At 45.3% G+C, this 57671-nt stretch carries 47 protein-coding genes and 1 pseudogene (1 of these 48 running past the window's edge); 22 read left to right on the forward strand and 26 right to left on the reverse strand.

Features of this window, described 5'->3' with window-relative positions; all coding sequences use genetic code 11:
* The coding region (locus A3EU_RS34880; protein ID WP_044086491.1) for a hypothetical protein at nt 1-208 on the forward strand (208 nt) is incomplete at its 5' end.
* Between the two features lie 30 nt (nt 209-238).
* Here A3EU_RS34880 and A3EU_RS0123210 read toward each other — a convergent pair.
* A complete protein-coding gene (locus A3EU_RS0123210; RefSeq protein ID WP_156825877.1) occupies nt 239-565 on the reverse strand; it encodes a hypothetical protein in 327 nt (108 codons plus the stop codon).
* Between the two features lie 110 nt (nt 566-675).
* On the opposite strand from A3EU_RS0123210, the gene A3EU_RS0123215 reads away from it, so the two are divergent.
* From A3EU_RS0123215 to A3EU_RS0123225, 3 genes are all read left to right on the forward strand, one after another.
* Nucleotides 676-1227, forward strand: a complete 552-nt coding sequence (locus A3EU_RS0123215; protein WP_020538589.1) for a MarR family winged helix-turn-helix transcriptional regulator — start codon at nt 676-678, stop codon at nt 1225-1227.
* Nucleotides 1228-1477: 250 nt separating this feature from the next.
* Complete coding sequence (locus A3EU_RS31560; RefSeq protein ID WP_020538590.1) at nt 1478-3160, forward strand: aryl-sulfate sulfotransferase; 1683 nt, start codon at nt 1478-1480, stop codon at nt 3158-3160.
* A 127-nt stretch (nt 3161-3287) separates the two neighbouring features.
* Entirely contained in the window at nt 3288-3839 is a 552-nt protein-coding gene (locus A3EU_RS0123225; RefSeq protein WP_020538591.1) for a GNAT family N-acetyltransferase, read from the forward strand.
* A gap of 85 nt (nt 3840-3924) precedes the next feature.
* On the opposite strand, the gene A3EU_RS0123230 is transcribed toward A3EU_RS0123225, so the two are convergent.
* Nucleotides 3925-6354, reverse strand: a complete 2430-nt coding sequence (locus tag A3EU_RS0123230; protein ID WP_020538592.1) for a helix-turn-helix domain-containing protein — start codon at nt 6352-6354, stop codon at nt 3925-3927.
* A gap of 269 nt (nt 6355-6623) precedes the next feature.
* On the opposite strand from A3EU_RS0123230, the gene A3EU_RS0123235 reads away from it, so the two are divergent.
* The 3 genes and pseudogenes from A3EU_RS0123235 to A3EU_RS35400 all read left to right on the forward strand — a co-directional run.
* Nucleotides 6624-7577 (forward strand): SDR family oxidoreductase, encoded by a 954-nt coding sequence (locus A3EU_RS0123235; protein WP_020538593.1) that lies wholly within the window; start codon nt 6624-6626, stop codon nt 7575-7577.
* 29 nt (nt 7578-7606) lie between these two features.
* Nucleotides 7607-8110 (forward strand): hypothetical protein, encoded by a 504-nt coding sequence (locus A3EU_RS0123240; protein ID WP_020538594.1) that lies wholly within the window; start codon nt 7607-7609, stop codon nt 8108-8110.
* A gap of 134 nt (nt 8111-8244) precedes the next feature.
* Nucleotides 8245-8472: pseudogene (locus A3EU_RS35400) on the forward strand (helix-turn-helix domain-containing protein); the annotation flags it as partial.
* Here the strand turns inward: A3EU_RS35400 and A3EU_RS34630 are convergent.
* Nucleotides 8445-8837 (reverse strand): hypothetical protein, encoded by a 393-nt coding sequence (locus A3EU_RS34630; RefSeq protein ID WP_020538595.1) that lies wholly within the window; start codon nt 8835-8837, stop codon nt 8445-8447. The pseudogene A3EU_RS35400 and the gene A3EU_RS34630 overlap by 28 nt on opposite strands.
* A 221-nt stretch (nt 8838-9058) precedes the next feature.
* Here A3EU_RS34630 and katG point away from each other — a divergent pair, with 221 nt between their 5' ends.
* Nucleotides 9059-11287 (forward strand): catalase/peroxidase HPI, encoded by a 2229-nt coding sequence (gene katG, locus A3EU_RS0123250; protein ID WP_020538596.1) that lies wholly within the window; start codon nt 9059-9061, stop codon nt 11285-11287.
* A 94-nt stretch (nt 11288-11381) separates the two neighbouring features.
* Here the strand turns inward: katG and A3EU_RS33710 are convergent, their stop codons facing one another.
* Both A3EU_RS33710 and A3EU_RS35605 read right to left on the reverse strand, forming a co-directional pair.
* A complete protein-coding gene (locus tag A3EU_RS33710) occupies nt 11382-11606 on the reverse strand; it encodes a T9SS type A sorting domain-containing protein (RefSeq protein WP_071596870.1) in 225 nt (74 codons plus the stop codon).
* Nucleotides 11531-11905, reverse strand: coding sequence for a universal stress protein (locus A3EU_RS35605; RefSeq protein ID WP_083937547.1), 375 nt, complete (start codon nt 11903-11905; stop codon nt 11531-11533). The genes A3EU_RS33710 and A3EU_RS35605 overlap by 76 nt, the downstream gene beginning before the upstream one ends.
* Before the next feature lie 364 nt (nt 11906-12269).
* Here A3EU_RS35605 and A3EU_RS0123260 point away from each other — a divergent pair, with 364 nt between their 5' ends.
* The 4 genes from A3EU_RS0123260 to A3EU_RS0123275 all read left to right on the forward strand — a co-directional run bounded on the left by A3EU_RS0123260 (nt 12270) and on the right by A3EU_RS0123275 (nt 16586).
* Nucleotides 12270-13505: an Nramp family divalent metal transporter gene (locus A3EU_RS0123260; RefSeq protein WP_020538598.1), complete on the forward strand. Its 1236-nt coding sequence runs from the start codon at nt 12270-12272 to the stop codon at nt 13503-13505.
* A 72-nt stretch (nt 13506-13577) separates the two neighbouring features.
* Nucleotides 13578-14624 (forward strand): polysaccharide lyase family 7 protein, encoded by a 1047-nt coding sequence (locus A3EU_RS0123265; protein ID WP_020538599.1) that lies wholly within the window; start codon nt 13578-13580, stop codon nt 14622-14624.
* 24 nt (nt 14625-14648) lie between these two features.
* Nucleotides 14649-15653: a PfkB family carbohydrate kinase gene (locus tag A3EU_RS0123270; protein ID WP_020538600.1), complete on the forward strand. Its 1005-nt coding sequence runs from the start codon at nt 14649-14651 to the stop codon at nt 15651-15653.
* 60 nt (nt 15654-15713) lie between these two features.
* The gene (locus tag A3EU_RS0123275; RefSeq protein ID WP_020538601.1) at nt 15714-16586 is read left to right on the forward strand and encodes a hypothetical protein; all 873 of its coding nucleotides are present in this window, start codon (nt 15714-15716) and stop codon (nt 16584-16586) included.
* A gap of 22 nt (nt 16587-16608) precedes the next feature.
* Here the strand turns inward: A3EU_RS0123275 and A3EU_RS0123280 are convergent, their stop codons facing one another.
* The 7 genes from A3EU_RS0123280 to A3EU_RS0123310 form a co-directional block, all read right to left on the reverse strand.
* A complete protein-coding gene (locus A3EU_RS0123280; protein WP_156825878.1) occupies nt 16609-17226 on the reverse strand; it encodes a hypothetical protein in 618 nt (205 codons plus the stop codon).
* The gene (locus A3EU_RS0123285) at nt 17219-18211 is read right to left on the reverse strand and encodes a YHYH protein (RefSeq protein WP_020538603.1); all 993 of its coding nucleotides are present in this window, start codon (nt 18209-18211) and stop codon (nt 17219-17221) included. The genes A3EU_RS0123280 and A3EU_RS0123285 overlap by 8 nt, the downstream gene beginning before the upstream one ends.
* Before the next feature lie 27 nt (nt 18212-18238).
* The gene (locus A3EU_RS0123290) at nt 18239-18865 is read right to left on the reverse strand and encodes a DUF6702 family protein (RefSeq protein WP_020538604.1); all 627 of its coding nucleotides are present in this window, start codon (nt 18863-18865) and stop codon (nt 18239-18241) included.
* Between the two features lie 119 nt (nt 18866-18984).
* Nucleotides 18985-19293, reverse strand: coding sequence for an EF-hand domain-containing protein (locus tag A3EU_RS0123295; protein ID WP_020538605.1), 309 nt, complete (start codon nt 19291-19293; stop codon nt 18985-18987).
* Between the two features lie 161 nt (nt 19294-19454).
* Entirely contained in the window at nt 19455-20543 is a 1089-nt protein-coding gene (locus tag A3EU_RS0123300) for a YHYH protein (protein ID WP_020538606.1), read from the reverse strand.
* Nucleotides 20544-21029: 486 nt separating this feature from the next.
* Entirely contained in the window at nt 21030-22127 is a 1098-nt protein-coding gene (locus tag A3EU_RS0123305) for a hypothetical protein (protein WP_020538607.1), read from the reverse strand.
* 228 nt (nt 22128-22355) lie between these two features.
* The gene (locus tag A3EU_RS0123310; RefSeq protein WP_020538608.1) at nt 22356-23669 is read right to left on the reverse strand and encodes an aminotransferase class I/II-fold pyridoxal phosphate-dependent enzyme; all 1314 of its coding nucleotides are present in this window, start codon (nt 23667-23669) and stop codon (nt 22356-22358) included.
* Between the two features lie 808 nt (nt 23670-24477).
* Between A3EU_RS0123310 and A3EU_RS0123315 the strand changes: the two genes are divergently transcribed.
* The 5 genes from A3EU_RS0123315 to arsS all read left to right on the forward strand — a co-directional run bounded on the left by A3EU_RS0123315 (nt 24478) and on the right by arsS (nt 33266).
* Complete coding sequence (locus A3EU_RS0123315) at nt 24478-26853, forward strand: hypothetical protein (RefSeq protein ID WP_020538609.1); 2376 nt, start codon at nt 24478-24480, stop codon at nt 26851-26853.
* A 120-nt stretch (nt 26854-26973) separates the two neighbouring features.
* Entirely contained in the window at nt 26974-29544 is a 2571-nt protein-coding gene (locus A3EU_RS33225; protein ID WP_020538610.1) for a T9SS type A sorting domain-containing protein, read from the forward strand.
* Nucleotides 29545-29831: 287 nt separating this feature from the next.
* The gene (locus A3EU_RS0123325; protein ID WP_020538611.1) at nt 29832-31505 is read left to right on the forward strand and encodes an alkaline phosphatase family protein; all 1674 of its coding nucleotides are present in this window, start codon (nt 29832-29834) and stop codon (nt 31503-31505) included.
* Between the two features lie 267 nt (nt 31506-31772).
* Nucleotides 31773-32111, forward strand: coding sequence for an arsenosugar biosynthesis-associated peroxidase-like protein (locus A3EU_RS0123335; protein WP_020538613.1), 339 nt, complete (start codon nt 31773-31775; stop codon nt 32109-32111).
* Nucleotides 32112-32195: 84 nt separating this feature from the next.
* Entirely contained in the window at nt 32196-33266 is a 1071-nt protein-coding gene (arsS, locus tag A3EU_RS0123340; RefSeq protein ID WP_020538614.1) for an arsenosugar biosynthesis radical SAM (seleno)protein ArsS, read from the forward strand.
* Between the two features lie 55 nt (nt 33267-33321).
* On the opposite strand, the gene A3EU_RS0123345 is transcribed toward arsS, so the two are convergent.
* From A3EU_RS0123345 to A3EU_RS0123395, 10 genes are all read right to left on the reverse strand, one after another.
* The gene (locus A3EU_RS0123345; RefSeq protein WP_020538615.1) at nt 33322-33960 is read right to left on the reverse strand and encodes a dioxygenase family protein; all 639 of its coding nucleotides are present in this window, start codon (nt 33958-33960) and stop codon (nt 33322-33324) included.
* An 85-nt stretch (nt 33961-34045) separates the two neighbouring features.
* The gene (gene tnpA, locus A3EU_RS0123350) at nt 34046-34480 is read right to left on the reverse strand and encodes an IS200/IS605 family transposase (RefSeq protein WP_020538616.1); all 435 of its coding nucleotides are present in this window, start codon (nt 34478-34480) and stop codon (nt 34046-34048) included.
* Between the two features lie 143 nt (nt 34481-34623).
* Nucleotides 34624-36111: an ArnT family glycosyltransferase gene (locus tag A3EU_RS0123355; RefSeq protein ID WP_020538617.1), complete on the reverse strand. Its 1488-nt coding sequence runs from the start codon at nt 36109-36111 to the stop codon at nt 34624-34626.
* A 105-nt stretch (nt 36112-36216) separates the two neighbouring features.
* Entirely contained in the window at nt 36217-37656 is a 1440-nt protein-coding gene (locus A3EU_RS0123360) for a T9SS type A sorting domain-containing protein (RefSeq protein WP_020538618.1), read from the reverse strand.
* Between the two features lie 122 nt (nt 37657-37778).
* Nucleotides 37779-38756, reverse strand: coding sequence for a DUF5991 domain-containing protein (locus tag A3EU_RS0123365; protein ID WP_020538619.1), 978 nt, complete (start codon nt 38754-38756; stop codon nt 37779-37781).
* A 10-nt stretch (nt 38757-38766) separates the two neighbouring features.
* Nucleotides 38767-41217: a heavy metal translocating P-type ATPase gene (locus A3EU_RS0123370; protein ID WP_020538620.1), complete on the reverse strand. Its 2451-nt coding sequence runs from the start codon at nt 41215-41217 to the stop codon at nt 38767-38769.
* Nucleotides 41218-41294: 77 nt separating this feature from the next.
* A complete protein-coding gene (locus A3EU_RS0123375) occupies nt 41295-42662 on the reverse strand; it encodes an amidohydrolase family protein (protein ID WP_020538621.1) in 1368 nt (455 codons plus the stop codon).
* Between the two features lie 172 nt (nt 42663-42834).
* Nucleotides 42835-45102: an aconitate hydratase gene (locus tag A3EU_RS0123380; protein WP_020538622.1), complete on the reverse strand. Its 2268-nt coding sequence runs from the start codon at nt 45100-45102 to the stop codon at nt 42835-42837.
* Between the two features lie 178 nt (nt 45103-45280).
* Entirely contained in the window at nt 45281-46786 is a 1506-nt protein-coding gene (locus A3EU_RS0123385) for a zinc-dependent metalloprotease (protein ID WP_020538623.1), read from the reverse strand.
* A gap of 378 nt (nt 46787-47164) precedes the next feature.
* On the reverse strand, nt 47165-48472 hold the full coding sequence (locus tag A3EU_RS0123395) for an amidohydrolase family protein (protein ID WP_020538625.1): 1308 nt from the start codon (nt 48470-48472) through the stop codon (nt 47165-47167).
* 164 nt (nt 48473-48636) lie between these two features.
* On the opposite strand from A3EU_RS0123395, the gene A3EU_RS0123400 reads away from it, so the two are divergent.
* Complete coding sequence (locus tag A3EU_RS0123400) at nt 48637-51288, forward strand: 4-alpha-glucanotransferase (RefSeq protein ID WP_020538626.1); 2652 nt, start codon at nt 48637-48639, stop codon at nt 51286-51288.
* 142 nt (nt 51289-51430) lie between these two features.
* Here A3EU_RS0123400 and A3EU_RS0123405 read toward each other — a convergent pair whose 3' ends face one another.
* Nucleotides 51431-52855, reverse strand: a complete 1425-nt coding sequence (locus A3EU_RS0123405) for an amidohydrolase (RefSeq protein WP_020538627.1) — start codon at nt 52853-52855, stop codon at nt 51431-51433.
* Nucleotides 52856-53076: 221 nt separating this feature from the next.
* Between A3EU_RS0123405 and A3EU_RS0123415 the strand changes: the two genes are divergently transcribed.
* Nucleotides 53077-53607, forward strand: a complete 531-nt coding sequence (locus A3EU_RS0123415; protein ID WP_020538629.1) for a rhodanese-like domain-containing protein — start codon at nt 53077-53079, stop codon at nt 53605-53607.
* 63 nt (nt 53608-53670) lie between these two features.
* A complete protein-coding gene (locus A3EU_RS0123420; protein WP_156825879.1) occupies nt 53671-54513 on the forward strand; it encodes a hypothetical protein in 843 nt (280 codons plus the stop codon).
* On the opposite strand, the gene xseB is transcribed toward A3EU_RS0123420, so the two are convergent.
* From xseB to A3EU_RS0123435, 3 genes are all read right to left on the reverse strand, one after another.
* Entirely contained in the window at nt 54476-54670 is a 195-nt protein-coding gene (gene xseB / locus A3EU_RS0123425; RefSeq protein ID WP_020538631.1) for an exodeoxyribonuclease VII small subunit, read from the reverse strand. The genes A3EU_RS0123420 and xseB overlap by 38 nt on opposite strands.
* Nucleotides 54667-55956 (reverse strand): exodeoxyribonuclease VII large subunit, encoded by a 1290-nt coding sequence (gene xseA / locus A3EU_RS31575; protein WP_020538632.1) that lies wholly within the window; start codon nt 55954-55956, stop codon nt 54667-54669. Before xseA ends, xseB begins: the two co-directional genes overlap by 4 nt.
* A gap of 65 nt (nt 55957-56021) precedes the next feature.
* Nucleotides 56022-56573 (reverse strand): hypothetical protein, encoded by a 552-nt coding sequence (locus tag A3EU_RS0123435; protein ID WP_020538633.1) that lies wholly within the window; start codon nt 56571-56573, stop codon nt 56022-56024.
* A 432-nt stretch (nt 56574-57005) separates the two neighbouring features.
* On the opposite strand from A3EU_RS0123435, the gene A3EU_RS0123440 reads away from it, so the two are divergent.
* Complete coding sequence (locus A3EU_RS0123440; protein ID WP_020538634.1) at nt 57006-57338, forward strand: hypothetical protein; 333 nt, start codon at nt 57006-57008, stop codon at nt 57336-57338.
* A 300-nt stretch (nt 57339-57638) separates the two neighbouring features.
* A protein-coding gene (locus tag A3EU_RS31580; protein WP_020538635.1) for an OB-fold-containig protein crosses the window boundary here: on the forward strand, nt 57639-57671 show its beginning. The gene runs 606 nt beyond the window's last position; the window shows 33 of its 639 coding nt (coding positions 1-33); its start codon is at nt 57639-57641; its stop codon lies beyond the right edge, outside the window.

The raw sequence follows: 57671 nt of genomic DNA on the forward strand, positions 1-57671 counted from the left end.
CGCCGGAGAGCTTTTAAATAGTGGAAGAGTTGTTGAGTCATTTATAAAGATCAGAATAATCTTTATATTCGAGGTAGCGCTTAGCTTAATGACCATGAACACGGGACATGCGGAAATTCAAAAATTTTTTCGGCAGAGCCGAAAATTTCCGAACTTCGCATGTCCCGAAAAACGTTGTGCCTCATTAAGAAAAAAAGCAGAGTTCTAACAAGACGAAAGAACTCTGTTGAAATAGAATTTACTTTTTGGGCAGAAGCCTTCCACTAACAGGTTCAAGGTCGTACATTACGAATGATTCGATAATACTTTCCATGTCCTCATTTTCACCGTGGTCGTCCTTGCCTTGTTCAGTTTGGAGAAAGTTGTAAAGCGTTTCTTTTTTATCATAAGTTGCCCATACAACTACGGAGTTTCTCTCTTTATCAACACTGACTTGATATGCGATAAGACCATCAGATTTTTTGTCCATTTTCATCGTTGGACTTTTGGCAATTCCAACCAAATCCTCAAGTTTACCAGGTTTGGCAGTTGAAACAGATACAAAAGTGTACGTTGGATTATTCATATTCATTGCAATTTAAGCTTATTGTTATGTTTTCGATGCAAATATACAATATTACTTCAAATACACAGTAAATTTTGTAATTTTATTCATTTTAGAAGCAAATTGATATAATGGATTACACACTAATCAAGGAATTAATAGCGTATATCGAGGAGTATCAAAAGAAACACTCTTCTGATAAAATTGAAGACTTTACAATTTGGCTCAACAACGAATTGTTTACAAGCAGAAATAAAGTAACACACTCGATACACGATGAATTGTTAATAGCCTTTAAATTGATGTACTTGAACAAGGCATTGAAAAAACAGACTAAAATCGTTCTGTCAGAATCGAATGTTTCCTCTATCGATGAATATAGCTTTCTACTACACTTAGACTTTCAAGAAAGCTTCAGAAAAATGGAAATTGTGGAGTTACATAATCTTGAAGCCCCAACAGGAATAGAAATAATTAAGCGACTGATAAAGAATAAGTTTGTCGAAGAATTTCCAGACAAAGACGACAGGAGAGCCAAAAGAATCAAAATAACTAAAAGCGGCATTAGAGAACTGAGTAAAATTAAGCCAAAAATTGATTTAATTTTCTCTAAATTCACTGAGCCGTTAAATCTCAATGAAAAAGTTCAGGTTAGTGGAATTTTAGATAAGTTAATTGAGTGAAAAATTGAAAACGAGGCACAACAAAGGCTATGATGTCCATGCCTCCTAAACGTCGGCAACGCCACATACACCAACCGTTAGCGGCAAGTGAGAAAAACCAATGAACAAAACAGTTGAGAATTGTTTTTTTGGATTTCGGGTTATGCAAGTTGAGCTTCCAAACTAAGTAGCGAATTGCAGCTTAATCTACAGCATGCAGCCTTACATGAAATACACTACTAAGTATTATAGTAAAAACTCCTAAAGGATTATGAATTATAGATTAATACCAATTTTCCTTGCTACTATCTTTTTTACCTTCCAGGGGACTACACAAACGGTTGGTACACTTCAAAATGATGAATCTAGTCTTCAGGGCTATACCCTTTTCTCACCCTTTTCAGGTACCAAAGCCTGGATGGTAGACAACTGTGGGCAGCTTATCAATTCATGGGACCGAGGAACACGTCCCGGGCTTTCTGCCTATTTTCTTGAAAATGGATTGATGTTGAGAACTTATAAAGCAGCTTTGGAAGGGCCATTTACATCAGCGAGCAATGCCGGAGGCCTCGAACTTGTGGATTGGGACAATAATACCGTCTGGCATTATGAATGGAATACCCCCACAGCGCTTACTCATCATGATGCTGTTTTTATGCCGAATGGGAATATACTAATGTTGACCTGGGAATTAGTTTATACCGATGAATTGATCGAATTGGGCCGTGACCCAAACGAAATCGCAATTGAAGGTTACATGTGGTCAGAGAAAATTGTAGAAATCGAACGGGTCAGTTCCAATGATATAAACGTCATTTGGCAATGGGAAATTAAAGACCATTACATTCAGAATTTTGATGCTTCAAAACAAAATTATGGTGTGATATCGGACCACCCGGAATTATTTAATATCAATCTACCTGACCTGAATAGCAACAATTCCAACGCAACTCGTGATTGGAATCATTTCAATTCGATCGATTATAATGAAAGCCTGGATCAGATTCTGGTTTCGGTACGAAATTCAGATGAAATATGGATCATTGATCACTCAACCACGACTGCCGAAGCAGCTTCTCATGAAGGTGGCTTATATGGACGTGGTGGAGATATTCTATACCGATGGGGTAACGCTTCAGCCTATGAGCGTGGGGAAGTGAATGACCAAAAACTATTTGGTCAACATGGCGCGCATTGGATCAGGGATGATTTGACTGACGCTGGAAAAATAATGCTTTTCAATAATGGGAACGGCCGGCCAGGAACGGATTATTCTACCACAGAAATCCTGATTCCTCCACAGGATGCCAATAGCGGGTATATTATCTCAGACCCCAATCCTTTCGGACCGGAAGAGCCAGAGTGGATTTATGGAGATCAGGTTGGGGAAGATTTTTACTCAGCCTATATGTCTAACGCTCAACGCCTCGTTAATGGAAACACTTTAATCAATGCCGGTTCACCAGGAAGAATTTTTGAGATTGATCCTGATCGAAATACTGTTTGGCAATATGAGGTTCCACTCTTCGGTGATTCTCCAGCGACTCAGGGAGGCAACGTTAATAACAATGCTAATTTTAGGGCTTATAAATATCCGTCTGATTATCTTGGATTTGAAGGTGTTGATTTAACCCCAGGTGCAACCATTGAAAATGGTGAGAATCCTATTGGTTGCGAGATTTTCGTAGGCTTAGAAGAATTAGAGCAAAATGAGCTCTCCATAGATGTTCAGTATTTTCCTGGAGAGAAGAGTTTAAAGATTTTAAATCCTCAAAATGAAAAAGCAGAATTATTTATAGTTGGTGTTAATGGCCGATTCTATCGAAAAGAAAAAATCAATGCTTTAGAGCAAACTTTTCAGCTTCCCCATGATTTGAAAGGGGTTTATTTCGTACAGATTCTTACAGCGCAAGGAGAAGGTTTTAGTAGAAAATTAGTTTTGTTCGGAGGGTGATAAAGTCAGGAGCCGTACCGTATTCTACCAATGTCCGGTCTGCTTGTTCTTTTTGGTGAACGCTGAATACACGAAAAACGTTGTTTATCAGCTAAAACAAGAAACTGAAAAATTATATTTAACGAAAATGAATAACACGAAGAGCATAAGAATACAAAGCAATAGACTTTTGCTAAGACCATTTGTTGAAAGTGATATCGAATGTGTATTCAAAGGACTTTCCCATCCTGACATAATTAAACATTACGGAGTTAGTTTTGACAGTTTGGAAGCAACAAATGAGCAAATGAATTGGTTTGCTAACCTTGAGAAAGAAGGAACGGGAATGTGGTTTGCCGTATGTTCATTAGATAATAAAACTTTTTACGGTGCAGGTGGACTTAATGATTTGAGTAGAGAACATAAAAAAGCGGAAATCGGATTTTGGTTACTGACCGACTTTTGGGGAAAAGGAATTATGACCAAAGCAATGCCATTAATATGTAACTATGGATTTGATAAATTAGGACTACATAGAATCGAAGGTTTTGTCGAATCGGACAATGTGAACTGTAAAAATGCAATGGCAAAACTTGATTTTAAATACGAAGGGACAATGAAAGAATGTGAAATTAAAAATGGGAACTTTATAAGTTTGGACATTTACTCAAAAATAAAAAAAGCCGAACACACAATATGAGAGATCAAATAACAAACGCCCAGCAAAGTACAGGACGACAATCCCACAAAAGTGATTTTCTTTGGAGAAAAAAAACGGCCCACTCTCACTCCAAAAGCTTCCGCACTGCTCGCAAAGCACCGTAGCTGTATTTTTCCTCAAAATGCCGAAATACCTCTCCCAGGCTGAGGTCGGGATGTGCTAAAAGGTAGGGCGAAAGGAGGTCTATTTCCGCCTGACTGACCAAAACGGTAATCGGCAAATCGCCCGTTCCTACCCAATGAGCCAGGTGGCCACTGATGGTTCCTTCTGTCAGTTCGCGTTCAGCGGCAATTTCAGCGATCGTTTTTCCGGCTAGGTGCAGGTCGAGCGTCAACTTTTTGGTGTCGGGCTTGGGAGGCGCTTTAGCAGCAGTAGAGGCAAAATCCAAAAGATCGGTTACCAGCTGATGCTCCTGTACATAAGCGGCCACCATTTCCAGCACGGCCTCGCCATGATCGGCCAGGCGTTTCTTGCCAAAGCCACCCACCCGCAACAACGACTTGCCGTTGGTGGGCAATACCTGGACAATTTCCAGTAGCGTTTTATTGGCAGCAATGGTATAGGCCGCCACCTCTTTTTCTGCGGCTTTCTCTTGCCGCCATTTCACCAACTGTAAATATAATTCGCGGTGGGGCAGATCTTTGGGAATACCCGACAATTTGGGTTGCTTGTCCGGCTTCTTGCCAAAATCGATCTCGGCATTGGCCTTGGCTTTGATGTATGCGGTAGGATCAAAACCGGTATGGATACTTTCAAACAAGCGCAACTTGGTGAAGACCAGCAGCCGTAAGTCATACAGTCGCACATCGACCTGTTTGCGGACATTTTGGTTATCGGTAAGTACATTGAATGATTGCAGTGTGGGCAGCAGTTGGTCGCTCAGGTAGGGAATGAAATATAGCGCAGCTCCTTCCAGGCGTTCCGCCAACTTTTCGTGTTCCGTGGGTAGGCCGCCTTCACGGAAATAAATCTCCAACCAGGGGAGGAACTTATTGCCAATCGTAAATACCTTTTCCTCCATTTCCTGCAACAGTATTTTAAACTGTTCCGGGCCGTCGCCCTGAATAGCTCTTTCGTGTTCCAGCAACGCGCGCAACAACCAGCGAGCCGCCTTTTCGACCACCGAAAAGTTGAACAATTCGCGTAAGCAATCGGCTTGATACAACTGCTTATCGGCGAATAATTGCGCTTCGGTAGGCTGGTTTGCTGCCGTCGTTTCCGAATAATTGCGCACGACCGTATCGGTTCGTACACTGCCCGAATCGATAGGCGTCCGCAGCACAATACCTTCAAAGGTTTTGCAACGACTGAGGGCTACGTATACCTGACCATGCGCAAAAGCAGCTTGTGCGTCGATGATGACTTTGTCGAAGGTCAGGCCCTGGCTTTTATGAATGGTAATAGCCCAGGCCAATTTGAGAGGATGTTGCTCGTAAGTGCCTACCACTTTATCCTCTATCTCTTTGGTTTTAGGGTTGAGTTCGTACTTACGGTTTTCCCAGATGGTAGGATAAACGTCGATAGGTTCCTCGTCGGGGCATTCTACCGTGATGTGGTCGCCAAAAATATCGGTAATCACCCCAATTTTACCGTTGTAATACATCCTGTCGGGATAGCTGTCGTTTTTATTAAACATGACCTGTGCGCCCTCTTTCAAGACAATCTGCTCTTCGTTGGGGTACATCGATGTAGGGAAATCTCCATCGATAACGGCCTTGAAAGTGTGTTCGCGTGCCGCCAGCTGTTGCAACTTTTTCGTATTAATTTGGTGTGCCGTTTTGTTATGAGAGGTAAGCGTAATGTAGCCTTCGTCTTCGGCTGGGCTAAAGTCGGGCTGATACCGCTGGTTGAGGGTTTCCAAGCTAGTGGGATCAATATTGTTGTTGCGTACTTTATTGAGTAGTTCAATAAACTGGCTATCCGATTGCCGAAAAATGTGGGTCAGCTGAATGACCGTTGGTGCCGCTTGCCGCAATGCGATACTGCCAAAAAAGTAAGGCGTAGGATAGTGGCTTTGCATTTGATACCATTCGTCGGGCCTTACGACCGGTGGTAATTGATGGAGATCACCAATCATGAGCAGCTGCAAGCCACCAAAAGGGGTGCTGGCTTGTCGAAAACGTTTGAGTACCGCATCTACGGCATCCAGGATATCGGCTCTGACCATGCTGATTTCATCGATAACCAATAGGTCAAGCCCTTTGATGAGGTCTATTTTTTTACGCGAAAACCTGCGTTTACCAATCTCCAACCTCATCTCATCGGGCGTCATCATCCCAAAAGGCAACTGGAACAGACTGTGAATGGTCACCCCTTTTGCATTGATAGCCGCCACGCCGGTAGGTGCTACCACCGCCATCCGCTTGGGAATCTCCTGACGGACCCGATGCAGGAAAGTAGTTTTACCTGTACCGGCTTTACCCGTTAAAAAAACATGGCGTTTGGTCTGGCTAATGTACTCGAAGGCCAGCTCCAGCTCAGGATTGGTTTCCATAGAAAGCGAAATATTCGTATCGAACTAATGTCATTAAAGTAGGAGAGCAAAGTAAGTGTTTTATTTGAGTGGGAAGTAAGCATATTAGCAATATCTTTTGAGGGGCCAAAAAGGACTATAGTTTAAGAAGGAGCGGAGCTAAACCACTTTAAGATCGGTAAATAGCTACAGAAAACCAAAAAGTATACACTATTCGGAATTGCGTATAAGACGTCAACGCAACAATATACCGACCTTTGTCTTATTCTTTTAAAAACAAAAAAGGACAGATGAGTACTAAAAACCAATTTGGAGAAAAGGGTTGGACGCCTGATCGAATCGGGTCTCTTAAAGGTAAAACATACCTTATAACAGGTACTACAAGTGGTACAGGATTTGAAGCAGCAAGAATATTGCTATCAAAGGGCGCAAAAGTAGTGATGCTAAACCGTAACACGAAAAAATCAGAAGCCACCATAACCACTTTGAAACAAGAGCTTGGTAATGATATAGAGGTAACGAATATACGTATGGACTTGGCAGAACTAGCTTCGGTGAGGAACGCTGCAGAGGAAGTTCTTAAGAATGTTCCTCAAATCGATGCATTGATATGTAACGCTGCCATTGCCCAAGTGCCAAAACAAACGTTTACCGTTGATGGCTTTGAAAGCCAGCTTGGTGTAAACCACTATGGTAACTTTTTACTACAAGCGCTACTTTACCCTCGAATTGAAGCATCGAAAGGACGTATTGTGACGGTAGGAAGTATGGGGTATAATTTAGGTATTAAAACCATTCAGTTTGACGATATGAACTGGGACAAGAACTATGGTGCTAATGATGTTTACAGCCAAAGTAAATTGGCGCAAATTATGACGGTCTATGAATTACAAGACCGGCTAAAAAAAGCGGGCAAGACAGATGTCAAAGCTTATGCTTGTCACCCAGGAGCTTCCTCTACTTCGCTCATCAAAACAAGCGGTAGTTTAATGACGCGGTTCGTATGGCAACTCATGAAGTTGTCTCCATTGGTGCAATCGGCTGAAAAAGGTGCTTATCCAATGTTGATGTGTGCCACAGAACCAAATCTTGACCAAGCTGGTTTTTATGGTCCTACAGGACGAAATTATTGGACTGGCCCGGTCGGCGAATGTAAATTAGAGCCGCACGCAAAAGATAAGCATGCAGCAGAGAAGTTGTGGCAAGTATCGGAAAAGGCAACAGGTTTAGAGTGGAATCTATAAATTTGAGCACCTAAATAAAACAGGAAGACATGGATGTTTTAAAAGCAGCAACAGATTGGGCTAAAGCCGAACTTTTTTCAACCCCATTTTTTATTCTGTTCGGAGTGATATTTATGGTCACAAGTCTTGGATTTTGGCAATTGGGTAAAACCGAGATAGCCAAAGCCTACATCATCCCCACTTTGGTGGCTGGTACATTATTGTTGATTATTGGACTTGGATTATTTTTTACCAATAAATCAAGGATTACGCAATTTGAAACGGCTTATAATACGGATGCCTCGGCTTTTATAGCATCAGAATTGGAGCGTACGGAAGCTACCTTAAGGGAGTATAAAAACGTTGTTTTTACCGCCATTCCCTTAATAATTGCGGCTTGTGCCCTCGTCATCTTCTTTGTCAAGGCACCTATCTGGCGCGCAAGCATGATTACAACCATCGCCATGTTGGTAGTTATTTTGTTGATTGACGGCACTGCCCACGCCAGAATTGATGTGTACCAGAAACAATTGTTAGAAACAGCACAAAAATAAATTGAGCCGACGTTTTTCAAAAAGCTAGCTAAGCGGTTCATTTGAAGCGTGTCAGCTATTTGAAAAACCCAAAAGAAGGCTCCATTTATTTTTTGCGCAATATTTATTCGTAGAAAACGAAATAAAAAAATAAGATGCAGCATTTTGAAACACTATCATCTTACCTAGATTACCTGGAGCTTCCACGCCCGGAGCACCCCATGTTGAGTGTATTTACGGCAATCGGCGCTGGTTTTTTACCCTGTCCGAAAGAGAGTTCACCACCCATAATCAACGATTGCTACACCATTAGCTTTAAGAAAATTGTCAAGGGCGATTTAACCTACGGGCGAACTCAGTATGACTTTACTAACGGTGCGCTATCTAAAACTGAAGAACTATTTCCAACAAAGAAACCGGATTTTGGAAAGTGATGCTCAAGGTCATTTAATTCAAAATTTTGGTAAGATATCCAAGTGCCTTTGATGCCAGCTATGGCCAATAAATCAATGAAGTAAGCCTCCGAATTGTAGGCTCTATCCTTTATCCAGTTGTTGATGATATCGTTAATTCGCAGGAATATTTGTCTATGTTTTCCTCCTTCATGTTTGTCGAATGCTATGTGTAGCGCATCCTTCTGGTCCTTTATTATTCCTGTCAAAGGAGCAATGAAATCCAGGTAGAGTAAGGTTAGGTATAACGGGGAATGCCCTTCTTTTTTATGGTCAATTAAGGTTTGTATATCCATTGTCGTTTGTTAAAGCGGTTGATCGTTTATCGCGCTACCTTAGAACAGTTCTAAAGTAAGACTTTTCTTCGTTTTGTTGTTAACTTCTTTGAGCAGTTGAGTGTATTTTATGAGGAGAAAAAGGTGTAATTGTGAGTATAAGTTTTTCTTATACTTGAATAAACACTATAGGAGATAATTATCGTAATTTTGATTTATCAAACAACTTAAAAAATATCCCAATGGAATCTAATAAGCCTTCAGACCATCCAACAGGTGGAAGTTATAGTATAAATGGTGAAAATAAATGCCCATTTATGGGCGGAGAGACCAAAGCCAGCGCAGGCGGTGGCACTTCTAACCGTGATTGGTGGCCGAACCAATTGAAACTGAATATTCTTCGTCAACATTCTCAGCTGTCTAACCCGATGGGCGAAGATTTTGATTATGCCGAAGCGTTTAAGAGTTTAGACTTGGCTGCAGTAAAGCAAGATCTTTATGATCTGATGACGGACTCTCAGGATTGGTGGCCAGCCGATTATGGTCATTACGGGCCATTATTTATTCGCATGGCATGGCACAGTGCAGGTACTTACCGTATTTCTGATGGCCGTGGTGGTGGTGGTTCTGGTAGCCAGCGCTTTGCACCACTCAACAGTTGGCCTGATAACGGCAACCTGGATAAGGCACGTATCCTATTATGGCCCGTTAAGCAGAAATACGGCAATAAAATCTCCTGGGCAGATTTGATGATCCTGGCAGGCAACTGTGCTTTGGAGTCAATGGGCTTTGAAACCTTCGGTTTTGGAGGTGGACGTGCAGATATTTGGGAGCCAGAAGAAGATGTCTACTGGGGTGCAGAAACCGAATGGTTAGGCGATAAGCGCTATACCGGCGACCGGGAACTGGAAAACCCACTGGGTGCCGTACAAATGGGACTCATCTATGTAAACCCGGAAGGGCCTAACGGAAACCCTGATCCACTTGCTTCGGCGGTAGATATTCGGGAGACCTTCGGCCGGATGGCTATGAATGACGAAGAGACGGTAGCACTAGTGGCTGGCGGACACACCTTTGGTAAAGCACACGGTGCTGCTGACCCAGATGAATATGTAGGAAGAGAACCTGCCGGAGCGAGTATCGAAGAGCAAAGCTTAGGCTGGAAAAATAGCTTTGGTACCGGGCACGGAAATGATACGATCACGAGTGGTGTTGAAGGCGCATGGACGCCTAACCCTACCAAGTGGGATGATGATTACTTCAAAGTGTTGTTTGATTACGAATGGGAATTAACCAAGAGCCCGGCCGGAGCACACCAGTGGACGCCTACAAAAGCTTCTGCTGCTCGTATGGCACCTTCTGCCCACGATGCGTCTAAGACCGAAGCCTTGATGATGACTACGGCAGATATGGCGTTGAAGTTAGATCCTATCTACGAGCCTATCTCGAGACGCTTTATGGCCAATCCAGATGAGTTCGCTGCTGCGTTTGCTCGTGCTTGGTTCAAGCTGACGCACCGCGATATGGGGCCAGTTGCTCGTTACCTCGGTGCAGAAGTACCTACACAAGAATTTATCTGGCAAGACCCGATTCCTGCGGTTACGCATGAATTGATCAACGATAATGATGTTGCAGCGCTGAAAGAAACGATTTTGGCTACTGGCTTGTCGGTATCAGAGTTGGTAAGTACAGCCTGGGCTTCTGCCGCTACTTTCCGTGGCTCTGACAAGCGTGGCGGTGCCAATGGTGCACGCATTCGTTTGGCTCCACAAAAAGATTGGGAGGCTAACAACCCCGCTCAATTGGCAAAAGTGCTGAAAGCTTTGGAAGGCGTTAAAGCTGCTTTCAAGAAGGAGGTCTCTATGGCCGACTTGATTGTTTTAGCAGGTTGTGCTGGTGTAGAAAAAGCGGCTAAGAATGCTGGCCATGATATCACTGTACCGTTTACCCCTGGTCGTGGCGATGCTACGCAGGAACAGACAGACGTGGAAGGTTTTGCACCATTAGAGCCGAGAGCAGACGGATTCCGTAATTATTTCAAGCCTGTATATCAAACTACAGCAGAAGAAATGCTGGTAGACCGTGCACAGTTGATGACTTTAACGGCTCCTGAAATGACGGTGCTTTTAGGTGGTATGCGTGTATTGAACACGAACTTTGATAATTCTCAGCACGGGGTGTTCACCAAGCGTCCTGAGGCACTTACCAATGACTTTTTTGCGAATCTACTCGATTTGGGCACTACCTGGAAAGCAACTTCGGATGATCAGTATGTATTCGAAGGCCATGACCGCAAGACGGGTGACCTCAAGTGGACTGGTACTCGCGCTGACCTGATCTTCGGATCCAACTCAGAGCTTCGTGCTATCGCAGAAGTTTATGGATGCGGTGATGGAGAGAAAAAGTTTGTAACGGACTTTGTGGCAGCATGGAATAAGGTGATGAATCTTGATCGCTTTGACTTGAAGTAAATGTCAAAAGACATTTGTAATATATTTAAGAGGTGGCCTGGAAACAGGTCACCTCTTTTATTTTGTATTGTAAGCGCAAACTACTGCGTAACAGCTAATAAACCACTACTCGCTGCGACCAAGATTGATCTTCTGAAGATAACACGAGGGTGAAAACACCGGAGGGCAAACCATTTATTTTTAGTTCATTGACTCCTGTTTGTAAGGTGTTGTATACTCGAACGACCTGCCCTGTCGGATTGATCAATTTGGCACTGAGGTTGCTTTCGTTTTCTGTTTTAAATCCAGGTACATGATGTTGGACGCTGGGTTTGGCCAAACCTTTAACAGAGGAGAGGGCTGCTGATCAGCAACAGAAACAGAACCAGGATAGGCTAAGAGTTTGATCGGATGCTCATTAAGGCCTCCAATGGTTGTTTTGTAGAAATTTAGCAACATTCTTTTGATGCCTTTATCATAATCTAATGTTCCAAAATCATAGACTCTATTATAATCTTGGGAGGCATAATAGTGCAGCAAGTTTAGTGTAGCGTCATATTGTTTTGCAATCAAATGAGCATGGTGTAGCGCATTTCTTGAGGTTTCTGAAAACGAGATAGGTAGGAGTATATTTTTTATTTAGGCTATTGTAAAAACGCGTTTTTATTATTTCGCTAACTGATTAAAGTTAGGCATTTTTAGGTATTCATAAACATCTTTTTGAAGCTCTGCTGGCGGAATTTCTTGCCACCTGAGTCTTTTTTGAGGCGTAGTAAGTCAAGGCAATGGAATTGGGTCGGTGTATTATCGTAGCGTACTTTTAGGATACTTCGACAAGAAAATTATAAATTGGATGACCTTGATAGATTGAACCAGGCGGTTGCCAAATGCTCCGGCTGAAATGGCGATCATTTCATACCTGTCCAATTTGACTTTTCGGAAGAGTATATTACGAGGCGTCAAGACTCATTTTTATTGAGAATCACAATTTGAAACCTATAATTTGAAAAAGTTAATTAAAGCCTTACTTAGCTTCGGGCCGGGCATATTCGCCATAGGATATACTGTTGGTACGGGTAGTGTTACCGCAATGATTGTTGCCGGAAACAATTATGGGATGGACTTGCTTTGGGTACTGTTTTTTAGTTGCCTTTTTTCAGGGGTACTTATTTATGTATCAGGTAGTTATTATCTGTCAACAGGGGAGACGGCTCTTTATGCCGTTCGAAAGCATTTTCCAATGGGGAAGGGCATTGCGATCGCTATTATAGCGGCTGTCGGGATAGGGCAATGGAATTCTTTGATCGGGATTTTAGGGATTACATCGAATGTCATTTTTGAAATTTTAGTACTTAATTTCCCTGGCCTCGAGGGGCAAAAGTATGCAGTGGTTTTAGGGCTAGCAATACTAATCATCGGTATTTTTTATTTGCTGCTAATTAAAGGGAGTTATACCATCTTTGAAAAAGTCCTGGCGCTTTTTGTCACCATGATGGGCCTGTCATTTGTGTTTACACTGTTTTTTGTTTTCCCGCTTCCGGCAGATATTATTCGTGGATTGGTACCTAAAATACCTGAAGTTGAAGGTGCAGGTATTTTAATTGCCGCATTCGTTGGAACCACCATGGCGTCTGCTACCTTCGTATCACGACCCTTGTTTATTCAAGGTAAAGGCTGGACCAAGGACGATTTTCAAACACAGAAAAATGATTCGATCATTGCTGCGATATTGATATTTACAATCAGTGGGTCGATTATGGCCGTAGCAAGTGGTAGCCTGTATGGCACAGGAACGGAAATAACCCACGTTTTGGATATGTCTAAAGCATTAGAGCCATCCGTTGGGAAATTTGCGGTGAGCATATTTTTTGCAGGAACATTGAGTGCGGGGCTTTCTTCTATTTTCCCGTGTATGATGATTGTTCCCTTGATGCTTGGGGATTTTAACTCGGGGGAACTGGATGTCACCTCAACGCGGTTTAAGGTGATTACCGGGATCGCAAGCATCTTGGCACTGAGTGTGCCGATTTTTGGTTTTAATCCAATTCAAGGACAGATATTTACCCAGGTCTTTAATGTTTTTGCACTGCCGATGGTGGTGGTTAGTTTCCTGGTTTTGTGGAACCGCAAAAATGCTGGTCTACCTACAGGGCGTTGGCTTACCAACATCATACTGGTTGGTGCTTTTGTGTTTTCCATTATCATTATGGTCAATGGATTAAAGGACATTTTTGGATAGAACCGCTATTATTAAACCGTAGCTCGGGCTGAAGCCCAAGTTACGGTGCCTAACCTGAAAAATATTATTACTATGAATATCTTGATGCGTGTATTTCTTCTGTCGGTACTGAGTATCTCCATAATAAGTTGCGGGGCAGAAGCCACCAAGGATGCCGAGAGTACTTCCGAAAGCGAGACTCGGTATCCCAGTGATGTATTACCTTCGGTAGACCAATGGGGGATTCTGCTAGGCAATGGAGAGAGCCGCCGAGATTTAAAGGATTTTGAGCATAAGGACTATTTTTATACGGCCAATGATGGCACCGAATGGGTCGTTTATAAAGCGCCTAATGGTGGCATTACTTCCCCAAATTCCCACAACACAAGGACGGAATTGGGCCAAAAGGAGAGATGGACACCTGAAATTGGCGGGAAACTGACGGGCACTTTAAAGGTTATGCACGTTTCGACCTCTGGTGACGCCAGGGTGGCTGCATCTTACTCTGTCGTTGTTGGGCAAATTCACAGCGGAGATGGGCACGAAAACGAGCCATTAAAAATCTATTACAAAAAGTTCCCAGGACATACAAAGGGTTCTGTATTCTGGAATTACGAAATCAATACCGAAGGTGATAATTCGGGGAGATGGGATTTTTCAACGGCGGTATGGGGGCATGATATGTCGGTGATCGGTACTGCTCCGGATACTTACCCCGCAGCGCCTGAAGACGGTATTGAGCTAGGGGAGGAGTTTAGTTATGAAGTTAACGTCTATGAAGGCATGATGTACCTTACGTTTAAAAGTGAGGGGCACGAAACGAAAACATTCACGAAGAACCTTCTGGCTTCGGAGTATGTAAGTAAATCTGATATTCCTCAGCAGATTTTGACTTTGTATAGTGTGATAGGCCGTGATGGAACAGAAAAGGCAAATGCTTACGAGGGAGAAGCACAGTTCTTCAAACAAGGAGCGTATAATCAAACCAATGGCAGAGCTCCTGAGACGAATATGGTTTGGAGCACTGGCGCAGCAACTTTTGATGGAGATGTAAACCAACAATATGCTAACGGTAGCTACACCGAAGTGTGGTTCAGGGCATCGTCCGTTGGTCCGGGAACAGCTCCTACTCAGGAATAAACAAGCTCTAATAAAACTTATATGATGGCTAAAAAAGTAGTAACATTTGGAGAAGTAATGATGCGTTTGTCTCCGCCGGGCTATGCAAAATTTGCGCAAGCAACTTCTTTCGATCTTGTTTATGGAGGTGGTGAGGCGAATGTAGCAATTTCGTGTGCCTATCTTGGTATGAAAGCAGCCCACGTGACCCGTTTTCCGGACAATGCGCTTGGAAAAGCGGCGACTCAATTTTTGCGTCATCATTGGTTGAGTACGGAGCATGTTTTGTACGGTGGGGCCATGTTGGGCAAGTATTTTCTCGAAAAAGGAGCTGTTCACAGGCCTAGTGAGGTAATCTATGAAAGGGTAGGGTCTGCTTTCTCTTTAATAGAACCGTCGATGGTCGATTGGGAAGACGTCCTCAAAGACGCAGACTGGTTCCATTGGACAGGGATTACTCCCGCCATTTCGGAAGGGGCCGCCATGTGCTGCCTTGATGCCATCAAAACAGCAAATCGAATGGGTATACCCGTTTCTGGGGATATTAATTCGCGCCAAAATATGTGGAAGTATGGGAAAACCATGCAAGAGGTTATGCCAGCGTTGGTAGAAAGTTGTGATATTGTAATTACCAGCCGTCGTGGTATTCGTGAAATGTTTGGGCTTGGTGATCTAGATTCTAAATTTCGGGTTTCAGCCAAAGCGCTAATGGACACTTTCCCAAAAATTAAGAAGGTAGTGGGCAAAACGAGAACTTCTGTAAGCGCTTCCCATCAGCAAATACAGGGTAAAATGTGGAATGGAGAGGAGTATCTTAAAACGGAGCGGTTAAACATCACCCACGTTATCGATCGTGTAGGCACCGGGGATGCTTTTGCTGCTGGCCTAGTCTATGGGTTGCTGCATTATGAAGATGATATGCAAGCTTTGGATTTTGCTTCAGCTGCTTGTGCGCTAAAACATACCGTTCCTGGGGATGTAAATTTGGTGTCCCTGGAAAATGTAATAGACTTAATGGAAGGTGATACTTCCGGAGCAATAAAAAGGTAGGTTGGGCTTTGGCACTGCGCTCAGGTATTATGTTTCTTCTGTTTAAAAACAGTAATCCCTATGCAACATACAAATACATCAATTCAATTATTGGGGCTTGTTTTCCTTGTCTGCTCAATTGCTACGCAGGCGAAATCCCAAGACAGTGAAGCGACTGCGCTTACTACAGCTACGAAGTGGATCAAGATCGATGATTTTGAGTCGTCTGATACTTGGGAACATTGGACGCTGGCAGATACAAAAAACGATACTGATCCAAGGGTTGAGCATCCGCAAGTCACGGAAGTGCGTAGCGAAGAGGATAGACAAAACAGCTATCTGATAAAAAAGCCTGCTGCTGAAGGGGTCGTAGGGAATCGCAAGGCGCTCAGTTACCTGGAATTACCTGTTGCGGTAGAAGTGGGGGAGACCTACACCTTTTATACCCGGATCAATGTCGAGTATTTTCCAAATAACCATGTATTCGGCTTGAGCAATCTAGCACCAGAAGAGATTAATCTCCAGGATTACAATGCACTGGAACCAAGCCTGCGTGTGACCGACAAGCACGAATCCGATGGTACCCAAAACGATGGTACTTTGATGGTGCGTAAGAATGGAGGGTACGCTAGAATTTTCAACGAGGAGGCCAGCAGAACGGCCAATCCGATGCAAACCAATACCTGGTACGAGGTCTGGTATGTTGTGAATAACGAAAGGGCATCCAAAGGAGGGCAGTCCTATGATGTCTACATTCGCGGAGGCGATGAATTTCCTCACCAGCAGTGCGTGTACATTGGAGCCGATTTCCGAATGCAGCGGGAGCTTCCGCTCATTTACTTTCTCACCAACTGTAACACAGGCCCTGCCGATGCCCCTTATGGCAACGGAGGCTTGCGCTACGATGATCTGTATATGGCGGCTGGAGTTGTACTGACGGCACCTCCGAACTAGTGCCTTCGTATCAAAAGTAGACCTAGGTAGGAGAATAAGAACTTGTACGGCTAAGTCTCGTATTCATGAGGACTATTACAATTAAACTTATTACGCCAAGCGAAATAAGCCATAAGTAATTATTCTCAGCTGCTGCTGTTTGAAAGTTTATCGAAGATTTATAGTTGTTGTTCAAGCTTAAAATAACATGTTCTGCTCTTCCGGCTATGTTGTAGGAAAAAATGGTTTGATGATTTTTATTTTCATTAAAAGCAGGAATGTCGACATCAATATGCTCGATCTGTTCTATAAAAGCGGGAAGCACAAACTTTAGGTCTGTTTGATGGCTGCCGAGCTTTATTCCGCCTTTTTGCAAGGTGATTTCATGATTGTTTACTGATAAGTTGAAATTACGTTTCACGTAATCAACAATCAATTCTTCAAATTGCTTTTGGTCCATGCCCTCAAGTTCTTGTTGGTCATGTGTTTGTAGCAATGCTTGGTTGACACCATCCTGGCTGAGGTTGACGGTCAATAAACTTGCTTGCTCCCCAACTTCAAGGTGATACCTGGCTGATAGTGGGTTGTGCCCCAAAGCGTAAGATGGGCTGATTACAAGAATCAGCCCACTAATCATTATTTTTATCAATAGATTATTCATAACGGAAAGAGTTATTTGCAGCGACGCCTTTTAGACATTTAGGAACATTTGCGGCAAGGGTGGTGCTTGCTACATAGTGATATACCCCATCAGGGTATTCATCCGTCTCAGCTGTTCTTCCACCACAATCATCTAAATCGGTGGGTTCAGCTGCGTAAGCATAGATTGGAAATCCATCTTTAGCAAAACCGACCAATTGTACGCCAGTAGTCTGCGTAACATTGGTACAAGCTATTTCTGTAATCCCGTTTGCTTCCAGTACTTGATTAACGACTTCGGGGATGAAGTGCCAATGGTAATAACCTGCAGGGTCGTGGTGGCCACCACAGGGATCCAGGGAAGGGAAATTTATTTCTGATCCACCGCCACCGGGGCCGCCCATGGCAGGGCCGTTTATCGCAGATGGAGGATCTCCGTTTATAGGAATACCATCCAAGGAAAGGCCTATTAATTCTACTTCTGAAATAACATTATTAGTGTTGGCCAATTTGGGCTCAGCAGGGATGATAAAAGTTAGCAGAAGATTATCATTCGCTGCAGCGGCCAAACAGTAGGATTGATCGAGGCTAGGTGCCCCACTTGTAAAATCGTCAATGTTTACGGTGCCATCAGCATTGACCATATTGTAACCGTCAGCTTCGATATCATTCAGTAACTCTGCTGCAAAAAACCTTAATCCAGGATTGGTAGCGCCATCATAAAAGCCCATTCCTGCAACATCATTAATCGTTTCCGGGCAAAATGGGCCATTTTCAACAGGGTTACTTGTAAACGTAATCTGGAAACACTCGGCCGAAGTACCATCTTCTAAGGTAGCGGTAATCATTTCGAATGAAACCAAAGAGCTACTATTGAATAGTGGTTCGGTAATCAAAAAGGCTTCATCTGTTGGAATATCTACGATGACTTCATCATCGGTATTGCACGTTAGTAACAAAAGCGAAAGAAATAGGGAGAACCCTAATATATAGGTGGATTGTTTCATTTTTTTTGGGTTGTGGTTTTGAGACTCTTAAGCCCTTTGAAGACGGAATGTTTTCCGTTTTTTAAAAGCGAAATAAATAAGCGACAACACTAGCAAAGCACCTGCAAGAATTAAAAAAGGGAATTGCGCCTTTTCTTGAGTTGGTGTAATAAGTTCAAACTTCGCATCGCGAACCTCTAGTTTGGCGGTATGCTCATTGCTATTGTTTAGGATGAATTGGTCTTTTGCGAAACCTTCTTTGAGTACAATTAAGGCACCTTGGTTTCGTGAAATATCACTAAAGCTACTGTTCTTTACCGCCAGGGATTGAAAGTCCTCAGGGGTACTTTTTACTTCAAAGCTTACGCTTGTTTCGTGACCTAGTTTCACCTGGCCATTTTGCAAAACAGCAGCATTAGTTCCATTAAAAAGGATGGAAGTGTTCTCTTGCACATGCTTGATGACCAAGGCCTGGAACTCTTCAGGCGAAGCATAAGAAGATTCCCCGAAATGTTTTTCTACCTCATACTCGAAAGCAGTCAAAGAGGCACGGATTTGGAGAATCCATTGATTTTCACCTTGCTCTACTAATATCGTAGAGGAAAGATCTGGCTGGTGTGCTTTGGCTCCTATGGAAACAAACAATACACACAGCGTTATTAAGAATTTATTCATGGTTTTCGTTTTTAGTTAGTTTTCTTTTCTGGCCTTTTGTGTGTGAAGTCAAGCTAAACCAAAAACCGCGTGCTATTCATCGCTTGCGATTTTTAGTTTAGCTTGTGCTCGAAGGTTTTTTAACCTCTAGGAGGGCCTTGTCCTCGTTGTGGGCGGGGGGCGTTTTCTACCTCTGCCTGAGTGATGAACCCATCGCCATTACTATCAATTTTCGAGAAATCATTTTGAAGAGGGCCAGTCGCTTCACTTTTTGACAGTTTACCATCATTATTGGCATCCATTTCTGTCAAAAGCTGAGCGAAACTTGGAGGTCCTCCTTGCTGAGACCTTCTTTGAGTGGTACCTTCAGTAGTACTTGTTGCTGTTTTTTGGGAGCCACATCCGACTGCTAAAAGCATGGTAAGGGCGGCAATGATTAAGTTTTTCATCTAAGTTTTTTATTTGATTTTTTGAATAGAATTACCAGGCTTAATCCAATGGTTAGGATTAAGTGGAAAGAGGCAACGTTTCAATAATCTGTTATTAATTCGTTTTTTCTTTAGACCGTTATTTTCTCAAAATCCTTCGGGGAAGGTTGATTGAATTTCAACTAATTTGGGTACGCACCCTGAAGACAGTTAATAAAGTTGTTATTACCAGCGGCATCCACGTGATAGTGATAACCTCTGGTTTCATCGTAATGACCTCTACAGTCATCCAAATCGGTAGGCTCATCTCCATTGTCATCCAAGCGGGAGTAGATACCCTGACCGTCCAGTGCATAGCCAATCAGTGGGGCATGTCCATCACTTTGCGCAATAGAAAAGCTCACTCCTGTAGCTGCGTGGTAGTGATAGCCCTGGTGTACATTGATGTGGCCACCAGCGTCGTCAAATGGAGCAAGGGTGTATGCGCCAAGGATATTACTTACAGGGGCAGGAGCAGAATATTCAATGCCGTTTAGTGCTATTCCACGAGTGGAGGGGACGTTGTCACCAGGTCCACCAGGGCCTGTTGCAAAAAATGCGGGGGTGCTTTGCTGTACGGGTGTTATGGGAATTAAATAGGTTTGTGAAAGGTCGGTGATATAGGAAGGAAGACACTCTACACAGAAGTTTTCGTATTCGGCTCCTACGTTTGGATTTGCAGCATTGATACAGTCTTCTTCTGTTTCCGTGATATAAATATCGCCATTGGCATCATACATTTTCCAGGTAGCATCGCTGTAAAAGGTTGCCATGTTTTCGACAAACGCGCCGTCTACATCATAGACTTCACCATTTTCTAACCATATTCCTCCAGCACTTGCATCATCGGAGATGTTTTCTGGGCACCATGGCCCCATTTGGTGGTCTGTAGGGGCGCTATTCGTGACGATTTGATAGCAATTGGTTTCAGTTCCGTCAGAGAGGGTACAGGTAACTGTCGTTACGGTAATATTCGCATTTGCTGTTGTAAAATAAGAAGGATCAACAGCTAAAACGGTACTCGCATCATTGGTGTCTGTGTTGTCGGCGACATAGCCATCGGGTTGTTCACAGTCACTTAGACTGACATCGGGATTGCCTAATCCGTCACCGTCGGCATCTTGATACCATGTAGATGTTGTACAAGGCATATCATCTTCTTCACAAGAAGAAAAGAGAACAATGGAAAGCCCCATTAGGATAGCAAAAAAAGGGAAAAGAGAATGTTTCATTTGTCGTTTTTTAGTGTGTATTGGGGACAGCACGAAAAAAAAAACACGATTTTGGCTTTCACAATAGTTGGCCAAGCGGTTCATTTTAAGCGGGGTAACTATTTGAAAGCCTTGTAAAAAATCGTGTTTTATTTTCTGCGCAATACTTAGGAAGCATCAAGCCTTCATTTTTTTCATTTGAGTTATTCGTTTTTCATCAAATGAAATTTCCCAATACGTTTTTGATTGGTTTCTCTTTAGACTACACTCTTTTTAGAATCCTGCGGGGGGAGAGGAGATTTTTATGGTTGGTGGCATTGGATATACAAGAGACAGGGGGGAAGGGGAAGCTGCATTGGCTTCTGCAAACAAACTATACACTTATTCTTACCTGGCCTTTAGCCATAGGAATTGGGCTAAAGGCCAGGTCTTAATTGTTAGGAGAAACTATTGACATACCTTATTAAGTACTCCTGGTATAGGGAGGCTAGGGGAGGCGTTAGGATATTATTTTGTGGTGAATAGTTCGGCTATTTTTTCTAAGCTAAATTGCTTAGAAAGTGAAACGGAAAATTGTGGAAGATCCGCTATTCTACCAACGACATTGGAAGCGTCAGGAGCTCCGAATCCTCTAATTTCAACAGCTAATTTTAACCCAAGTACCTTTTGCTCAATAAATTCAGCCTGCACCATATAAAATAACCTTCTCCTTGATATTGCTACTTCATCAAGGTCATCAATTAAGTTATTAGGGTTTTTATTTATAGATATTGAATTAATTCCTACTATTGGTTTAAACTGAAGTATTCCAGAAGGTCTCTTTAATAAAAGATCAAGACCAACTCCTACGTTTATTAAGTTTTCCTGGATGATACTGCCTTGGAAACTAGGAATTTCTTCGACAGTGTCATATGGTCGAGGCCATTCTTCAGGAGCAGTAGAGGAAGTGTCTCTAGATGCTATAGTACTAAATGTATAATTTAATTCAATATCACTTCTATACCACTCACAATGTCCAATGAGACTAACTCTGGATAAGTAGTCCTTTGATTCTTTGTAATGAAATGTCCATTTAGGCTGGAAGTATAAGCCTAAGTTGTCTCTTGAGATTATTGCAGAATTTTCAGTATTGACAGTGATGAAATGTATTCCAACCAATTCTCCATCTTCTAAATCTGGTTCAGTGAGCCTGTATTGAGTAAGAATAGTATCTTCTATATTCGAAATCGTTCTCAATTGAAATGCTCCGACTTCTATTCCTAGTTGATTTATGAATTTTTCAGGCTTTTTTTTAACTTTTTCAGCTGCGAATAGAAATGGAATGTCCGCATTTACATCTGCATATAAATCGTTACTTTTAACTCCGCTTAAAAAGTCGAAATTAAAGCCAAGCGACAATGTAAGTTCAGGAATACTTTTTAGTGTATCACCTAATAGCACAATGCTCTTATCTCCCCATGTGATAGTTGTATTCTCCGCATCTTTTGAGATTTGTACCGTGTCTGGCTTTTCTACTTTAGAGGCTTGTCCTGTGTCAGGGGTTTGCGTATTTATATTAGAAATGGTGAATAGAACAAATAGTAAGGTGTTGATTTTTTTGTACATGGATTAAGGTTTCAGGTTGTTAGTGGATACCAAAAATACAAAACCATTTTTAAATGATAAGAGATGCTGTGTTATTTTGCGTGTTTTTTATATTCGGTGTAATGTGACTCCTATTTCTAGGTTGTAAGTAATTTTATATTTTAAATATTAGTGTTGTGGAAAAGTTAAGTAGGAAATGATAAATGCTTACGAACAGGAGGAGTTTTGACCTTGGATACATCCTAACCTTCACCCAAGAAGATAATCCTTCATCCTATCCATCGCCACCTCCAAATGGGCAAGGGGTACTGCGGTGTGTACAATTCTAAAAAGCCCCTTTTTTTGATGCTTAAAGCCTAAACCTGGTGTCAGCAGTACACCTGTGTTTTTATAAATGTCAACCCAAAGTTCTTCTTGGCCTTTGTCGCTATTTTCTTTTAGAAATTTAGAAAAATCGGCCCACACAAATAAGCTTCCTCTGGCAGGAACATAAGGGACACCTGTTTTTCTTAAGGCTCCTATCACCAGTTTGTAACTTTGACTAAGACGCACTTTGTTTTCCCGAATATAGCTTTCAATAAAGTCGGTATCCTTTAACATTGCTCCTACGATCCATTGTGTAATATTCGACACCAGGTGAGGGATATTTAGATTGCCAAGGCCTGCTATTAATGATTTGTTCAGAGAGTGTATCAGGCCAAACCGTAGTCCAGACATGGCAAAGTCTTTAGAAAAAGCATACCACAAGTGCAGATAATCACTCTCTGATTCGTGCATGATGGTGGCGAAAGAAGCGTAGCTAGTGGTTTCACAGTAGTCATTTCGTAAGTCCTGGTCATCTGTGTTAATCAGGGAAAGCCCATAGATTTCATTGACAATCATATGGACCTTACGGGCTATGCACCAATCTGCCAGCTGGCGTAATTGCTGTTTGGTGTACAGACAACCAGTTGGATTGTCGGGAGAAGTGATCAATAGTATTTTGAAGCACTTGCCTTGAGCTTTCAGGTCTGCCCAGGCTTTATCCAGATGTGGTGGTGTCACGGGGGCTTCAGAACCCATTTCTGTTATGTCGTAATGCGTCTGAAGGTCGTAGCGTTCCATGCCACTTTTCAGGCCCAGGTCGTTGGTGTACATCGGGTAGGCGGGGGCGGGAATCACTACCACATCATCGGGATTGGCCAGGACAAATGAACTGACCTCTATAATAGCCGAGGCCCCCGCAGAGAAGCCGATGGTATCTGCATCAATGGGGCATTTGCAAAGGTAGTGTTCCATAAATTGAGCAACTTCGGCTCGAACCTCCGGATGCCCTAAAAGGTCGGTATAGTTCAATACCCAATCGGGCATTTCATTTTGCTGTAGAATAGAGGTTAGTCGTGCCTTTATAGTTGATGTAGACAGGGTGTTTTCGGCAACGTTCAAAGGGAATGCACCATCAGGGTTGCTATCTGGGCAATATAGATTTTGGCTGGCTTCCATGAATAATTCAAAATCTATCCTTGCTGGGTTTTCGGCGGAGGCGAGGCCTCTTCTGGACAAGCTGCTGATTTGATGATCCATATTGTTCTGTATTATTTGATCAAAAGTAAACAAAATACAAAGCACACTTTTCTGATTTCTTTTCGGATATTTTCAGGAGCAAGTTAATATGCGAACCGAACAGGTGAGCGCGGTAAGCGGAGCGCGCAGGGACTAAGGATGGTAGGACTGAAAGGACGGACAGCCTGACGCCACCGAAGGTAGGCGGAGGCCCATAAATTTGTTCGATAGTTCGATAGTTCGATAGTTTGTTGAAGGTTGATTGTTAGATGGTTGATTGGAAACCCTCAGTTCGTCGTCGGTTGCACCTTCGCCTATATCACGTATTCATTATAAAAGGGAGGAGTGGTAACCCCAAAACAAACCCGCGCATCGCGCCTCCCTTCCCCTGTCAAAAAGATCCCGAAACGAAGCCATTTTAGACAATGGGAAGGGCCGGGGATGGGGCCAGAGGNCGGTTAAATGGTTGTTGGTTGATTGTTAGATGGTTGATTGGAAACCCTCAGTTCGTCGTCGGTTGCACCTTCGCCTATATCACGTATTCATTATAAAANGGAGGAGTGGTAACCCCAAAACAAACCCGCGCATCGCGCCTCCCTTCCCCTGTTAGAAAGATCCCGAAACGAAGCCATTTTAGACAATGGGAAGGGCCGGGGATGGGGCCAGAGGCCGGTTAAATGGTTGTTGTTTGCTTGGAAGAATCTGACTTTGATACCTTAAATTTCTGAAAGAATGGCTGTTGGAAGGTCAAGCTATGACCATCAACAATCAACCACAGTCCAACCTAAAATACCTTATCTTAGAGAAATTTTGCACAAAAAACACCTCCATGTCTGAGCAAACCCAAGCGGCATTGGCCACTCTCAAATTGTACTTTAAAGAAAAGAACCTCGCTAACGAAAAGACAACCAAGCTGACCAAATGGCTGAAAGAGGGAAAGAAGAACAAGTACAAAAAACGGCGCGATAGCTGGTTTCCTGATTATGACAAGTTTGTAAATGACTTGGTGAAAGACCGCTGGAAAAGCATTGATCAGCAAAAGAGCGAAAGAGATGCGTTGGTGCGCCAACTGAATAAAACCTGTGCGACCGCACTGGTAGATTTTTCCAAGAAAGCAATCGCTACGGAACAGTCTTTGACGATAGTAGACGATACGCTTGCTAAGGTAGAAACGCAAGAAGCTACCGCTGTAGCTGATCAGAAACTGTTTGCCAAATTACTGGCTGCGCTAGACAAAAAAGCTATCAAAGAAGGCACTGCCAAGCTTGCTAAGTTGCTGAGTAGCGCCCGGTCGGCTCACGAAAAAGCAGAAACCGCGGCCACCTTACTGAAGGAGAACAGAAATACAATAGCGCAGACCCAAAAGCAATTGTCGGAAGCAAAAGCGCAGCTGGCCGCAATGACAAAACAAGCCACATCTGTCCAGGTTTTGGCCAAAGAGACGATGACCAATCTGGCAGGTATTGCCGACGAAATACGCAACCTGCGTCAGCCATCGACCGACAAAGAAGCCGTACTGCACAGCGATATAGTGAAAAGATTAGAGGCCGGGGCTGCGGTGGCCACGATGGCGAAAGGGCAGGAACAAGTAGACCAATTGTTCCAAAAAGCCAAGGAACTGGTGACCCGCTTTGCTGCCGGGACGGTACTGAAGCAAAACGAAGCTGCCCTTGGAAAAATACGCAGCGCACTCCAACGTGCCAATCAGCATTGGCTGAACGTTTCGGACACAGCGGAACTCGACTTTTTTGATCCCTCACCCTACTATGCCTACTACACCAATATTTGGGTATATCCCCAAGCAAATACCCGTGTGAAAGGCGTGGCCCAGGAGCCCTACCTGAAAGGTGGTCTGGACAAGTCCCACTTTTTTGTAAAAAAGAAGGGGGAGCTGGTGAAACTTAGCAGTGGAGGTTGGTGCTTGTTGGAAGATTTTTGGACCCAGGAGCAAAAAGAACGCGCTGATTACCTCAATACTTACACCTCCTTTCTGGAGAAACAGTATGAGGTTATGGACGACCTGAAAGGGCAGAATAAGTTAGACCGTATTCGAGGTGTCCTGTCGCAGGCACAGCGCGTTATTCGCCGGTTTAATAAGGGCAATCCATTACCTGTAAGCTCGCTGGCACTGGAGCCTGTCTATGAGGAAGACCTGCAACAAGTAACCAGTCCGCATGAACTGATTACCCCCTTGCGGGAATGGATCAAGCTGACGGAAAGCAATATCGCCAGGGTAAAAGCTGAAGATGATGTAAATACTAACGCGGGCTCCTGGTATTCTAATACCGACTGGAACACCCTCCTGCGAGTGCCGCAGTACCGTACGCAGAGCGATAACCTGGTCTCGCCGGAAAGCACCTGTGCGCCTACGACCTTTACTATGATGGCCGAAAGAGCTGGCTGGTCGCGTGCAGATATGATTGAGGCGATCGATCAACGCTTTCGCGACGAAGGAGCAGACAATTTGGAAAGGCATTGGAAGAATAAAGGCGAAAAATTCCTCGATTGGATCAATGCCAATGCCACTAAGAATTATCAGAAAATACAAGCAGGAAGACTGGGTAAAAAACATTTTGAGAAGGTAGCCGAAAATATGCGTGAGCATGCCCAATTTGAAGACCTCACCATTTTTTACCACTACCTGATCAACAGTTCCCACTTTACCAGTATCAACTCTTCGGGTAGCCACAATATCCGCCTACAGCAAGGCTTGGAAAACGATGGCGATTTTGGAAAGCAAGGCAGCTACGCCTATAAGAAATACGCAGCGTTGGGCTCGGACCTGGCCACCCGCAAGTTGGTGAAAGACCACCTTGACCAAGGCGATGTAGTCATGTTCTCCATCTTTCACAAGGGGGCGGGGCAGTCTGGAACACACAATTATTTTATCCAATCAATCACTGAAAATGGCTTTGTGGTGGATGACCCTTATGGTTTGGGAAATACCGACTACGTGCGAAAATCAGGCGTAAAGAGCGACCTGTACAAAGCCAAAGGAGGCAACAAACATCGCAATGATTATGATTTCAAAAATCGGCCGGTCCTCAGCCTCCTGCGCAAAGATTTCACCATGAAAGCAGGGCAGGACCTCAAGGACGACGAATCGCGTGGTGACGCTAATCTGCTGACCTGGAAAATGATGATGAACTCAAGTAGCCGGATCATCAATTACGTAGTGGTGTGGAAGAAGAAGGGAAAGGCGTAAAGGAAATTTTCCCACTCATTTGCAAATATCAGACCAGGCAAGATTCTTGCCTGATAGTTCAGACTTTTGGTGTATAACAGCCATTGGTCCTACAGACTATCACCTCTTAATATTTGCTAAATGACACGTTTTTCTTTACTCCTACTCTTAATTTTAGCTTGTGTTCAACTATCGTGGGCACAGCTCAGTGTTGCTGGTACACCCATCAGCACCCAACAAGCATTGCCTACCGCTGCTACCGTAGTGCTGCCTGCCTTGGATACCGATGCCTTGCTAGCCGAAGACCTGGCCGATGAGGCATATAATCTCCCACTCCGGTTTGCCTATGGGCACAATGTAGACCTGACCCTCGCTAACGCAGGTACGTGGACGGAACTGCGTGGCGGTGATCGTGTTTGGCGGCTTACCATCTTTTGTCCCGATGCCTTGAACATCAATCTACTTTACAGCGACTTCTATCTCCCACAAGGGGCGGAGCTGTATTTGTATAACAAAAATAAGAGCCAGGTATTGGGGGCTTTTACCGAAAACAATAACAAAGATAATCGCCGTTTTGCGACGGCACTGGTGCATGGTACCCAGCTGACGCTGGAATACCTAGAACCCGCTGCGGCACGCGGACAAGGCAGTATCAAAATTGCCCAGGTGAGTCATGGTTACCGCAACCTCGACGGCTCTACCGAAGATAAAGCTTCCGGTGATTGCCAGGTCAACGTCAACTGTGAGGAAGGAGATAATTGGCAGGATGAAAAGAAAGGCGTAGCCAAAATTATTATGGACGGCCTCTACCTTTGCACCGGAACACTGGTGACCAATACTGCCAACGATTGCAAGCCACTCTTTCTGACGGCCAACCACTGTCTGAGCGGCGGCATCAAGCAAGATGCTATCATCAACCCCGATGTTTCCGGGTACGTTTTTTACTGGAACTATGAATACGCAAGCTGTGCCAACAGCGGCCCACTCCCTGAGCAAACGACCAGCGGAGGTACAGTGCTGGCCAATGCTGGCGTGATGGAAACTGGCTTGCATACCATTCTGAGTTCAGACTTTGCGCTGATTGAACTGGATGAAAACCCGCGTGGTGCCTACGATGTGTATTTCAACGGCTGGGACGCTACCGGTGCGCAAGGCAATACCGGGGTTGGTATTCACCATCCGGCGGGTGATGCCAAGAAAATCTCTACCCATTCGGTTGTGCCCGAAGAAGATGGCTACTACTGGGCCTTGTATTGGGATGCTACCCCAAATGGTTACTCGGTGACAGAGGGCGGCTCTTCTGGTTCTGCGCTGTTTCGCGAAGATGGCACCATCATCGGTCAGCTCTTCGGCGGTGGCAGTGTGAATTGTGATGATCCTGCCAATGACCTGGGCCTCTACGGGCGCCTCAATTATTCCTGGACCAATAGTGATGACCTCTTGGCGAGTGACCCCCGCCGCCGCCTCGATGTGTGGCTAGACCCCATCGGGCAAGGCAGTATTCGCAAGATGAACGGCACTTACGACCCTTGTGAAACCCCTAAAGTATACTTTAAAACGGTCGCTGCTATCTTAGCGGAAGAGGACGCTACCCAAACAGAAAACTGCCGCAGTTATACCGATTATACCTACGAACTGGGGATTACACCTTACCCTACACAACCAGTTAATGTATCGTTGTTTGCCCAGGGTAATGCTGACAATGGGCCTACGGGCGACTACCAATTGCTGGCGAGTAGCCTTCAATTCAACAATGTTACCAATACCCAATCTTTTCAGTTTCGAGTTTATGATGATGCTTACCCCGAAGCGATGGAAGCTATCGAGCTATCCTTCGCTGCTCAAGGAACCAATGGTGTGCAGGTAGGACTATTGAACGCCAATTCGGTGCAACAAATACAATTGACCAGCGCCGACGAAGCGCCTGACAATCACGTACAAACGGTTCGCAATACCAGCTCACCCGCCGAGGAATACTTGGGGCCTTTTGGAACTGTCTACTTCACCGACCCTGGCACTGGTGGCATGATGGCGGTTTTGACCAATGAGACCGCCCATGACTACGGTTGCGTGAGCGTGATGGTTGACCAACCAGGTAGCACAGCCAACAACAGCTGGGTTACTGGTACGACCTTTAGCAAAACCCTGCGCATCGTTGCCGAGTACCCTGGGTCGGCGGCACTTTCAGCGGGCCTTTATTTCGATGATGGTGAACTTGCCGGCTGGCAGTGGTTTAACAATAGCGGTTGGGATGCCGACGATGCTTTAGCGTATCAGTTTATTGGCCCCGCCAAGCTGAGCAACGAAGCAACTGCTCAGGAAATGGCCACCACTTTTACCGCTTACGGTAGTGGGGATACCCGCCTGAATCTGCAATTGTCGGGCCTCACTACTACCGTGACCGGGTTTGCGATAGGCCGTTTAAGCTCAGCGGACAATCAACAACAATTGGCTATCACGCCTACCAGTACGCTCGCTCCCAACCTGACCAGTAACCAGACGGTACTCTCTTGGCGCGCTACCCAGGATGGTCCTGCCCAAATCCGCGTAGTTGATGCTCAAGGACGGTTGGTGACCAGCTATTTCAACTACAGCTACGAAGGTTACAACAACTTTATCATCGACGCCAACGATTGGCAACCAGGTATGTATTTCGTGCAGTTGATTAAAACAGGAACTCCAGTAGAAATTCAGCGACTGATAAAACAGTAAAAAGGAGCAACTTGGCTGCCTAGCGGTAGGGGAGACGCTCTTCTAGGCAGCACAGTATTGTATTTTTTGTGCCTGCCCATTACCGAAAGGTAGTTGGCAGGTAACTTTTTTGGGCCATGCCTCTGATCGCGCCTTTTTATCCTTTATTCCTGATTGATAGTGAGAAAACCAAGCTGCTTTGTAGGAAAAGGGGTATAAGTACGGGTAACTTTCCGTGAAAAATGATGCATCTTTAAGTTTGCGGCAATTATTGATCAACCGTCGCTTCACACCAAAACCGCATTTTCATGAAACAACCTACTCCCGAACTCAAAGGCCTGGACACCTTTAAGCATGTCGTGGTGCTCATGCTCGAAAACAGGTCTTTTGACAATCTGCTAGGCTTTCTTTACGAGGATCCTGAGTTTAAAATTCCGCCAGGCAAAACCTTCGCCGGGTTAAATGAATCTGATCAGGAAAACCCTGTTCCGTCCTACGCGGTGGGGTATGCCGACAATCCGATATTAAAAATCAAGGCTGCCGAAGATTTTTCGCAACCTTTTCCTGACCCAGGAGAGGTGTATCAGCATGTCAATACCCAGCTTTACAACTGCATAAAACCAGCAAGCAACAAGGGAATTGATCAGACGGAAATGACTTCGCCCTATAACATCCCCACCCCGTTGCCGCCATTGAAAGATCGCATGGATGGGTTTGTCACTGACTATATCAATACGCTGCAAGGACTTTGGTACGAAAAGATTGGTTCGAAAAAAAGACTGGGCAAAAGGAAGCGGGCAAAGCTGAATAAAAAATATGGTGCTTATGAAAACCCAGGCCCCGATCAGTACGGGGTGATCATGCAATGCTTCAAGCCTACGCAAATCCCGGTGCTGACTACGCTGGCGCGCGAGTTTGCGGTGTTTGACCATTGGTATTGTTCTGTGCCCAGCCAAACCTGGTGCAATCGCGCCTTCTGGCATGCAGGTACCTCCGGGGGCAAAGTGATCAACCCTACCGATGAGGCCAAACATAAAAAGTGGAAAGGCTTTAAAGCTTGGCGAAAGGCGGTCTGGCCTGCACCCACCTTGTTTGATCTGCTGGAAAAAGCAAATATTTCTCATCATATCTATGCCGACCCACTGGTATCTGTGACACACCTGGTACACGGCTTCTCTCACCACATGAACCTGGTTCCCAACTGGAACGATCTTGAAGAATTTCGCAAAGATATCAACGGCGAGAGCGACCGCCCGTTTGCGCAATACTCATTTATCGAGCCCAAGTTCTTTGGTAAGCACAATGATCAGCACCCTTCTTCGGTAGGCAGTGGTTGGGATGTCAACGATGGCAAAACCCTGGAAGGAACCGTCCGCCTCGGTGAAGACCTGATCCGCAATGTCTACGATATTATCAAAAACAGCCCGCATCGTGATGATACTCTGTTGATTATTACTCACGATGAACATGGAGGGTGTTTTGACCATGTTTACCCCGGCCCCACGGAGGCACCGGATTTTCCCGGTAAGGGAGAAAAAGGCTTCGATTTCAAGCGCCTCGGCATCCGGGTACCCATGGTGATGGTCGCTTCCTCCATCCCGAAGAATACGATTGTCAATGAAACTTTTGACCATACATCTTTCATCAAAACGATGTGTGAGAAATGGCAATTGGAAGGGCTGCAGACCAGGGATATGTCTCCAAAAACTAATACTTTTGGACATATCTTTTCGGAAGAAAAACGCAGCAGTTGGCCGGATTTACCACCGCCATTAACAGACGCAGTTCCTTGTGACGAGGAAGATTACGACAACCATCCACTCAATGAACTTCAGCGTTCTATGCTGATGGTCGCCGTCAAAATTGCGCGTAGAAACAGTAAAGCCAGCAAACAAAAGATTCGCAGGGTAAGACTACGTAAAATCAAGACGGTCAAAGAAGCGAAGGACTACCTGGCGGAAATACAACCACATATAAAGTAGAGCACGTGATCAATGATTTGGGGTCATGCCTTCTCCCGTCCCGACTTTTCTAGTCGGGACGGGATCGGCACCAGGCTGTCTGTCGCTAGCGCTCCTGCCCATCCTTTGCCCTAGGTCGCTCCGCGCCCCGCGCTCCGGCCTGTAGGCCTGCGCACTGATCAACAATGCACTTGTCGATCTACGGACATTGGCCCTAGCATATATTTTGCCATCTGCGGTTTTTGTGCTAGTATTGCTACCTTTCAGAATAACTAGCATTCCTACAACATGGAAAAGAAATATTTTGATCCTAAGGATCTACGCAAATTTGGTAAGATTACCGAGTTACAAGAGGAGATGGGTACCAAATTCTTCGATTACTACAATACTGTTTTTAAAGGAGATACAGCGCTCACCGAGCGAGAAAAAGCCTTGATCGCGCTGGCTGTTGCGCATACTGTGCAGTGCCCTTATTGCATCGATGCCTACACTTCCGCTTCCCTCGAAAAAGGAGCAGATGAAGAACAGATGATGGAAGCCGTGCACGTTGCCGCTGCGATCAAGAGTGGTGCCGCATTGGTATTTGGTGTTCAGATGATGAACCACGCTGAACGATTGTCCATGTAATATTGTTTGTGCACTTAACTTCGCAGGTGCCCACCTACTTAATATTTGGCATGCGAAACGTAAACTTTCCCAAAAAAGCAACAGATGGCTATTAAGCAAAAAAGCAAATCCCTCAAAGCAAGAGGGAATAACCTTTCGGATTCTTTTGTTCAATTAAATGTACTCAACGGCAAGGATATTGTCGATTCGAAATTCCCTGGTTTTGGTGATAAGATCGCTGAGATCGGGCACCGTCCACTAAAGACCAACCCTGTCGAGATTTTTCAATTGAATATTGGAAAACTCTGTAACCAAACCTGTGCTCACTGTCACGTAGATGCTGGCCCTGACCGCAAGGAGGAAAACATGGATCGTGCTACGCTGGAGCGTTGTTTACAGATCATTGCTTCCGTTCCTACCATTACTACCGTTGATATTACTGGTGGTGCTCCGGAAATGAACGCACATTTTCGTTGGTTTGTAGAAGAGGTGACCGCCCTGGGCAAGCAAGTGATTGATCGTTGTAACCTTACCATCCTATGTGCCAATCCAAAATACCACGACCTGCCGGAGTTTTTTGCGAAAAACAAGGTGCAAGTAGTCTCCTCCCTCCCGTATTTCTCTAAGAAACGAACCGATAGTCAGCGTGGCGACGGTGTTTTTGAAGATTCTATCAAAGCCCTGCAAATGCTCAACGCAGTCGGTTACGGGAAAGAAGGAACGGGCTTGGAACTTCACCTCGTTTACAACCCTAGTGGCGCTTTCTTACCCGCCAGCCAAGAGACTTTGCAGGCAGAGTTTAAGCGCCAGCTAAAGCGTAAGTTTGATATTGAATTCAATATGCTTTTCGCGATAACGAACTTGCCCATCGCCCGCTTCCTGGATTACCTTTTAGAAAGCGGCAACTACGAAGAGTATATGCACAAGCTGGTAGAGGCTTACAACCCTGGTACGGTTGATGGTCTCATGTGTCGCAATACCCTTTCCATCAGCTGGGACGGCTTTATCTATGATTGTGATTTCAATCAGATGCTGGACCTGAAAGTCGCTAGCACCAGCCAACATATTGATGATTTTGACCTGGATGCCCTTAAAGACCGGAACGTGGTCGTCAATCAGCATTGCTACGGCTGTACTGCTGGAGCGGGATCGAGTTGTGGCGGAGAGATTTCGTAATGCTCTGTCACTCCGTAAAGTCGGGTTTTAAACCCGACTTTACGGAGAGGAGTGCTCAATATCCCAGCACATTCAGCCCCAGCACAATATCCCGCTCACCCCTCCATAATTCTCCTTCTCTTTTTAGCTGTATAATCCCCGATCCACCGCGGTTTTGCAGCTGATTACGTCGTTCTTTCGTAAGCAAGGGGTCGTCGTCAAAGACAAAGTTATCAATGTAATACTCATTCGTTTGAGCTGGTTTCACTGTTAAATGGATGTGCTCCACTTCCTGGCCGCCAGGGTAAGGTGCTGGCCGGAAAGTATAGAAAGCATAGCGCCCTGATTCGTCTGTTTTTATCCACCCCCGATAGCGACCATGGCGTCTACTCCAGATACTGCTGTTATTTCCTCCGCTGTATAAACCTTCTCGGTCTGTATGATAGATGTAGAGAATGGTGCCTGTTGCGGGAGTTGTTCCGTCAGGCTCGAAGACCGTACCCGTAAGGACTATTTTAGGCTCGTTTTTATGAAAATCCGGCAAGGTGTCAACGGAAAAAAGTAGGCGGTCACCGTATTCAAGTAGCGCCTCGCAACCCTCGCAGGGGCCGCCAACGATCACCTGGCTCGTGCTGCTGGTTTCGGCGGGCGTTTGTGCCTGACAAGCTGTGAGGATGATCAGTAGAAATAGGGAGGATGGAATTAGTTGGTGCATGGTTAAATTGGAGTTTTATACTGCATTCGCTCCTCCGTAGCGTCGGGTTTAAAACCCGACGCTACGGAGGAGCGAATGCAGGGGGCTAACCTTTGTATACAGCTGTTTGAGATTTATAATCTCGCCATTCCAGCTCAAAAGATTTTGCGCAATGATGTTCCTCTTGACGTTCAATATAACGCCTGACCTGGGGAACCCGATCTGGGCTCACCGAAAACGCAGCATAACCATCTTGCCAGTTAAAATATACTTCTGAAAGGTTATTGTCGCGTATCCAAGTGTGAGAAATGCCTTTGAAATTTTTCACCACGGTAGAAATATTGAACTTTGGATGCAATCCTACCAGAAGATGGACGTGATCTTCTATGCCATTTACAAAATCGAGGTAGTAACCTTTATCCTTAGCTATTTCACGAAATTTATCGTAGAGCTTGTATTTAAGAGAGGGAAGAATAAGCGGTTGCCGGTTTTTTGTTGCCCAAACGAGGTGTATCCATACCGCGTGGTAAGATTGTGCCATTTCTAAATCATTTTTCTCCGTTTTATTACAGAGGGTCAGAGAGATCAATAGTGGTTAAATTTAGGGAATTACAACCTTTGTTGCAAATTTCCGCCGCTCCTCTCCGTAGAGTCGGGTTTTAAACCCGACTCTACGGAGAGGAGCTACTTCGCCCCCTCCACCTTCAGGCACTTACAAGGAGAGATTTCATGCGAAGAGCTAAAGCGATAATTGCCATCCATGTGCATCCAGGGAGTCATTTCGCAAACGACGACAGAAGTGCCTTTAGAAAAACCAGTAACTGCCGCCGCTCCTGGATGTACACGTACAGGCGGCGTATCAAGATAAGCAATGTTTACCTCAACACCACGCCGCTGAGCCAGCTGAGCATAGAAAATGGCAGAAGGATTGTAAGAGGGCAGGAGTAAGGTATAGGTCGCCAATTCGTCTAGTGCTGGAAGATATCCACCGTACACCGTCGTAGAAGAATATTCAGGTCCGTGTTGTGTTTGAGCTACATGGTTTGCCATATTGAGGTAAGGCCAGGTAAAGCACAGAAGCAATCCTGCCAACGCAAACCAGTTGGTATAGGCGCTTCGTTTTTCAACCGCAATCCAGTCCAAAAGTGCCTGGAAGCCAAGCCCCAAAAGCAAGCAGTACAAAGGCACTTGAGGCATCGCATACCACAATAACTTTGTGGAGGCTAGTGTTAGAATCATCAGGTGCGTCACCAATAAAACAAGAAGGTATCGGAGTAAGGGACGATCAGTAGCCCGTCGCCAGTAAAGCAATGGCACCACGACAAGGCACAACCACCAGGGCTGTTCGGTAGGCCAAAGCAGTAGTTGCCCAACATAAAACATGGGCCCACCTCGATGCCCTTCCAACGGCTGACTGAACCGCCCACCGAGTTCGTTTTCCCATAAAAGATGAATAAAACCAGGGTCATAGATTTCTCTCAGCAAGTAATAGCCGACGAGAGATGCTATCGGTAATAAAACGGCAACATAAACTCGCCAGTTCGTGAGAGCAAAACGATAAGAGGGCACAAATAAACAGAGAAGAAATATGCCGGGTAAGAAAAATAGCGCGGCCACGCCTTTAGTCCAAAGCGCTAAGGTGAGTGCTATGGCAGAAAGCAGCAATGCACGCTTACTGTTTTCCTGAAGGAAAAGATAGAGGTAGAGTACGCCCATCGTCAGCCACAATACTAGAAGTGCATCGAAATCGCCCGACCTGGCAGCATGGCCATTCATATAAAATGGTACGGTAACGAGGCATAATGCAGCAACAACTCCGGCCCAGTGCCGATTTAAGTGACGGGCAGAAAAGTAAACCAAAAATAGACAGGTCACAAGAGTAGCCAGTGCCGCAGGCAAGCGCACGGCCAGCACCGTAGGCCCCAGCACCTGCATTGCCAAAGCTTGTGACCATACAAGCAATGGAGGTTTGGTGCCCCAATGATCGGGTTCTCCAAGGAATGAAGGCACTAAAAGGTGACTCTCCCCCGACCACATTTCAAGGGCATTAACTGCCCGTCGCCCTTCGTCCCACAAGCGCAGGGGGAGGGCATCTAGGCAGTAGAACAACAGGTAACCACAGGCTATTGCCGTAAAAAGTAGCAAAAGAAATAATCGAGGCTGTCGTGACATGGAGCAAAGATAGCTTTAAGGGAGTTCGCAAAAAATAATCTAAACATCTTCCTACAAAATTTGCTACGTCCTTTGCGTAGATTATTTATTGCCTCATCCCTTACCTTAATTTCCTGTGTTCACGATTAATTTTCGAGAAATACGTTGGTTGCCTGCTTCGAAAAACAATTGATAGAACCCAGGCTGCCACCCTTCTACATCCAAGGTGATCATCTTACAATTTTGCTGCGTTTGGCGATTGTAGACTTGCCCTAAGGCATTGGTCACCACTAAACTGACTTTTGCCTGCACTTCCTTGAATTCAATGGTCGTAATATGATTGGCCGGATTCGGATAAATGTGGACTAAACCCGGAAGGTCTTCCAGCATAGCCGTTGCCGACACCGCACAGGTGTCAATGTATTCTGCAAAATACGTCGCCATATTGGTTGTTCTCAACCAGTAGTTGTCAATGGCGTGGCAGCCCATCGCTGGGTTGGTTGCTTGTTGTAGACAGTTCCAGTTGTTGGTAGTGTTGTCAAATAGATAGTCGGAAGTAGGANTTCCATTGACCACCATAGTGTCTATCATCTGCTTGATACCCAACGATCCATAGACAAAAGGTCGATTGACAACGTAGCCACAGTTCGTTGGGAACCCCAGCAAGCAGTTGACATAACCAGCAAGCACCCTGGCTCTTCGGTAAGGAACAATTAAGTCGCAAGGTTGATGGAAAAGATAGAGTGCTGGAGGCTCTGCTGCATTTGTAGTGAAAATATTATTGAAAACACCGCCGTAGAAATTACCCACTGCTTGAATGTGGTAGGGCTTACTCAAAGGTAAATTCAACGTTCCTTCGTAGCTGCCCAAGGCCGGCCGTGCGAGATCCATTTCGGTAATGTCAGTAGCTAGGCCGAGGGTCTGGATACAGGGGCTTTCGTAGAGTTGATTCGGCGCTGGGGCGTCGGCATATTCGGCAACTAAGTCTGCTATTACCTCTTCTTCCTGATCTAGAAAACCAACACCCATAGCGATAAAACCACCGGCACTTTCGCCAACAATAAAGACGTTATTGGGATCGATCTGGTAGTCATCCGACCTGTTGATGAGATACCGCAAGGCGCCGTTGACATCTTGTATACCTCGGTAATAGGCGCGGTACCACTCGCTGCTATCGGTCATGTTGTAGCAGTTCCAAAGTGGTACATTGCAATTGATGAATTGATTGGTGTGAATTTGCCCCAGTCGGTATTTAATAGATGCCGTCGTGTAGCCGCGCTTAGCAAAATCTTCGCGAATACGGGGAGGGTAGCCTTCGGCTTTGTCACCAGCAATAAACGCTCCACCGTGTACCATTATCAGCAAGGGTCTTCCACAAGCTGGAAGGTCATCATCGGTAGGGTAGGAGAGGTCCAGGAAAAGAGAATCAGTAGCCCCGGCAAAGTCGCGGGCTGTGCCGTAGAAAACATCTCGTTCGGTTTGGATGGTATAGGTGGTATCTACCCATTGTTGGCAGAATACCAAGCCAGGTAGGAAGAGGAAAAGGAAAGGAAATAAGGTTTTCATAGGCAAGGATTTGTATACTAATATACCCCTTTTCAATGATTGCCACTTTCCTTTGTTGTTGAAACTCCTCTTTTGATGGCCCCTGTATTTACCATCGAAAGAAGAGTTTCAAGAACTTAGACTTAATCCCTCAAAGTAATTTCAATGATCTTAACATCATCGGCAATCTTACTGGCATCAAGGTCATATTCCCAATTGTAGGAGTCGAGTTGGTAACTAAATGGCCCGTGGTAAGCAGCGGTATAGCCTTCAATTTCCGAACCGTGAATCTCATAACCGGTGAGTTTCTCGCGTAAATCGCCGAGCGTCATACCGACGGAAAGGCCATCTTCCGTTTTTGCTTCCGGGCTGGTGACGACAATCATACCTACAAGTTGCTCATCATTAGGATCAGGATGGAGATAGCCAATAGCAGTTCCTTGTTGATCCAGGATTTGGTAAATCTCAAAATCACCTTCGCCCGTTTCCAGCATGTCTTTCTGGAGGGAGGTTTGATGATCCGTAATTTTATCACCGGGCTGTATGCCTACAAATGATTTGCTGGTAATCAATAGTTTGATTCCAGCGGTTGATGTCTCATCGCGAACCTTTTCAAAGGCAGAACCGACAGTGTTGTTGGCGATTACATTGGGTTCAAGGCTGCCCCAGTGAGTGATCAATTGCTGGTCTTTTTGCTCCAGCATAAACAGCTCGCTGCCAATAGCTGGTTGCTCAAAAAGGTTGTCTTTATCATAGCCTACCAGGTTTACTTTAAGGGTGTTTCCACTGATAATGCCCGCTACTTTAAGTCGTTGCATAGTTTGAAAGCCATCTACAAAAAGGGTTCCTTTTAGTTGGTCGTTAAGCTGAAGTTCATAGCCCCAGAAGTTGCCATTTGCGCCTTCGTTAAAAAGGTAGGTACCCATCCAGGAAGTTTTTACCGCATCTTTGATTGTCGTTTTAGCAACTTGGGCATCTTCTGAAGGAGCTGCTGTTTCATTGTTGAGCAGCTCTTCTGTAGCAGCGTCATCCGTGTTTTCGGTAGTAGAAGTTGCTGGTTCGCAACTCACAATAAATAGAGAGAGCAAGCAGAAAAGAGAAAAAGAGAATAAGCGATTCATACTGTTTTTTTTATTTGGTTTTAAATCCTAAAAGCCGCAGCGCATTGAGCACTACTACCAAGGTAGACCCCTCGTGCGCAATGACGGCTGGCCCAATTTCTGCGACCCCCATGACGGTTAAAGGTACAAGAATGGCGACCATCCCGAGGCTGATAACGAGGTTTTGTTTGATGATTTGTTTAGCCTTTCGGCTAAGGGCGATAGCAAAGGGGAGGTTGTCCAGTTTGTCAGCCATCAGTGCGATGTCGGCGGTTTCCAGGGCTACGTCTGATCCGGCGGCTCCCATGGCTATACCTACCGTGCTTTTGGCCATAGCGGGGGCGTCGTTGACACCATCACCTACCATCGCTACTTTACCTTCCTCGGCTTTTAAGCGTTCGATGGCCGCTACTTTATCCTCTGGGAGTAAGCTGCCCAGAGGGTCGGTGATGCCGATCTCTGCGGCTACGGCTTCGGCCACTTGTTGGTTGTCACCGGTGAGCATGATCATTCGCCGGATACCGACTTTCCTTAAGGCCGCCAGTGTGGCCTTTGCCTCGGGGCGAGCAGTATCCATCACGGCAATAATGCCCAGGTAATGGGTTCCACGGTGGATGATCATTGCCGTATGGCCACCATCTTCCAGGTCCTTCATTTGTTGGTCAAGGACTGGTGGGACGGGCATGCCGGTAATTTCTGCGAGTAGGCGACGGTTGCCAATGTGTACGGTCTCGTTTTTTATCTGAGCCTTGACCCCACGGGCAATTAGTGCTTCCAGTTGTTCTGCCAAGGGAATCGCCTTATTGTTCAGTTCTTTTTTAGCACCATCAACAATGGCTTTGGCTAAAGGATGGTCACTGAGTGCTTCTACGGCAGCAGCGGTTATTAAAAGGTCTTCACGACTAGCATTTTCGTAGGGAATAGCGTGCGTCAAGTGAGGCTTTCCTTCGGTAAGTGTACCAGTTTTATCAAAGGCAACGGCGGTGAGGTTGCCCAAATCTTCTAGTGGCCGCCCGCCTTTAATGAGTACTCCCTGTCGTGCCGCACGTGCTACCCCAGCCAGTACGGCACTAGGCGTAGAGATCGCTAATGCACAGGGCGAAGCCGCAATAAGCACCGCCATCGCACGGTAGAAACTATCAGCAAAGGTCTCATCGATCACCAGAAAAGCAAAGAGCAATAAGACGACCACTGCCAGCACGACAGGCACATAATACCGCTCAAATTTGTCAGCGAATAATTGCGTGGGTGATTTCTGGGTTTCAGCTTCCTTCACCAAGGTGATCAGTCGTGCTAATGTACTGTCGTGCGTAGCCCGCAATACCTTGATCTCTAAAACCGAACTGCCATTGATCGTACCTGCAAAAGCCCGATGCTCGGCGGGAACGTCTTCGAGAATAATATTAGCTTCCAGATCAGCTATTGGTCGTTTATCCACAGGGACACTCTCTCCGGTAATTGGCGCTTGATTGACACTGCTGTTTCCTTTTATGACAATACCGTCGGCAGCAATTTTGCTATTGGGTTTTACCACAATAACATCGCCAACCTCTAGGTCCTCAATCGGGACTTCTACGGTTTGCCCGTCCTGGCGTACAAGCGCTATCGGTGGAGCCAAATCGGCGAGTGCAGAAATGGATTTTCGTGCCCTGTTCATGGCATAGTGTTCCAGTGCATGGCCCAGGCTAAAGAGAAATAAAAGGAGCGCAGCCTCACCCCATTTGCCCAGTGCCGCTGCTCCTGCGGCGGCGACAAGCATCAGGAAGTCTATTTCAAACTTGCCTTGCCGAATGGCTCCAATGGCTTCGATAAGGGTAAAGTAGCCTCCAAATAAGATGCCTGCCGTGAAAATTCCAATAAGCAACTCCGGCGCAACACCATCTACAAAGGACAAAATAAACCCAGTCAGCCAAGCGATACCACTGCCAATAGCAAAGTATAATTCCGTATGCTCTCCCAGAAAATTGGTGTTCGAATGATCATGCTCGTGACCCTGTTCGTGATGATGATCTTGTTCAGGTACACGCCGGTGTTGAGGTTTTGTCGCCGGTGAGATATTTAAGCCAAGCTGTTGTATTTTTTGCCGCAACTGTTCTTCCGTCACCTGTTCACTGTCCCATTCTATACGGATGGTTCCTGGTACGGATACCATCGCTGTTACAACGCCGGGAATGGCGATTAATTTATGCTCCAATTGGCGGGCATGCCGCTGATGGCGTACTTTTTTTGCACGTATTAGCGTGTGTTGATAGCGTTGGGTGACCTCCGCACCGCTGTTGCGGGCTATTTCCTCAACTTTTGAGAGGGAAATCAGCGCAGGCTCATAATGAACACACAATTGCAGCGGTTGACCTTCCTTGATGTGTGCCTTGCTAATCCCTCTTTTACCATTCAGGTCAGCGAGGAGCAATCGAATGCAGTTGTCCTGCTCATCAAGTAGTTCTGGTAATAAAATCGGAAGGTCTAATTGTACTTTTTGCATAACAATTGAAAGGTGAAGAATTAAAGTACGGTGAGGTAACCAACTAAGCTAAGGTAAAACACTGCGTTAAAGTAGTCCTAATGATAAATTTTACCATCTTTTAAGATAATTTTATTTGCGGTAAAGTGGCTGGGGTTTTCTAAAGGACTTTGTTCCCAAATAATCAAATTAGCCTGCTTGCCCACCGAGAGGCTCCCTACCTGATGGTCAATCCCCGCGGATTTAGCACCATTGTAGCTGGCAATTTTCATGACTTCCGCAGTATTGAAACCATGTTCTGTTAATAATTGTAATTCCAATAATAACACTTGGCCACCATTTTTGGTGTCAGTACCTATTCTCAGTGCTATGCCTTTATCGTGCAGCCGTTTTGCAAAGGTCATCATAATGGCAAAATTCTCTTCACTGCGAGCAATCTGTTCAGCAGAGAAAGCAGTACGAGGCTCAGAGAAAGAGGTCGCTTGGTATTGTTGATATAGAAATCCGATGGTCGTAGAAATAGAAGCCTCGGCAGCGGCTAGTTCATCAATGAGCTGGTCAAAAGCCTCTTTTTTATGATCCCTTGTGTAGCGAAACATCTCCAAAATGGAGAGCAATAGCAAAGGCTCCGTGTCAACTTCTCCAAAATGGGCTTCAAATTGTTTGTTGAAGTTGTCCCAATCTTCGGGCGTGGTAAGCAAACTACAAGGTAAGATAGAAAGATGTTCATAGTCGCTCAGCCCCATTTTTAGGGCTTCACTAATGGTGAGTTGTGTAGGGTCTTGAAATCCTCCAATATGGCCAAACGTCCGTAAACCCAGGCTATCCGCAGTGGCGATAACGGCTTTGAATTCAGGAGGACGTAAACGCCAATAGAGTTTTAAATTTCGTACACCCAAGTCATAGTATTCTTGCACAACTTGTTGTGCTTCTTGCGGTGAATTTAGACGATGATGACCGGGGTAAGTATTTCCATCTTCGGTAGCCAAGGCTCCGCCAGAGGTCAGGACGTCTAATTGCTTGGCTTCTGGCTGCCTGGTCCATTTAAGGAAAGCCGGCGTCCAAGCAGGAGGATGCCCCATCATGAGAATTGTTGTGGTGCCAAAAGGAAGAAAACCAGCCGTAAGCTTATTTCGATAATAGACCAAGCTATCTCCTTGAAGAGTGTCAGGCACCAACGAATAATCACCATCAGCAAACTCGGAGATAGGATGCACGTGCGTGTCAATAAAGCTAGGGCTTACTAACTTCTCTTGCGCATCAATGAGCGTGTCTGTAGTGAAACGTTTAGTATCATTCTGAATATCTACAATGAGGCCAGCATTAATCAAAATTGTTTGCCGCGCTGTAACCTGCCCGGTATGGATATCTAGGAGGCTCGCATTCGTAATCACCACATCATAATGTTGAGGTGTCATACAGGCAAAACATAAACAGGAGATGAGTACCAGGTAAAGCGATTTCATATTACTTTATTGTTCAAAAAAAGGCTCGCCATCCTTCATGGATAACGAGCCTTTTTATTAAAACCTTGGGTTAGAAAGGTTAGAAATGATCTAGATCGTTTCTAAGTTGGAAGTATTTCAACCATCAACCATCAACCATCAACCATCAACCATCAACCATCAAACCATCAACCTATTTCGCTAATTCCTCCTTGATCTTATTCAAAGCAGAACCTGCACGTACCCAATCGATTTGGGCTAAGTTGTAGGTATGGGCTACCTCAAAGCTTTCTTCGGTACCATCTGCGTGACTAAGCTTTACGGTCAGGTTTTTGCCTGGTGCCATGCTTTCAAAGTCAACGATAGAGACCTTGTCATCCTGGCGTACCTTCTCGTAATCCGCAGGATTAACAAAGGTCAAAGCCAGCATTCCTTGCTTCTTGAGGTTGGTTTCGTGGATACGAGCAAATGATTTTACAATCACTGCATTTACACCAAGGAAGCGAGGTTCCATTGCTGCGTGCTCACGCGAAGAACCTTCCCCGAGGTTTTCTTCACCGAAGACCACTGTGCCGATACCATGGTTGCGGTAGTAGAGGCCTGTCTCAGGTACAGGGCCGTACTCGCCAGTTTCAGCGTTTAGTACGGTATTAGGTAGATCGTTGAAGTAGTTGATCGCACCAATGTAACAGTTCTGAGAAATGTTCTCCAAGTGACCACGGTACTTCAACCAAGGGCCAGCCATAGAGATGTGGTCCGTTGTACACTTGCCTTTTGCCTTGATCAGGATACGCATATCTTGTACCTGGTCTTGGGTAATTGGCTTAAACGGTGTTAGCAACTGAATACGATTCGAGGTAGGGTCTACGGTTACGTTTACGCCACTGCCGTCTTCCATTGGAGCAATAAACCCAGCATCTTCAACAGCAAAACCTTTAGGAGGCAACTCAACACCAGAAGGAGGATCAAGTTTTACCTCTTCACCGTTTTCGTTGGTGAGGGTATCCGTTAGTGGGTTGAAAGTCATGCTACCAGAGATAGCCATTGCAGTTACCAATTCCGGAGAAGCAACGAATGCCCGCGTAGCAGGGTTTCCGTCGTTACGCTTAGCGAAGTTACGGTTGAAGCTGGTAATAATACTGTTGGCCCGGGTTGGGTCATCGGTATGGCGTGCCCACTGTCCGATACAAGGACCACAAGCGTTGGCAAGTACCACACCACCAATTTCTTCGAAAGCATCCAAAATACCATCACGTTCAACAGTATACCGAATTTGCTCAGAACCTGGAGTAATGGTAAATTCTGATTTTACTTTCAGGTTTTTGGCTTTCGCCTGACGTGCCAAGCTGGCTGAACGGTCCAAATCTTCGTAGCTGGAGTTGGTACAAGAACCAATCAAACCTACTTCCAATTTAGGAGGAAAGTTGTGCTCCTTAACGGCAGCAGCAAACTCAGAAATAGGCCAGGCACGGTCTGGCGTATAAGGGCCATTGATGTGTGGCTCCAAAGTCGAAAGGTCAATTTCAATGACCTGATCAAAGTATTTCTCAGGGTTGGCATAACAATCAGCATCACCAGTCAGGTGTTCAGCTACTCCATCAGCCATGTCAGCAATCTCAGAGCGATCGGTTGCCCGAAGGTAACGGCTCATTGATTCGTCATAACCAAAGGTAGAGGTAGTGGCACCGATCTCTGCACCCATATTACCAATGGTACCTTTTCCTGTACAAGACAGTGATTCGGCACCATCACCAAAGTATTCTACAATTGCACCAGTACCTCCCTTTACAGTAAGGATACCTGCAACTTTGAGGATAACATCTTTAGAAGACGTCCAACCACTAAGTTTTCCGGTCAGCTTAATACCAATCAGTTTTGGCATCTTAAGTTCCCAAGGCATACCGGCCATTACGTCAACGGCATCAGCACCACCTACACCAATAGCAATCATACCGAGGCCGGCACCATTAGGGGTGTGAGAATCGGTACCAATCATCATTCCGCCAGGGAAAGCGTAGTTTTCCAATACGATCTGGTGAATGATTCCAGCACCGGGCTTCCAAAAACCAATACCGTACTTGTTGGATACGGAAGTAAGGAAGTCGTAAACTTCGGAATTTACATCGTTGGCAATAGCCAAATCCTGGTCAGCACCAACCTTGGCCTGAATAAGGTGATCACAGTGTACAGTTGAAGGTACGGCTACTTTGTCGCGGCCGGCTACCATAAACTGTAGCAATGCCATCTGAGCTGTAGCATCTTGCATTGCTACACGATCGGGCGCAAAGAATACATAATCTTTACCCTTGTTATACTCCTGTAACGGAGATTCCGCGTGGAGGTGCGAATAAAGAATTTTTTCAGCCAGCGTCATGGGGCGTCCCAGCATTTTACGGGCCGCGTCAACCTTAGCCGGTAGCGCCTTGTAGTAAGCCGCAATCATATCCAAATCAAATGGCATCGGTGGGTATTTTTTATATTAACAATATACTATATCTAGTCCTAGAACAACTCATATGGCTGTCTGGATCACAAAAGTACATTTTTTCATCTCATCTTACAGAATGGAATATAGGCTTTAGCCAAAATTTAGATTCTTTCTGCTTAATAGGCTTGAATTTACGAGCTAATCCACGGTTTTACTGGACAATAAGTCGTTTTGTGCTGGTTTTGCCCTCGGCTTCAAGGGTAATCAAGTAGACGCCGGTAGGTAAATTGGGCTTAGGTATCGTAAAAATTGAGGTTTCTGCCTGGAATTCCTGCTTCTGCCGAGATATTAACTCCCCGGTTATGGTACTCAAGGAGATCGAAAAAACCTGCGGTGATGGTAAAGTAGTACTAAGTTGTAACCCTTCTCTGTGGCTCACCGGATTGGGGTAGATACGCCATTCTAATTGCAAAATTTTGTCATTTGTAATATCAATGCAAGGGTTAGCTTCAAAAGATTCGACGGAAGAAAAAGAGGTGGTGCAATTATTTCCGGCTGTAACAGGCCTGACGCGCCAGTAGTAATTGTAAGGATCAAAATCTTGGCAGTTGTTTAGGTTTATAAAAGTATCTGTTGCGACAAATTGTTCATGCATCAAATTGAATCCAGGGAGTCGGCTGAATTCTACAATATAACTGATGTTTTCCCCTGCAGATGTCCATTGAAGTAGGCCGTTGAAATCCAGTGTCGCTCCACTGATGGGTGCAATGAGCACAACGGTCTCTTGGGTAATCGTACCCAGGGTAGGAGCAGGGAGTTCACGTAAGTAATCTTTTTCCGGGTTTAAATAATCTGCCAGCATAACCTGGTTCTGCTGAGGAGAAAAGAAGTAGTTTTCCGTAGGACAATCAACAAAAGAACCCATGATGTTTCCAGGCATCCAGGGGATCAGTTGGCCATTGGCATCCAAAATAGTGGCATTTTGTGGGCAACCTTGAAAATAACTGCCAAAAAAGAAATCAGGTGGCGTGTCACAAATAAGATCTCCTGAGGATTCACAGTTACTACCGTCTACTAGTTCCGTAACTATACCATTGGGTAGAATAGCCACGGCAGAGTTGCCCCCCGTAGGATCATAATACTCCTCGGGGCTAATAACATCAAGCCAACCCGCAAAGGGATGAAGCAAGTGGAAATAGTGTCCGAGTTGATGAGCTAGTGCTTGTGAGGTGCCGTTAAGCGCTTCATCGCGTATAAAGATAGCATCATAAGTAAAGCTGGTGAAGGAAGAAAAAAGATCAAAGCCTGAGGCTGGTGAAAAGTTGGCCACAAAAATATCCAATGCTTGTGGATGCTGAGTCATCTCAATTAGCTGAGAATTTCCTAAAGGATCGTCCTCAAAAGAAGAGCTCGAAAAAGGGCGGTCGATGGAAAGAATATAAAACTGTAAGCCGCTTTCAGAAAAGTATCCATTGGTGAGGCATACGGCTTCGTAAATGTCATTGTAGAGGATGTCGATATTACCACCATCATCACCAATAAGCTGAAAGACGAGTGGAATGTATTGGTCGTCCCGAGGTGCCAAGGGAGCCTCTGAAAGATATCGTGAAATGAGATTTGCAGTGTGTTGAACGTCTTGTCCACAGTGGTCATTTTGCGCAAAGACACCATCGAATTGAAAAACGAAGAATAGAATAACGAGTACGGAGTAGCGCATTTTAGAGAGGTTTAATTAGAGAGATAAATAAAGTTAGCTTTTTTTGACGAGCATTCCTTTGTGAAATACCATGAAGTTTAGGCTGGCCTCTTCCTAATTATTTACTTTGTAACAATGAAAATATACCTGTACCATAGAAATTAATGCTCCCCTGGAAAAAGTAGTGAGCTTATGGAGTAATGAAAAATACTTTAAAGAGTGGCAAGATGGTTTTGAATCCATTGAGCTTTTAACCGGTACTCGTGAAACACAAGGGGCAACGTCCAGAATAGTATAATGGCAAAACTATTTCCCAGTAAGTTTAAGGCGCAAAGCCAAAAATGGATGAATCAGTTTAAAGAATTTATAGAAAACATGGACGACTAATAATCAATAGGACTACTTAACCCTTTTTCCATGCTTGATCACCATGTCTACATCTCCCAAGATGTTGATATAGCGTAGCACATCACCTTTTACAGCAATGATATCCGCGTATTTTCCTTCTGAGATAGTACCGTAATCTTGTTCTACTCCCATCACCCTTGCAGGCCAATAAGTGGCTCCCTTGATAGCGTACATAGGGTCTATACCAAATTCATTGACCCACACATCCAGCTCGTGCCAGGTACTTTGGCAATGGAATTTGGTAGGAATACCACTGTCTGTACCCACGAGTAGCACTACGCCAGCATCCAGCAATTGTTTTACTTTCCGTTCTAGCGTAGGTCGCCGCGATGGTGTCAATTGGAAATAAGGCAGCCGACCAGGGTAGCGAATAGATTGCTCAATATCGGCAATGATATCATCCGGGAGGTCCAGGTGCCAGCAGTCATTATCCAACTCTTCTGGATTGTCGCGCTTGTATTCGTAATTATAAAGACCCTCTACGGTAGGCGTCCAATAAAGCGGCCCCAGGTTCATCTGTGCTGTTCGTTCTTTAATCATTTCCATGACATCATCGGGGTATTGAGGGGCCGAGGATAGACCGGTATGCTCAAAACAATCCACCCCGGCGATCAAGCCTCTACGAATTTCTTCGGGGCGGTGGCTATGGGCAACAACCGTTAGTCCGTGTTTATGAGCTTCGTCTACGACGGCCTTGACTTCTTCAATGGTCATTTGATCCTGATCAATGAGTTTGATACAATCGACACCTGCTTCGGCCAGCTCGCGGACTTTACTGCGCGCATCGGTTACGCCACTTACCCCCCAACGGAAGGCCTCCGTACCGGGATAGGGTTGATGCTGAATGAAGGGACCACTCATATACATCGTCGGTCCGGGAATCTCTCCATTATTGATGCGATCACGTACTTCGATACTTTCTTTCAGCGGCGCTCCCAAATCTCGGGCACTGGTGACTCCTGCTCTCAGCAATTGGTGTGCAGAAGAAGGCATAATTACATCGCCCAAGCGATCAAGGTAGGCGGTGTCCCAGTGAGCATAATCGGCATGGCCATTGATCATCAGGTGTACGTGCATATCCCACAAGCCTGGTAGCACACTCATCCCTTCGGTAGAGATAATTTCGGCTTCTTCCGGCACAGGTAGGTTGCCTTGATGGCCTACAGCTACAATCCGTTCATTTTTAATAATAATAACACTATTGTGAATGGGCGTTCCGCCAAAGCCATCAATGAGCGTGCCTCCAACAAGCGCTTTGGTTTGGGCATGAGTAATAGATAAACCTCCCCACAGGAGCATTGAGATAATGGTGAACAGTTGTTTCATAACTAGTAAATTGTATGCGTTAATACCCAAATAAGCTTTCTATTTGCGATTGCGTTGCTGAAAGCAATATCCAAGATAAGAAATCTTAAAACTTCCTTATATCTTTAGGCCGAGCCTAATTTAAATAGCTATTTATCATGCTGATCCAATTCTCGATTCATTACCAAACAAAGTGGGGACAACAGGTTTTTGTCCGTACCAATCAAAGTCATCAACCAACTATCGCGCTGGAATACCAGGATGCGGGTTGGTGGAAAGGAACCTGGGAAACGGATAAGCTTCCCGCCAATTTTACCTACAGATACCAAGTACGTGATGGCCAGGGGAATATAGAGGAGGAACTGGCTATTGATCGAACGTTCAAGGTCGCTAAGGTGCAAAACCTATTGCTGGAAGACAGTTGGCGTTCTCGGGAGCTTCCTTCCGTAGCGCTTCACGCGTCGGCTTTTGAACAAGTCATTTTTAAGCCTGCAAAACAAAGCAAAGCTCCCGCCTGTCGCAAGGCTGTTGGTAAGATAAAAGTACAGTTTCAGATGCTCCAGGTACGGATACCTTCGCATTTGCAATTAGGTATAGTTGGCAATACCAAAGCGCTGGGCAACTGGCAACCCGAGGATGCCTTGCTATTGGGCAACACAGGCTATCCGCTTTGGCAAGCAGCAGTGATGCTTTCTCCTGGCCAACACCTGGAATACAAATACGTACTCATTGATCCCAAAACAAAAGAAGCGGTTACCTGGGAGGCAGGCCCTAATCGGGTCTACAATGTACCCTATGGTCCGGATGCTATCATAAAAACAGATAGTAGCTTCACGTTTGCTGAAGCCAACTGGAAAGGCGCAGGGGTAGCGATGCCCGTATTCTCGCTACGTACCAACGAAAGTTTTGGCTGTGGTGAATTCACTGATTTGCATAAATTGGTAGATTGGGCAGAGAAGCTGGGAATGAGCATGGTACAAATCTTGCCGGTCAACGATACTATTGCTACTTACACCTGGGTGGATTCCTATCCTTACGCAGCTATTTCCGTATTTGCATTGCATCCGCTGTACCTGAGTATTGATGATTTAGAACATACGCTTACCAAGGCTACGGTAGAAAAACAACGCAAAGCCCTCAATGCGCTGCCGGAAGTAGATTATGAGGCTGTGGTCAAATTTAAGCTGGATTATGCACGCAAAGTATACAAAAAGGCCAAAGCAGCCTTCTTGAAAAGCGATGAGTTTGCCACCTTCTTCTCAGAAAACAAGCATTGGTTACAAGATTACGCAGCATTTTGCTACCTGCGAGATCAATACAGTACGCCTAACTTTACAGAATGGGAAACCCATCAGGTTTATGATGCAGCGGCTATTGCCGAACTGATTGACCCGAAAGCTAAGACTTACGATGAGATTGCTTTTCATTACTACCTACAGTTTCACCTGGATAAGCAACTGAAAGGTGCCGGAGATTATGCGCGTAGCAAAGGTGTCGTCCTAAAAGGAGATATTCCTATTGGCATCTATCGCTACAGTGCGGATGCTTGGGTGGCACCCGAATTGTACAACATGAACGGCCAAGCCGGTGCGCCACCGGATGACTTTGCCACAGAAGGCCAGAATTGGGGCTTTCCTACCTACGATTGGGACGAGATGGCCAAAACAGATTACCAGTGGTGGCGTCAGCGATTTACGCAACTCAGCCGCTATTTCGATGCCTTCAGAATCGACCACATCCTCGGCTTCTTCCGTATTTGGGAAACACCCATCGATCAAATAGAGGGCATTATGGGGCGCTTCAATCCTGCATTACCCGTGCAGCTAGATGAATTTTACCAGCGAGGAATCTACTTTGATTTCGACCGTTTCTGTCGTCCTTATATTACGACTGAGTTAGTACATGAAATCTTTGGAGAAGATGCGGCTTACGTGCAGGACAACTTCCTGGAAGTCTTCCATAATCGACTGAAATTAAAAGACGCTTACGCTACCCAGCGCGAAATCAGAGCACACCTTTCACCAGCAGATCAACATTTAGAAAAGCGGTTGTTTTCTCTAGTAAGCAACGTTCTTTTCTTTGAGGTAGACGGTGCTAAAGGTAGCCAGTTTCACCCACGCATTGATATGCAGAAGACTTGGTCGTTCCGCCTATTGGATGGCTATACTCAGGGGCAACTTACCGATGTGTACAATGATTATTTCTATCGCCGGCAGGAGGATTTCTGGCGCGAAAAAGGCATGACCAAGCTTCCTGCGATGAAGGAGGCCACCAATATGTTGATTTGTGGAGAAGATTTGGGGATGGTTCCAAATTGTGTGCCAGAGGTTATGAAAGACCTGGGCATCCTATCTCTGGAAATTCAGCGCATGGCCAAGAATCCACAGACCGAGTTCTTGTCGGCAGCAGATATTCCTTATTGGTCGGTCTGTAGCCCGAGTACCCACGATATGTCACCTATCAGGCTTTGGTGGGAAGAAGAAACGCCCGAGCGGCGTCAGCGCTTCTGCAACCGTGAGCTGGGTTGGTGGGGCGATGGTCCTGATACTTGTACACCGGATTTGGCACAAGCCATCATTCTTCAGCACCTCNATTGGCCAACCATGTGGGCGGTCTTTCCATTACAGGATATGCTTGCCATTGATGGTGACCTCCGGCACCCGGATGCGGCCGCTGAAAGGATTAATATCCCGGCGATTACACAACATTATTGGCGTTATCGGATGCACTTGTCTATGGAGGATCTGCTTGCAGCGGATGACTACAATAATCACTTCCGTGAGATGCTGGAAGAATCCGGGAGGGCTTAGGCTGGTTTTGAGCTAAATTTTAAAGTATAAACGAGGTTAGCCCGTCTAGGAAATGATTATGACCACTCAGACCGATATTTGGTCTGAGTGGTCATATTTTTTTCAATAAAAACCCTTAAGTGCCTTGGTGGTTCAAAAAACCTTAGTTCCCAATCGGCGGCGGCCCTTCTGGCAAGATCGCTTCGTACTTGGCATCGCCTCTACGCTCTTTAAACTCCACCTTCATCTCTTCCACCAATTCCGGATTTTCGAAAAGATCGACCATGGTCATTGATAGTGCTTTTGCAGCATAAACCATTCCTTTGTGGCCAATACTCATACCTCCACAAGCAACTACTGCCCACGAGTGCCAGGGCGTGTCTTTGGGGGCGGTGGTTACGCGCAGTCGTATTTCAGGCACCAACCAGCTTACATCACCTACGTCGGTAGACCCTCCACTTGGGTTTGCCGCCGTTTCCTTGAAGGGTTGCACACTGCCATCAATACCTACCAATGGCTTGCCAGTGGCTTTTTGGATGCCCCGTCCAAAGGCAGCTTCTGCTTCGTCGTACTTGATGGGGCCTAGCAATTCTAGGTTAGCGTGCATCGCTGCACCTCCGGTGCGGTTGGGCAATACTTCGTGGAGGCCGGATACCAGCGTGATTTCATAATCAACATTGGCCATAATCGCTGCACCTCGGGCAATCTCCTGCACGCGTTCCCATACAGGCATCATCCCTTCGCGGTCACGATCACGTACACGTACCCATATCTTAGCGTAATCGGGCACCACGTTGACCACATCACCGGCTTGCTGCATGTGGGTGTGGATGCGCACCGTAGGCTTGATGTGTTCGCGGTAAGCATTTATTCCTGCCGACATCAACTCCATAGCGTCTGAGGCACTGCGACCGTTCCAGGGATCTCCGGCGGCGTGTGCGGCCTGGCCACGAAATTCGACGACAAAATCTACCAGCGCCAGTGAGCTTTGTACATCGGCTTCAATACGCGAGCTGGGGTGCCAGTCGAGACAAACATCCAAATCGTTAAACATGCCAGCTCTGGCCATGAAAAGCTTGCCGAAATATTTTTCTTCGGCCGGGGTGCCATAAAAACGAATGGTCCCCTTCAACTTGCCTGCCGCAATCAGTTCTTTGATGGCTACAGCTGCACCGAGGCTACCTGCGCCAAAGAGGTTATGCCCGCAGCCGTGTCCTGCGCCTCCTTCTTCAATGGGTGTTTTCTCGGGGTTTACATCCTGCGATAATCCAGGTAAGGCGTCAAATTCGCCAAGGATACCGATGATGGGGTGGCCTTCGCCAAATTCGGCGGTAAAGCCAGTGGGCATCTCTGCAACACCGCGTTCTACACGAAAACCATTTTTTTCGGCGTAGCTAGCCAACAGTTCCGCCGAACCAGATTCTTCAAAGGCGGTTTCGGCTAAAGCCCAAATTTCGTCACTGATTTTTATTAAATCCTCTGATTGTGCCTCGATAGAAGCGATGACGGCTGCTTTGGTATCAGAATTTTGTCCAAAACAAAATCCGCAGGCGTAAACCATTAGGCAGGTAAAAAGCGTTTTATTCATAATAATTTGGATTGATGTTTTTTGTACAATACTTATTGAGGAATGGTGCATTAATGAATTGCGTTTCTATGCGTAAGTTGTTTTTTCCTTCTGCAAGGCGAAAAACGTAGGCGATGCAGAGCATCAGCGAGGCTTTTCAACGCAGCAGAAGGAAAAAATAACAAGCAGAGGAATGTAAATTTATTACTGAACTATTCCTGAAAGATTCCAAAATACAAATAATGCAAGCTTTGCTAAAATATATCCGTTACGCTTTTACGTCCTTGTTCTTGTCTTTTATGGTCACTTCCTGTGCTACTGCTCAGGAGGCTTCGGTCAAAAGTAACAGCTATGGCGTGATGCTGAAAACGCTGCTGTCCCACACAGTACCTGAAATGAATGTGCCAGAGGCCGCTGAAAAGCTGGCAAATACGGTCTTCTTAGATGCTCGTGAACGCGAAGAATACGAAGTGAGCCATATTGAAGGCGCGCGTTTTGTAGGTTATGATCATTTTACGATGGAAGCCGTTGATGACGTTCCTAAAACGACGCCCATCATTGTCTACTGTTCGGTAGGGTATCGCAGCGAGAAGATTTCCGAGCGATTACTGGCGGCAGGCTTCGAAAGTGTTTCCAACCTTTATGGTGGCATCTTTGAGTGGAAAAATCAAGGGCATGCTGTTGTTGATCAGGAAGGTGAGACGACAGACGCTGTTCATGCATTCAGCCGCACTTGGGGCATCTGGCTAAAAGAGGGAGATAAAGTGTATTAGTATTCCGAAAAAAGCGAGACCTTTGTACTTTTCAATATGCTTGTAGGTCTTAATCCCTCTCCAATGGTTCAAGTTTCTAATTATAGTATGGTGTTTCGTACCATGGTTTTTGTCTTGCTAACCTTGTTTTCTTTTCAAGTGGCTCAAGCCCAAATGGGTATTGTAGTAGGCATTAATGGCCACCAGTTAGTAAAAGTTAACCTAGAGACAGGAGAACTAACACCCATGCGTGATTTGAAGGGCCTTCCAGAGGGTACAGAACTCCGCAACCTGGTCTACATTCCTCGAGATACAGCATTCTATTCCACCATGAATTTTCGTTCCAATCCTGAACTGATAAAAATCCGTGCTACCGGAGCCTGGGAAAGGGTAGGGGTGTTTACTGCCGAGAACAAATCGATTTATTTTTGTGAAGGGCTCACCTATGATGAAACCAATGACCTGCTCTACCTTTCAGCAAGCTTGGATGGAACGATTCAACAAGATAAAGTCTCGGAAGCAATTTTGACGGTTAACCGTAAGAATGCAAATTGTGTTATGGTTGCTACCTTACGGCAGGAGCCACCACCCAATGATTTTGATGAGATAGCCATGTTCCAAGGCAGACTATTTGGTTTAGATGGTCTTCCTGACCGAAAAACAACTTACATCTACCCTTTCTCTCCTGCTCAATTTGATGGTCGAGAATTGTTTGCAGGTACCAAGCAAAATATTCCTTACTTCACAATGGATGATGTCGTTGTGGTGGGGCAGCTGCTCTATTTTCCTGATCACAAAACCCAAGGGTGGTACTTCTTTGACCTGTTGGCTCGCCGCTGGCATCAAGTAGGCCAACTACATGGTCCTGCTGCGATCCGGCCCATCAAGCTTACGGGGTTGGCATATCTTCCTTTGGCGCAAGCTTAGCATTAAGATCACGCAGTTTTTCTTGGCAGTAGGTGAGCAATACCTCTGCCCGTTCACTTTTAGCGCTTAAAGTATCAATACTTACTTGCTCTTTTTGCAACGCTTGTAAGATGTCTTGTAATTCTGTCAGTGCTTCTTCGTAACTCAATTCATTCATTTTTTCTTGGTTTGGGGTGTAGTGTGGAGAGTCGTTGTTCCATCTTTTAAATGGAGTGTTACCTCTTCGTGTTGTGCAAGCTGGCTACCCGTTCGGATGATTTCGTCTCCAACACTCAGCAATGCAAAACCCCTTTTGAGTTGGCCTTCTACACTGAGCAATTGGTGTAACTGTTGCAGTTGCTCCAATTGGGCAGTGGCCTCATGCAGCCGTCGTCGTACCATCATGGGAAGTTGCTGGGCATACTGTTCCAATTTCCAGGCTTCTTTTTGTAAAAGTTGCTTCTGTTGAAACTTCAGTTGCTCGCCAAGGCTTGCGAGCTCAAATGCTTTACGTTGTACCAGCTGTTTGGTTTGCTGCGCAATTGTTTGTTTAGCTCCAGCCAGTTGCTGATCCAGGTAATGGAGGCGGTCAATGAGGAAGTTAGCCGCTGCAGTCGGCGTTTTCAATGCTGTATGGGCAACCATGTCCATAATTGATTGGTCCGTTTCGTGGCCGATACCACTGATGATGGGCAAGGTCATTTGGGCAGCTGCAAAGCACAGTTCTTTCTCATCAAAGTCGGCAAGATCCATTCGTGCGCCGCCGCCGCGAATGATCACCACTGCGTCAAAACTATCCCGGCGGCGCTCAATGGTCCGCAACTGTCGGCGTATCTCGGGGCTGGCCTGTGTACCCTGCACCGCTGCCGGAAACAATTGCACCTCAAAGTCATACCCGTATGGATTGTCCCGCAATTGCGCCATGAAATCTTGCCAACCGGCTGCGGCCGGTGAGCTGATCACCGCCAGGCGCTGGGGCACCATCGCCAGGCGTAGCATTTTATTGGCTTGCAGCAAACCCGCTGCCATCAATTCATCAATCGTTCGCTGCCGCTGTTGGGCCATCACGCCCAAGGTGTAGTTGGCGTCCAGGTCTTGCACCTGTAGCTGTAAACCAAAGCGCTCGTGAAAACTCACCTGCACTTGCAAATGCACCTCACGGCCCGCTTGCAGCAGGTCTTTCAGCAGCAGCTTGTTTGTCCGTTGCCATTTATTGGCCGTGCGCGACCATATCACAGCCTTGGCTTGTGCGGCGATCTCTTGGCCATCCTCGGTTTTTTCCATCAAGGCCAGGTAGTAATGCCCACGCCGTTCGTCTACCTCGGCTACCTCTGCCTGTACCCACACCGGTGCTGGTAGGTTCAACGCCACAAAACGGCGTATAAAAGTATTCAGCTCAAATAATCGATACGTTGACATCAGGCGAAGGTACAGCGGATCGCCAGATAGTAAAAACCGGAGCACTTATTTCCGTTAAATAACTAGGTGATTAATCTGTGCAAATCTGTCAAATCTGTCAAATCTGCGTTCTATTCTGCCTCAGTAGTACTACCCAACATACTCCAAATATCCAAAAACACCTTCACGGCCAGCACCGTCAACGCTACCGGTACCACATTGTCGACCTCAAAGTGCTTGCTTACAAACATCGCCAATCCGCCGAGCACAATGCCAACGTGTAACCTGATCTGAAGCAGGAATACCTCTGCACCAGGCAAATTTCCCTTGATAATCCGAAAACCTAAATGGAGAATCAGCAGCAATAAGCACAAATTGAATAGCTTGTCCTTAAACATCACAACCCCAAGGTTATCAATGATTTGATCGCTATTCGATGCCAGTATACCCAAAAAGACAATCACGAATACCCAATAAACAAAATAAGGAAACAATTGCCCCCACCGAGCTTCCTTTATGCCCAATCGCTTACTAATGAAAATATTCACAGCGGTACTCAACAGTCCTTCCCACCACCACAAATAAACAAGCGGAAATATCGGCCAACCCAGCATTACTATACCATATAATAGGATACCATTGCTAGCCAGCAAGTATATCCAGTTTTCATATTTTGCTTTCATGCCTCCAAGATCAATTTTTTTGAGAAAACAAACTGAACTTTTAGCATTTTGTCGAAAGTAGTAAAGAGATGCGAGGCGATTGCATCGCCACTTAGAGTAGAGGGTAGAGGGATTGTCGTGATCCACTAGTAGAAACGCTTATAAATTTTTCAACATTGGCTTTTATAATCGATTTGGGAATTAAACACTCATCGTTCCTAATCCCTATACATTCTACCATAGGAGCGTGAAGCGATCCGCATCCCTCTACGGATTTTTGCTAAAAGTCCAACTAACCATCTAACCATCCAACCATCCAACCAATTAACCAATTAAAATTCGTCGTATTTCTCTGGATGTTAGCCGATGAAACCTGCCAAATGTTAATTTTTATAACATCTTAGGACTATCAATTCGCAAGTACACAAACAGTCATCATTAAATTTACTAACTATGAGAATTCTCTCTGTTTTCTCCCACGGCAACGAAATAGCCATCCGCAATACCATTCTAGGCAAGGAAAAGGTGTTCTATAACGACCGCGAAGTCAGCGGCAAGTACTCCTTCTTTGGTGCCACCCACACTTTCGAGATACAAGAAGGCCCCGATTGGGTAGAGTATATTGTTAAGGTTGGCTACAACAACCTTGGCGTCTCGGCCAACGTTTGGCGCAATGGCGAAATGCTTGTACGTGGCTTAGCTTCTTCGTGCGCAAGCCCCATCCCGCCTAAACGGCAAACCAATAGGCCCCAGGATACCACCAATTATCACCACGATTTAGTTTAGGAATATTAGGTTACCTAATCCTAATTTTTACAATTAATCTGCTGTTTAGGTAAGAAATAACGACTGCGTTGTATCTTACCACAGCGGACCTACCCTTGCGCAGGCATAGCTAAGGAACAGCACGAAAATAAAAATCGATTTTGTTTTCCATAATAGTTGAATAAGCGCTTCATTTTAAGTGTTTTAACTATTTGGAAAACTTGAGAAACCTCGAAGAAGCCGCGAAGCGAAATCGCAGTTTATTTTCTGCGCAATACTTAGCAAAACACCGCACGCGCAGTAATTTAAAACGAAACCCTCATGCAAGAACTATTTCAGGTAGCAGTACATCCT

The organism is Lewinella cohaerens DSM 23179 (genome assembly GCF_000379805.1).
GTDB classification, from domain to species: domain Bacteria; phylum Bacteroidota; class Bacteroidia; order Chitinophagales; family Saprospiraceae; genus Lewinella; species Lewinella cohaerens.

What these genes read in the sequence shown, in the direction of transcription:
- A3EU_RS0123210 (WP_156825877.1), bottom strand. Translation starts at nt 565, where the DNA reads ATGAATAATCCAACGTACACTTTTGTATCTGTTTCAACTGCCAAACCT.
- A3EU_RS0123215 (WP_020538589.1), top strand. Translation starts at nt 676, where the DNA reads ATGGATTACACACTAATCAAGGAATTAATAGCGTATATCGAGGAGTAT.
- A3EU_RS31560 (WP_020538590.1), top strand. Translation starts at nt 1,478, where the DNA reads ATGAATTATAGATTAATACCAATTTTCCTTGCTACTATCTTTTTTACC.
- A3EU_RS0123225 (WP_020538591.1), top strand. Translation starts at nt 3,288, where the DNA reads ATGAATAACACGAAGAGCATAAGAATACAAAGCAATAGACTTTTGCTA.
- A3EU_RS0123230 (WP_020538592.1), bottom strand. Translation starts at nt 6,354, where the DNA reads ATGGAAACCAATCCTGAGCTGGAGCTGGCCTTCGAGTACATTAGCCAG.
- A3EU_RS0123235 (WP_020538593.1), top strand. Translation starts at nt 6,624, where the DNA reads ATGAGTACTAAAAACCAATTTGGAGAAAAGGGTTGGACGCCTGATCGA.
- A3EU_RS0123240 (WP_020538594.1), top strand. Translation starts at nt 7,607, where the DNA reads ATGGATGTTTTAAAAGCAGCAACAGATTGGGCTAAAGCCGAACTTTTT.
- A3EU_RS34630 (WP_020538595.1), bottom strand. Translation starts at nt 8,837, where the DNA reads ATGGATATACAAACCTTAATTGACCATAAAAAAGAAGGGCATTCCCCG.
- katG (WP_020538596.1), top strand. Translation starts at nt 9,059, where the DNA reads ATGGAATCTAATAAGCCTTCAGACCATCCAACAGGTGGAAGTTATAGT.
- A3EU_RS0123265 (WP_020538599.1), top strand. Translation starts at nt 13,578, where the DNA reads ATGAATATCTTGATGCGTGTATTTCTTCTGTCGGTACTGAGTATCTCC.
- A3EU_RS0123270 (WP_020538600.1), top strand. Translation starts at nt 14,649, where the DNA reads ATGGCTAAAAAAGTAGTAACATTTGGAGAAGTAATGATGCGTTTGTCT.
- A3EU_RS0123275 (WP_020538601.1), top strand. Translation starts at nt 15,714, where the DNA reads ATGCAACATACAAATACATCAATTCAATTATTGGGGCTTGTTTTCCTT.
- A3EU_RS0123280 (WP_156825878.1), bottom strand. Translation starts at nt 17,226, where the DNA reads ATGAATAATCTATTGATAAAAATAATGATTAGTGGGCTGATTCTTGTA.
- A3EU_RS0123285 (WP_020538603.1), bottom strand. Translation starts at nt 18,211, where the DNA reads ATGAAACAATCCACCTATATATTAGGGTTCTCCCTATTTCTTTCGCTT.
- A3EU_RS0123290 (WP_020538604.1), bottom strand. Translation starts at nt 18,865, where the DNA reads ATGAATAAATTCTTAATAACGCTGTGTGTATTGTTTGTTTCCATAGGA.
- A3EU_RS0123295 (WP_020538605.1), bottom strand. Translation starts at nt 19,293, where the DNA reads ATGAAAAACTTAATCATTGCCGCCCTTACCATGCTTTTAGCAGTCGGA.
- A3EU_RS0123300 (WP_020538606.1), bottom strand. Translation starts at nt 20,543, where the DNA reads ATGAAACATTCTCTTTTCCCTTTTTTTGCTATCCTAATGGGGCTTTCC.
- A3EU_RS0123305 (WP_020538607.1), bottom strand. Translation starts at nt 22,127, where the DNA reads ATGTACAAAAAAATCAACACCTTACTATTTGTTCTATTCACCATTTCT.
- A3EU_RS0123310 (WP_020538608.1), bottom strand. Translation starts at nt 23,669, where the DNA reads ATGGATCATCAAATCAGCAGCTTGTCCAGAAGAGGCCTCGCCTCCGCC.
- A3EU_RS0123315 (WP_020538609.1), top strand. Translation starts at nt 24,478, where the DNA reads ATGTCTGAGCAAACCCAAGCGGCATTGGCCACTCTCAAATTGTACTTT.
- A3EU_RS33225 (WP_020538610.1), top strand. Translation starts at nt 26,974, where the DNA reads ATGACACGTTTTTCTTTACTCCTACTCTTAATTTTAGCTTGTGTTCAA.
- A3EU_RS0123325 (WP_020538611.1), top strand. Translation starts at nt 29,832, where the DNA reads ATGAAACAACCTACTCCCGAACTCAAAGGCCTGGACACCTTTAAGCAT.
- A3EU_RS0123335 (WP_020538613.1), top strand. Translation starts at nt 31,773, where the DNA reads ATGGAAAAGAAATATTTTGATCCTAAGGATCTACGCAAATTTGGTAAG.
- arsS (WP_020538614.1), top strand. Translation starts at nt 32,196, where the DNA reads ATGGCTATTAAGCAAAAAAGCAAATCCCTCAAAGCAAGAGGGAATAAC.
- A3EU_RS0123345 (WP_020538615.1), bottom strand. Translation starts at nt 33,960, where the DNA reads ATGCACCAACTAATTCCATCCTCCCTATTTCTACTGATCATCCTCACA.
- tnpA (WP_020538616.1), bottom strand. Translation starts at nt 34,480, where the DNA reads ATGGCACAATCTTACCACGCGGTATGGATACACCTCGTTTGGGCAACA.
- A3EU_RS0123355 (WP_020538617.1), bottom strand. Translation starts at nt 36,111, where the DNA reads ATGTCACGACAGCCTCGATTATTTCTTTTGCTACTTTTTACGGCAATA.
- A3EU_RS0123365 (WP_020538619.1), bottom strand. Translation starts at nt 38,756, where the DNA reads ATGAATCGCTTATTCTCTTTTTCTCTTTTCTGCTTGCTCTCTCTATTT.
- A3EU_RS0123370 (WP_020538620.1), bottom strand. Translation starts at nt 41,217, where the DNA reads ATGCAAAAAGTACAATTAGACCTTCCGATTTTATTACCAGAACTACTT.
- A3EU_RS0123375 (WP_020538621.1), bottom strand. Translation starts at nt 42,662, where the DNA reads ATGAAATCGCTTTACCTGGTACTCATCTCCTGTTTATGTTTTGCCTGT.
- A3EU_RS0123380 (WP_020538622.1), bottom strand. Translation starts at nt 45,102, where the DNA reads ATGCCATTTGATTTGGATATGATTGCGGCTTACTACAAGGCGCTACCG.
- A3EU_RS0123385 (WP_020538623.1), bottom strand. Translation starts at nt 46,786, where the DNA reads ATGCGCTACTCCGTACTCGTTATTCTATTCTTCGTTTTTCAATTCGAT.
- A3EU_RS0123395 (WP_020538625.1), bottom strand. Translation starts at nt 48,472, where the DNA reads ATGCTCCTGTGGGGAGGTTTATCTATTACTCATGCCCAAACCAAAGCG.
- A3EU_RS0123405 (WP_020538627.1), bottom strand. Translation starts at nt 52,855, where the DNA reads ATGAATAAAACGCTTTTTACCTGCCTAATGGTTTACGCCTGCGGATTT.
- A3EU_RS0123415 (WP_020538629.1), top strand. Translation starts at nt 53,077, where the DNA reads ATGCAAGCTTTGCTAAAATATATCCGTTACGCTTTTACGTCCTTGTTC.
- A3EU_RS0123420 (WP_156825879.1), top strand. Translation starts at nt 53,671, where the DNA reads ATGGTTCAAGTTTCTAATTATAGTATGGTGTTTCGTACCATGGTTTTT.
- xseB (WP_020538631.1), bottom strand. Translation starts at nt 54,670, where the DNA reads ATGAATGAATTGAGTTACGAAGAAGCACTGACAGAATTACAAGACATC.
- A3EU_RS0123435 (WP_020538633.1), bottom strand. Translation starts at nt 56,573, where the DNA reads ATGAAAGCAAAATATGAAAACTGGATATACTTGCTGGCTAGCAATGGT.
- A3EU_RS0123440 (WP_020538634.1), top strand. Translation starts at nt 57,006, where the DNA reads ATGAGAATTCTCTCTGTTTTCTCCCACGGCAACGAAATAGCCATCCGC.